The organism is Rhodanobacter sp. UC4438_H5 (genome assembly GCF_052978405.1).
In genome coordinates, this window is the sequence record NZ_CM129672.1 from 3,723,043 (window position 1) to 3,778,830 (window position 55,788).

General features: G+C 69.8%; 54 protein-coding genes. 20 read left to right on the forward strand and 34 right to left on the reverse strand.

What is annotated here, in order from left to right; all coding sequences use genetic code 11:
• The first annotated feature begins 173 nt into the window (after positions 1-173).
• The 4 genes from nadA (at position 174) to fabB (ending at position 4,494) form a co-directional block, all read left to right on the forward strand.
• Positions 174-1,199 (forward strand): quinolinate synthase NadA, encoded by a 1,026-nt coding sequence (gene nadA / locus ACVCL9_RS17040; protein WP_395116368.1) that lies wholly within the window; start codon positions 174-176, stop codon positions 1,197-1,199.
• Entirely contained in the window at positions 1,196-2,644 is a 1,449-nt protein-coding gene (locus ACVCL9_RS17045; protein ID WP_447097233.1) for an FAD-binding protein, read from the forward strand. The genes nadA and ACVCL9_RS17045 overlap by 4 nt, the downstream gene beginning before the upstream one ends.
• Positions 2,645-2,768: 124 nt before the next feature.
• A complete protein-coding gene (fabA, locus tag ACVCL9_RS17050; protein WP_395116372.1) occupies positions 2,769-3,284 on the forward strand; it encodes a 3-hydroxyacyl-[acyl-carrier-protein] dehydratase FabA in 516 nt (171 codons plus the stop codon).
• 1 nt (position 3,285) lies between these two features.
• On the forward strand, positions 3,286-4,494 hold the full coding sequence (fabB, locus tag ACVCL9_RS17055) for a beta-ketoacyl-ACP synthase I (RefSeq protein ID WP_447097232.1): 1,209 nt from the start codon (positions 3,286-3,288) through the stop codon (positions 4,492-4,494).
• Positions 4,495-4,558: 64 nt separating this feature from the next.
• On the opposite strand, the gene ACVCL9_RS17060 is transcribed toward fabB, so the two are convergent.
• Positions 4,559-4,921 (reverse strand): ArsR/SmtB family transcription factor, encoded by a 363-nt coding sequence (locus ACVCL9_RS17060; RefSeq protein WP_447097231.1) that lies wholly within the window; start codon positions 4,919-4,921, stop codon positions 4,559-4,561.
• A gap of 127 nt (positions 4,922-5,048) precedes the next feature.
• Between ACVCL9_RS17060 and ACVCL9_RS17065 the strand changes: the two genes are divergently transcribed.
• The 6 genes from ACVCL9_RS17065 to ACVCL9_RS17090 all read left to right on the forward strand — a co-directional run bounded on the left by ACVCL9_RS17065 (position 5,049) and on the right by ACVCL9_RS17090 (position 12,072).
• The gene (locus ACVCL9_RS17065) at positions 5,049-5,255 is read left to right on the forward strand and encodes a YgaP family membrane protein (RefSeq protein ID WP_447097230.1); all 207 of its coding nucleotides are present in this window, start codon (positions 5,049-5,051) and stop codon (positions 5,253-5,255) included.
• An 18-nt stretch (positions 5,256-5,273) separates the two neighbouring features.
• A complete protein-coding gene (locus tag ACVCL9_RS17070; RefSeq protein WP_395116388.1) occupies positions 5,274-5,657 on the forward strand; it encodes a DUF302 domain-containing protein in 384 nt (127 codons plus the stop codon).
• 94 nt (positions 5,658-5,751) lie between these two features.
• Complete coding sequence (locus tag ACVCL9_RS17075; protein WP_447097229.1) at positions 5,752-7,041, forward strand: NAD(P)/FAD-dependent oxidoreductase; 1,290 nt, start codon at positions 5,752-5,754, stop codon at positions 7,039-7,041.
• A gap of 104 nt (positions 7,042-7,145) precedes the next feature.
• Positions 7,146-8,222: an efflux RND transporter periplasmic adaptor subunit gene (locus tag ACVCL9_RS17080; protein WP_447097228.1), complete on the forward strand. Its 1,077-nt coding sequence runs from the start codon at positions 7,146-7,148 to the stop codon at positions 8,220-8,222.
• On the forward strand, positions 8,219-11,482 hold the full coding sequence (locus ACVCL9_RS17085; RefSeq protein ID WP_447097227.1) for an efflux RND transporter permease subunit: 3,264 nt from the start codon (positions 8,219-8,221) through the stop codon (positions 11,480-11,482). The genes ACVCL9_RS17080 and ACVCL9_RS17085 overlap by 4 nt, the downstream gene beginning before the upstream one ends.
• An 83-nt stretch (positions 11,483-11,565) precedes the next feature.
• A complete protein-coding gene (locus tag ACVCL9_RS17090; RefSeq protein WP_447097226.1) occupies positions 11,566-12,072 on the forward strand; it encodes a DnrO protein in 507 nt (168 codons plus the stop codon).
• Between the two features lie 20 nt (positions 12,073-12,092).
• Here the strand turns inward: ACVCL9_RS17090 and ACVCL9_RS17095 are convergent, their stop codons facing one another.
• The 8 genes from ACVCL9_RS17095 to ACVCL9_RS17130 all read right to left on the reverse strand — a co-directional run bounded on the left by ACVCL9_RS17095 (position 12,093) and on the right by ACVCL9_RS17130 (position 21,678).
• A complete protein-coding gene (locus ACVCL9_RS17095) occupies positions 12,093-13,292 on the reverse strand; it encodes an acetate/propionate family kinase (RefSeq protein ID WP_447097225.1) in 1,200 nt (399 codons plus the stop codon).
• A 13-nt stretch (positions 13,293-13,305) separates the two neighbouring features.
• Positions 13,306-14,277, reverse strand: coding sequence for a bifunctional enoyl-CoA hydratase/phosphate acetyltransferase (locus ACVCL9_RS17100; protein WP_447097224.1), 972 nt, complete (start codon positions 14,275-14,277; stop codon positions 13,306-13,308).
• 102 nt (positions 14,278-14,379) lie between these two features.
• A complete protein-coding gene (locus ACVCL9_RS17105; protein WP_447097223.1) occupies positions 14,380-15,180 on the reverse strand; it encodes a universal stress protein in 801 nt (266 codons plus the stop codon).
• Positions 15,181-15,318: 138 nt separating this feature from the next.
• A complete protein-coding gene (locus tag ACVCL9_RS17110) occupies positions 15,319-16,053 on the reverse strand; it encodes a cyclic nucleotide-binding domain-containing protein (RefSeq protein WP_447097222.1) in 735 nt (244 codons plus the stop codon).
• A 130-nt stretch (positions 16,054-16,183) separates the two neighbouring features.
• The gene (locus tag ACVCL9_RS17115; protein ID WP_447097221.1) at positions 16,184-16,969 is read right to left on the reverse strand and encodes a prephenate dehydrogenase/arogenate dehydrogenase family protein; all 786 of its coding nucleotides are present in this window, start codon (positions 16,967-16,969) and stop codon (positions 16,184-16,186) included.
• A complete protein-coding gene (locus tag ACVCL9_RS17120; protein WP_447097220.1) occupies positions 16,966-18,921 on the reverse strand; it encodes a pyridoxal phosphate-dependent decarboxylase family protein in 1,956 nt (651 codons plus the stop codon). The genes ACVCL9_RS17115 and ACVCL9_RS17120 overlap by 4 nt, the downstream gene beginning before the upstream one ends.
• Entirely contained in the window at positions 18,918-19,322 is a 405-nt protein-coding gene (locus ACVCL9_RS17125) for a SirB2 family protein (RefSeq protein ID WP_447097219.1), read from the reverse strand. The genes ACVCL9_RS17120 and ACVCL9_RS17125 overlap by 4 nt, the downstream gene beginning before the upstream one ends.
• Before the next feature lie 73 nt (positions 19,323-19,395).
• Positions 19,396-21,678 carry a nitric-oxide reductase large subunit gene (locus tag ACVCL9_RS17130; protein WP_447097218.1) on the reverse strand — a complete coding sequence of 761 codons (2,283 nt, stop codon included), beginning with the start codon at positions 21,676-21,678 and terminating at the stop codon, positions 19,396-19,398.
• 165 nt (positions 21,679-21,843) lie between these two features.
• On the opposite strand from ACVCL9_RS17130, the gene ACVCL9_RS17135 reads away from it, so the two are divergent.
• Positions 21,844-22,509, forward strand: a complete 666-nt coding sequence (locus ACVCL9_RS17135) for a DUF2238 domain-containing protein (protein ID WP_447097217.1) — start codon at positions 21,844-21,846, stop codon at positions 22,507-22,509.
• Positions 22,510-22,537: 28 nt separating this feature from the next.
• Here the strand turns inward: ACVCL9_RS17135 and ACVCL9_RS17140 are convergent, their stop codons facing one another.
• The gene (locus ACVCL9_RS17140) at positions 22,538-23,386 is read right to left on the reverse strand and encodes a universal stress protein (protein ID WP_447097216.1); all 849 of its coding nucleotides are present in this window, start codon (positions 23,384-23,386) and stop codon (positions 22,538-22,540) included.
• A 27-nt stretch (positions 23,387-23,413) separates the two neighbouring features.
• Positions 23,414-23,986: an N-acetyltransferase family protein gene (locus ACVCL9_RS17145; RefSeq protein WP_447097215.1), complete on the reverse strand. Its 573-nt coding sequence runs from the start codon at positions 23,984-23,986 to the stop codon at positions 23,414-23,416.
• 271 nt (positions 23,987-24,257) lie between these two features.
• Between ACVCL9_RS17145 and ACVCL9_RS17150 the strand changes: the two genes are divergently transcribed.
• On the forward strand, positions 24,258-24,821 hold the full coding sequence (locus tag ACVCL9_RS17150; RefSeq protein ID WP_447099486.1) for a cytochrome b: 564 nt from the start codon (positions 24,258-24,260) through the stop codon (positions 24,819-24,821).
• A gap of 75 nt (positions 24,822-24,896) precedes the next feature.
• Here the strand turns inward: ACVCL9_RS17150 and ACVCL9_RS17155 are convergent, their stop codons facing one another.
• From ACVCL9_RS17155 to ACVCL9_RS17180, 6 genes are all read right to left on the reverse strand, one after another.
• Complete coding sequence (locus tag ACVCL9_RS17155; RefSeq protein WP_447097214.1) at positions 24,897-26,585, reverse strand: cbb3-type cytochrome c oxidase subunit I; 1,689 nt, start codon at positions 26,583-26,585, stop codon at positions 24,897-24,899.
• The gene (locus tag ACVCL9_RS17160) at positions 26,585-27,544 is read right to left on the reverse strand and encodes a c-type cytochrome (RefSeq protein ID WP_447097213.1); all 960 of its coding nucleotides are present in this window, start codon (positions 27,542-27,544) and stop codon (positions 26,585-26,587) included. Before ACVCL9_RS17160 ends, ACVCL9_RS17155 begins: the two co-directional genes overlap by 1 nt.
• The gene (locus ACVCL9_RS17165) at positions 27,541-27,792 is read right to left on the reverse strand and encodes a hypothetical protein (RefSeq protein WP_395116422.1); all 252 of its coding nucleotides are present in this window, start codon (positions 27,790-27,792) and stop codon (positions 27,541-27,543) included. Before ACVCL9_RS17165 ends, ACVCL9_RS17160 begins: the two co-directional genes overlap by 4 nt.
• 260 nt (positions 27,793-28,052) lie before the next feature.
• Positions 28,053-28,616 (reverse strand): hypothetical protein, encoded by a 564-nt coding sequence (locus ACVCL9_RS17170; RefSeq protein ID WP_447097212.1) that lies wholly within the window; start codon positions 28,614-28,616, stop codon positions 28,053-28,055.
• Position 28,617: 1 nt separating this feature from the next.
• Entirely contained in the window at positions 28,618-30,006 is a 1,389-nt protein-coding gene (locus ACVCL9_RS17175) for a hypothetical protein (RefSeq protein ID WP_447097211.1), read from the reverse strand.
• 155 nt (positions 30,007-30,161) lie between these two features.
• Positions 30,162-31,553, reverse strand: a complete 1,392-nt coding sequence (locus ACVCL9_RS17180) for an MBL fold metallo-hydrolase (protein WP_447097210.1) — start codon at positions 31,551-31,553, stop codon at positions 30,162-30,164.
• Between the two features lie 162 nt (positions 31,554-31,715).
• On the opposite strand from ACVCL9_RS17180, the gene ACVCL9_RS17185 reads away from it, so the two are divergent.
• The 6 genes from ACVCL9_RS17185 (at position 31,716) to ACVCL9_RS17210 (ending at position 36,762) form a co-directional block, all read left to right on the forward strand.
• Complete coding sequence (locus ACVCL9_RS17185) at positions 31,716-33,122, forward strand: diguanylate cyclase (protein ID WP_447099592.1); 1,407 nt, start codon at positions 31,716-31,718, stop codon at positions 33,120-33,122.
• Positions 33,123-33,188: 66 nt separating this feature from the next.
• Positions 33,189-33,461, forward strand: a complete 273-nt coding sequence (locus tag ACVCL9_RS17190; RefSeq protein WP_056081726.1) for a PepSY domain-containing protein — start codon at positions 33,189-33,191, stop codon at positions 33,459-33,461.
• Positions 33,462-33,491: 30 nt separating this feature from the next.
• A complete protein-coding gene (locus ACVCL9_RS17195) occupies positions 33,492-34,010 on the forward strand; it encodes a cytochrome b/b6 domain-containing protein (protein WP_395116424.1) in 519 nt (172 codons plus the stop codon).
• A gap of 247 nt (positions 34,011-34,257) precedes the next feature.
• Entirely contained in the window at positions 34,258-34,932 is a 675-nt protein-coding gene (locus ACVCL9_RS17200) for a winged helix-turn-helix domain-containing protein (protein ID WP_447097208.1), read from the forward strand.
• Positions 34,929-36,308, forward strand: a complete 1,380-nt coding sequence (locus ACVCL9_RS17205; protein ID WP_447097207.1) for an ATP-binding protein — start codon at positions 34,929-34,931, stop codon at positions 36,306-36,308. The genes ACVCL9_RS17200 and ACVCL9_RS17205 overlap by 4 nt, the downstream gene beginning before the upstream one ends.
• 31 nt (positions 36,309-36,339) lie before the next feature.
• Positions 36,340-36,762: an OsmC family protein gene (locus tag ACVCL9_RS17210; RefSeq protein ID WP_447097206.1), complete on the forward strand. Its 423-nt coding sequence runs from the start codon at positions 36,340-36,342 to the stop codon at positions 36,760-36,762.
• 195 nt (positions 36,763-36,957) lie between these two features.
• On the opposite strand, the gene ACVCL9_RS17215 is transcribed toward ACVCL9_RS17210, so the two are convergent.
• The 15 genes from ACVCL9_RS17215 to ACVCL9_RS17285 form a co-directional block, all read right to left on the reverse strand.
• Entirely contained in the window at positions 36,958-37,431 is a 474-nt protein-coding gene (locus ACVCL9_RS17215) for a cytochrome c (RefSeq protein WP_447097205.1), read from the reverse strand.
• Between the two features lie 63 nt (positions 37,432-37,494).
• Entirely contained in the window at positions 37,495-38,349 is an 855-nt protein-coding gene (locus tag ACVCL9_RS17220) for an LOG family protein (protein WP_447097204.1), read from the reverse strand.
• Entirely contained in the window at positions 38,346-39,761 is a 1,416-nt protein-coding gene (locus tag ACVCL9_RS17225; protein ID WP_447097203.1) for an MBL fold metallo-hydrolase RNA specificity domain-containing protein, read from the reverse strand. Before ACVCL9_RS17225 ends, ACVCL9_RS17220 begins: the two co-directional genes overlap by 4 nt.
• A 72-nt stretch (positions 39,762-39,833) precedes the next feature.
• Positions 39,834-40,316: a hypothetical protein gene (locus tag ACVCL9_RS17230; RefSeq protein ID WP_447097202.1), complete on the reverse strand. Its 483-nt coding sequence runs from the start codon at positions 40,314-40,316 to the stop codon at positions 39,834-39,836.
• Positions 40,317-40,401: 85 nt separating this feature from the next.
• Positions 40,402-41,919, reverse strand: coding sequence for an efflux transporter outer membrane subunit (locus tag ACVCL9_RS17235; protein ID WP_447097201.1), 1,518 nt, complete (start codon positions 41,917-41,919; stop codon positions 40,402-40,404).
• Positions 41,920-41,949: 30 nt separating this feature from the next.
• Positions 41,950-43,068 carry an ABC transporter permease gene (locus tag ACVCL9_RS17240; protein WP_447097200.1) on the reverse strand — a complete coding sequence of 373 codons (1,119 nt, stop codon included), beginning with the start codon at positions 43,066-43,068 and terminating at the stop codon, positions 41,950-41,952.
• Between the two features lie 5 nt (positions 43,069-43,073).
• Positions 43,074-44,240 (reverse strand): ABC transporter permease, encoded by a 1,167-nt coding sequence (locus ACVCL9_RS17245; RefSeq protein ID WP_447097199.1) that lies wholly within the window; start codon positions 44,238-44,240, stop codon positions 43,074-43,076.
• Complete coding sequence (locus ACVCL9_RS17250) at positions 44,237-46,006, reverse strand: ATP-binding cassette domain-containing protein (RefSeq protein ID WP_447097198.1); 1,770 nt, start codon at positions 46,004-46,006, stop codon at positions 44,237-44,239. Before ACVCL9_RS17250 ends, ACVCL9_RS17245 begins: the two co-directional genes overlap by 4 nt.
• A 1-nt stretch (position 46,007) precedes the next feature.
• Complete coding sequence (gene hlyD / locus ACVCL9_RS17255; protein ID WP_447097197.1) at positions 46,008-47,033, reverse strand: secretion protein HlyD; 1,026 nt, start codon at positions 47,031-47,033, stop codon at positions 46,008-46,010.
• Between the two features lie 31 nt (positions 47,034-47,064).
• Positions 47,065-47,490, reverse strand: coding sequence for a hypothetical protein (locus ACVCL9_RS17260; RefSeq protein ID WP_447097196.1), 426 nt, complete (start codon positions 47,488-47,490; stop codon positions 47,065-47,067).
• Entirely contained in the window at positions 47,487-48,146 is a 660-nt protein-coding gene (locus ACVCL9_RS17265; RefSeq protein ID WP_447097195.1) for a TetR/AcrR family transcriptional regulator, read from the reverse strand. The genes ACVCL9_RS17260 and ACVCL9_RS17265 overlap by 4 nt, the downstream gene beginning before the upstream one ends.
• A 211-nt stretch (positions 48,147-48,357) precedes the next feature.
• Positions 48,358-50,883 (reverse strand): cation-translocating P-type ATPase, encoded by a 2,526-nt coding sequence (locus ACVCL9_RS17270; protein ID WP_447097194.1) that lies wholly within the window; start codon positions 50,881-50,883, stop codon positions 48,358-48,360.
• A gap of 22 nt (positions 50,884-50,905) precedes the next feature.
• Positions 50,906-51,343 carry a universal stress protein gene (locus ACVCL9_RS17275; RefSeq protein WP_395116436.1) on the reverse strand — a complete coding sequence of 146 codons (438 nt, stop codon included), beginning with the start codon at positions 51,341-51,343 and terminating at the stop codon, positions 50,906-50,908.
• Between the two features lie 25 nt (positions 51,344-51,368).
• On the reverse strand, positions 51,369-52,130 hold the full coding sequence (locus ACVCL9_RS17280; RefSeq protein ID WP_447097193.1) for a glucose 1-dehydrogenase: 762 nt from the start codon (positions 52,128-52,130) through the stop codon (positions 51,369-51,371).
• 108 nt (positions 52,131-52,238) lie between these two features.
• Positions 52,239-53,357, reverse strand: a complete 1,119-nt coding sequence (locus tag ACVCL9_RS17285) for a PLP-dependent cysteine synthase family protein (protein WP_447097192.1) — start codon at positions 53,355-53,357, stop codon at positions 52,239-52,241.
• A gap of 242 nt (positions 53,358-53,599) precedes the next feature.
• On the opposite strand from ACVCL9_RS17285, the gene ACVCL9_RS17290 reads away from it, so the two are divergent.
• Together ACVCL9_RS17290 and tpx are read left to right on the forward strand one after the other, a co-directional pair.
• Positions 53,600-54,037 (forward strand): CopD family copper resistance protein, encoded by a 438-nt coding sequence (locus tag ACVCL9_RS17290; protein WP_395116442.1) that lies wholly within the window; start codon positions 53,600-53,602, stop codon positions 54,035-54,037.
• 25 nt (positions 54,038-54,062) lie between these two features.
• Positions 54,063-54,563, forward strand: a complete 501-nt coding sequence (gene tpx / locus ACVCL9_RS17295) for a thiol peroxidase (RefSeq protein ID WP_395116444.1) — start codon at positions 54,063-54,065, stop codon at positions 54,561-54,563.
• A gap of 194 nt (positions 54,564-54,757) precedes the next feature.
• Here the strand turns inward: tpx and ACVCL9_RS17300 are convergent, their stop codons facing one another.
• Positions 54,758-55,165: a group III truncated hemoglobin gene (locus ACVCL9_RS17300; RefSeq protein ID WP_395116446.1), complete on the reverse strand. Its 408-nt coding sequence runs from the start codon at positions 55,163-55,165 to the stop codon at positions 54,758-54,760.
• Positions 55,166-55,253: 88 nt separating this feature from the next.
• A complete protein-coding gene (gene azu / locus ACVCL9_RS17305) occupies positions 55,254-55,700 on the reverse strand; it encodes an azurin (protein ID WP_395116448.1) in 447 nt (148 codons plus the stop codon).
• Positions 55,701-55,788: the final 88 nt, after the last annotated feature.

Consider the following 55,788-nt stretch of genomic DNA (forward strand, 5'->3'; position numbering starts at 1 on the left):
AAGCCTCTCGTTGCGTTGCTCCGTTCTCCCGCGCCTGCGGCCGCCGCCATCGCGGTTCGCCTCGCGCCCGCACATCGGGTTGCACTGCCTTGCGCGCATCGCGGCTCGTCGGGCGGACTGAACCGGCCAGCTGCGCCCTCGGATACTTCGCCCACCCTCCACCGCGGATCGCCATGCACGACCTCGCCGCCGTCCCCGTGCCTGTCTGGCGCGATGAACTCGAACACGAATACGCCGCGCTTGCCGAGCGGCTCGAACCGCTGGTGCCGTGCCTGGAGATCCCGCTGCACCTGCCGTGGATCGACGCGATCAACAAGCTGAAAAAGCAGCGCGGCGCGGTGATCATGGCGCACAGCTACCAGTCGCCGGAGATCTTCCACGGTGTGGCCGACATCACCGGCGACTCGCTCGGCCTGGCCCAGGCCGCGGCCGAGTGCGAAGCCGAGCTGATCGTGCTGTGCGGCGTGCACTTCATGGCCGAGACCGCGAAGATCCTGGCGCCGCACAAGACCGTGCTGCTGCCCGATCTCGAAGCGGGCTGCTCGCTGGCCTCCTCGATCACCGCCGCCGACGTGCGCGCATTGCGCGCGCAGCACCCCGGCGTGCCGGTGGTGAGCTACGCCAATACCTCCGCCGCGGTGAAGGCGGAGTCCGATGCGATCTGCACCTCGGCGAACGCGGTGCAGGTGGTGGAGGCGATGGGCGCGCCGAAGGTGATCTTCCTGCCTGACGAATTCCTCGGCCGCCACGTGGCCAAACAGACGGCGGTGGAAATCATCCTGTGGCACGGCCGCTGCGAAGTGCACGAGCGCTTCACCGCGCAGGAAGTGCGGCACGTGCGCGAGCAGTTCGGCACCCGGGTGGTGGCGCATCCGGAATGTTCGCCCGAGGTGCTGGCCGAGGCCGACTTCGTCGGCTCCACCACCGCCATGGGCAAGTGGCTGGCGCGCGAGAAGCCGGCCCGGGTGGCGATGGTCACCGAGTGTTCGATGGCCGACAACCTCAAGTCGCAGTTCCCGCAGACCGAGTTCATCAAGCCGTGCAACCTGTGCCCGCACATGCAGCGGATCACCTTGCAGAACATCTACGCCTGCCTGCGCGACCTGCGCCACGCGATCGAGATTCCCGCGGACGTGAGCGTGCGCGCCCGCGCGGCGCTGGAACGCATGCTCGCCGTCGGCCGGCGCGAACGCGTGTGAGGCGAGCGCACCTGCCGATCGTGGTGGTGGGCGGCGGCGTGGCCGGGCTGGCGACCGCGCTGGCCGCGGCGCCCGCGCCGGTGCGCCTGCTGTGCCGCGCCCACGACGGTTGCGGCAGCGCCACGGCGCTGGCCCAGGGCGGCATCGCCGCGGCGCTCGATCCGCATGACAGCGCCGCCGCCCACGCTGCCGACACGCTCGCCGCCGGCGCGCAGCACAACGACGCGGCGATGGTCGCGTGGCTGACTGCCGCGGCACCGGCGGCGATCGACTGGCTGCAGGCGCAGGGCGTGGTCTTCGATCGGACGGCGGATGGCGCGCTGCAACTGGGTCGCGAAGGCGGCCATGCAACCGCCCGCATCGTGCACGCCGGCGGCGATGCCAGTGGCGCGGCGGTGTTCTGCGCCTTGCGCGAGCAGGCGCAGGCGGCCAGCCACGTGCAGTGGCGCGGCGGCGTCGATGTCGATGGCTTGTTGCTGCGCGGCGGTCGCGTGGTCGGCGTGCGCACGTGCGACGAGCGCGGCCGCCACGAACAGGTCGAGGCGGCGGCGGTGGTGCTGGCCACCGGCGGCATCGGCGCCCTGTACGCGCGCACCAGCAATCCGCCGGGTGCCGATGGCGCGGGCCTCGCGCTCGGCCTGGCCGCCGGCGCGGCGGCGCGCGACCTCGAGTTCGTGCAATTCCATCCCACCGCGCTCGACGTGCCCGGCCACTGCCTGCCGCTGCTCACCGAGGCGCTGCGCGGCGCCGGTGCGCGATTGCACGACGATACGGGCACTGCGCTGATGGCCGGCGTGCATCCGCTCGGCGACCTGGCGCCGCGCGACGTGGTGTCGCGGCGCGTGGCTGCGGCGCAGGCCGCCGGTGGCCGCGCCTGGCTTGACGCGACGGCGGTGGAGGGCGCCTGGGAGCAGCGTTTTCCCACCGTGCTGGCCGCGTGCCTGGCGCATGGCATCGATCCGCGCCGGCAGGCGTTGCCGGTGACGCCGGCGGCGCACTTCCACATGGGCGGGCTGGCCACCGATGCGGACGGACGCACCAGCGTGCCGGGTCTGTACGCCGTGGGCGAGGTGGCCTGCAATGGCGTGCACGGCGCCAACCGGCTGGCCAGCAATTCGCTGCTCGAAGGCGTGCTCTGCGGACAGCGGCTGGGTCACGGCTTGCGTGCGGCTGCCGCCGCGGACGTCGGCGTCGGCCCGCTGCGCGTGATCGAACGCGGCGCCAGCCTGCCGCCGGCAGAGCTTGCCGGTTTGCGTGCGCTGCTGTGGCACGCGGCCGGTCCGCGGCGCGAGGCGGGTGCATTGCGCGACGCCTGGCGGATCGGCGCGGCGCTGGCCGACTCCGGCTGGCAGGCACGCCTGGCCAAGGCGCTGCTGCGCGCGATGCGCCTGCGTCGACGCTCGCTCGGCGCACACTGGCGTGAAGATCGCGGCTGCCCGTCCTGATGCCTGCGGACGTCGTCGCGAAGGCTTCACGATGCGCTGGCGTACGGCCGTCGCACGCGTCGCACGTCAAGACAGGACGGCGTCCAACTGGCACACTTGGCATTCCCCCACCCCCGAGCATTTCATGACACGTCCTTCCTCTTTCGACTACGAGCAGCTGCGCGCCTGCGGGCGCGGCGAACTGTTCGGCGACGACAACGCGCGGCTGCCTTCGCCGCCGATGCTGATGTTCGATCGCATCACGCACATTTCCGAAGAGGGCGGCAGCCACGGCAAGGGCTGCATCCGCGCCGAAATGGACATCCATCCGGACCTTTGGTTTTTCGGTTGCCACTTCATCGGCGACCCGGTGATGCCCGGCTGCCTGGGCCTGGATGCCATGTGGCAGCTCAGCGGTTTCTACCTGCCGTGGCTGGGCGAACCCGGCCGCGGCCGCGCGCTCGGCGTGGGCAACGTGAAGTTCTCCGGCCAGGTGATGCCCACCGCCAAGCTGGTGCGCTACGAGATCGACATCCGTCGCGTGATGCGCGGCAAGTTGCGGCTGGTGATCGCCGACGGCAAGACCTTCGTCGACGACCGCCTGATCTACGAGGCCAGCGACATGCGCGTGGGCCTGTTCCAATCCACCGAGGGTTTTTGACATGCGTCGCGTGGTGGTGACGGGCATGGGCATCGTCTCGTGCCTTGGCAACGATCTGGAAACGGTGGCTGGCGCCTTGCGCGACAGCCGCAGCGGTATCCGCGCGATGCCCGAATATGCCGAACTGGGCATGCGCAGCCATGTGGCGGGCGTGCCGAACATCGACCTGGAGGCGGTGATCGATCGCAAGCTGAAGCGCTTCATGGGCGACGCGGCGGCGTATGCGTACGTGTCGATGCGTTCGGCGATGGCCGATGCCGGGCTGGATGCCGATCAGGTGCGCAACCCGCGCATCGGCGCGATCGCCGGCTCCGGCGGCGGTTCGCCGCGCTGGCAGATCGAGACCGGCGACCTGCTGCGCAACAAGGGCGTGCGCAAGATCGGCCCGTACATGGTGCCGCGCACGATGTGCTCCACGGTGTCGGCCACGCTGGCCACCACCTTCGGCATCCTGGGCCTGAGCTATTCCATCTCCGCCGCCTGCGCCACCTCGGCGCACTGCATCGGCGCGGCCGCCGACCTGATCCGCCACGGCGCGCAGGACGTGGTGTTCGCCGGCGGCGGCGAAGAGGAGCACTGGGGCATGACCTCGCAGTTCGACGCGATGGGCGCGCTGTCCAGCCACCACAACGACACCCCGGTCAGCGCCTCGCGTCCCTACGACACCACCCGCGACGGCTTCGTCATCGCCGGTGGCGGCGGCATGCTGGTGCTGGAGGAGTACGAGCACGCCAAGGCACGCGGTGCGCGCATCCACGCCGAGCTGGTTGGCTACGGCGTCACCTCCGACGGCGCCGAGATGGTCGCGCCGTCCGGCGAGGGCGCGGTGCGCTGCATGCAGATGGCGCTGGCCGACGTCAAGGCGCCGGTCGACTACCTCAACACCCATGGCACCGCCACGCCGCTGGGCGACATCGTGGAACTCGACGCCGTGCGCGCCGTGTTCGGCGACGCGGTGCCGCCGCTGTCCTCGACCAAGGCGCTGACCGGCCACTCGCTCGGCGCGGCCAGCGTGCACGAGGCGATCTACAGCCTGCTGATGCTCAAGGAAGGCTTCGTCGCCGGTTCGGCCCACATCACCGACCTCGACCCCCGCGCCGAAGGCTTCCCGATCCTGCGCGAAAGCCGCACGGCCACCCTGAACACGGTGATGTCCAACAGCTTCGGCTTCGGCGGCACCAACGGCACGCTGGTGTTCGCGCGGGTTTAGGGAACGTTCCCTGCGAGCAGGGAGAGGGCAGGAGCCGACTCTCCCTCCGCGCGAAGGCGTGCGCTCAGCGACGCCGCGCCGTGCCGCTTCGTTTCGCCGCCTTGCGCGTCGCGGGGGCGCAGTAGATTCCATACAGCGTGCCGATGACCGCCTGCGCCGGGCCCGGCGGCAGCGAGTACCACACGGTCTGCGCTTCGCGCCGGGTGTCGACCAGGCCTTCCTCGCGCAGGCGGGCCAGGTGCTGCGACAGCGCCGACTGGCTCAGTTCCGGCAGTTGTTCGTTGATCTGGCCGACCGACAGTTCGCCGTCGGCGAGCAGGCACAGCATGCGCAGGCGTTGCGCGTTGCCCAGCGTCTTGAGCAGGCGCGACGCCTCCTCGGCATTGGCCTGCATCAGTGTCATGTCGGTGCGGGAAGACGTGTCCATGGGGATTCGGGTCCGCTGCAGTTTGGCGGCTTGACTTTACCACGCCATACTAATTAAGCTATTTCTAATTTAGAAATAGTTGTTGATTCGCGATGTTCGCGGACAACCGCCAACCGAGGAGTTCAACATGAATGTCGATCGCATCGTGATGGGGTTCGCCGGCAGCGTGGTGCTGGCCGGTATCGCGCTGGCGCATTTCGTGGCGCCGGGCTGGATCTGGCTGTCGGTGTTCGTCGGCGCCAACCTGCTGCAGTCCTCGTTCACCGGCTTCTGCCCGCTGGCGATGATCCTGCGCAAGCTGGGGCTGAAGCCCGGCTGCGCGTTTCCTTCCTGACCCGAGCGAGGCCACGCCATGTACCACATCGTCGAGACATCCAAGGGCTTCGAGCAGGCCGCGGCGGATCTGGCCACCGCCGTCGCCGCGCACGGCTTCGGCGTGCTGCACGTGCACGACCTGGGCGGCACCTTGCGCGGCAAGGGCGTGGAGTTCGGCCACGAGTGCAAGGTGTTCGAGGTGTGCAACCCGCGCCAGGCCGGCCGCGTGCTGGCCAACGACCTGCGGCTGAACATGGCGCTGCCGTGCCGGGTGTCGGTCTACACGGAGGAGGGCAAGACCTGGATCGGCATGATCCGGCCGACGCCGATGCTCGGCATGCTCTCCGCCGATCCCGCGCTGGCGGCGATCGCGCGCGAAGTGGAGCAGACCCTGGTGGACGTCATCGCCGAGGCGGCGTAGCGCCGGCGAGGCGGCCTCGAATTGACCAGGCTCAAATCCGTTGCGGTGCCGCCGGCGCACGCTGTCGGCACCTTCAATGCAGGAGTTAGTCACCATGAGCGACGTCGTCATCCTGGGGTCGGGCCTGGGCGGCACCAGTGCCGCCTATGAGATCAAGGCTGCACTGGGCGATGCCCACCGCGTCACCGTGGTCGGCGAAGGGCGCCTGTTCTCCTTCACGCCATCCAACCCGTGGGTGGGCATCGGCTGGCGGCAACCGGCCGACGTGCAGCTCGACGCGGCCGCGGCGATGGCACGGCACGACATCGCCTTCATCGATTCGCCGGCCAGCGCGGTGCGCCCGGCCGACAACCTCGTGGTGCTGGCTGACGGCCGCGAACTGAAGTACGACTACCTCGTCGTCACCACCGGCCCGCGGCTGGCGTTCGACGAGATCCCCGGGCTGGGCCCGGTCGACGGCTACACGCAGTCGGTCTGCACCACGCCGCACGCGACCGCCGCGTGGCAGGCGTACCGGCAGTTCCTGGAGAACCCCGGACCGGTGGTGGTCGGCGCGGCGCAGGGCGCCAGCTGTTTCGGCCCGGCCTACGAGTTCGCGCTGATCCTCGACACCGACCTGCGCCGGCGCAAGTTGCGCGACCGCGTGCCGATGACCTTCGTCACCAGCGAGCCGTACATCGGCCACATGGGCCTGGGCGGGATCGGCGATTCCCGCGGGCTGCTGGAGCGCCAGTTGCGCCAGCGCCACATCAAATGGATCTGCAATGCGCGGATCGACAAGGTCGAGGATGGCAGCATGCACGTCACCGAAGCCGACGCGCATGGCCAGGCGCAGGAGCAGCACGCGCTCGCGTTCCGCTACGCGATGGTGATCCCCGCCTTCACCGGCGTCGCCGCCGTGCGTGGCATCGAGGGCCTGGTCAATCCGCGTGGCTTCGTGCTGATCGACAAGCACCAGCGCAACCCCACCTTCCGCAACGTGTTCTCCGCCGGCGTGTGCGTGGCGATCCCGCCGGTGGAGGCCACCCCGGTGCCCACCGGCGCGCCGAAGACCGGTTTCATGATCGAGTCGATGGTCAGCACCCTGACCGAGAACATCAAGGCGGACATCGAGCACCGGCCGGCCACGGCGGAAGCGACCTGGAACGCGGTGTGCCTGGCCGACATGGGCGACAGCGGCGCGGCGTTCGTGGCACTGCCGCAGATCCCGCCGCGCAACCTGACCTGGGCGAAGGAGGGCAAGTGGGTACATCTGGCCAAGGTGGCATTCGAGAAATACTTCATGCACAAGATCCGCACCGGCAACACCACGCCGGTCTACGAGAAGTACGTGATGAAGGCGCTGGGCATCGCGCGCATCCGGCCCGGCACGGGCGGCGAATGAGTACTCCCCGCGAACCGCTGACGGAAGCACGCGATGCAAACCCGCCATCCCGCCTGGCGTGTCGCGCGCGCCCACGCCGACCCGCGTTGCGAGGTCGCGTCGTGATGCGCGCGCTGCGCCCGGCCATGCTTGCGCTCGCGCTGGCCGCGCTGGCCGCGTGCGGGCGCACGCCGGCGCCGCCGGCTGCCACGGCACCGCCGCCGCTGGCCGCGCTGACCGTGCACCTCGAAACGGCGCACGACGAGCAGGCCTGGGATGGCGTGGTCGAGGCGGTGCACGAGGCGGTGATCTCGGCGCAGACCAATGCGCGGGTGGTCGAGTTGCCGCATGACGTCGGCGATGCCGTGCGCAAGGGCGACGTGCTGGTGCGTTTCAGCGACGTCGAGCAGAAGTCCGCAGGGCGCGCCGCGCAGGCGCAGATCGCCGCGGCGCAGGCGGCGTATACCGAGGCGGATACGTCCTACCGGCGCTTCGCCGGGATATTCGAGAAAGGCTTCGTTTCCAAGGCGCAGCTCGACGCCGAGCGTGCCCGTCGCGACGCCGCGCTGGCGGCGCTGCAGTCGGCCCGCGCGCAGTCCAGCCAGGTCGGCCAGCAGCTCGATTACACGGTGCTGCGCGCGCCGTACGACGGCATCGTCACCCGCCGCTACGTGCAGGTGGGTGAGGCGGTGCAGTCGGGCCCGCCGGCGCCGCAGCCGCTGATTGCGCTGGCCTCGCTGCAGGATCTGCGGGTCGGCGTGCAGGTGCCGCAGAGCGCGATCGCCGCGATCCGCCGCTACCACGCCGCCGAGGTGGTGCTCGACGACGGCCGCCGCGTGGCGGCCGGCAAGCTCACCGTGTTTCCCTATGCCGACCCGCAGACGCACAGCTTCCGCGTGCGACTGGAACTGCCCGGCGACGGTGCCGGCCTGGTGCCGGGCATGACGGTGAAGGTCGCCTTCGCCAGTGGCGAGGCGAAGCGATTGCTGCTGCCGATGAGCGCGCTGGTGCAACGTGGCGAGCTGGTCGGCGCGTACGTGCTGGGCGCGCATGACGTGACGCTGCGCCAGTTGCGCCTGGGCCATCGCCACGGCGATCGCGTGGAGGTGCTGGCCGGGCTGGACGACGGCGAGCGCGTCGCCACCGATCCGGCCGCGGCGGCGCGCTGGCTGGTCGCGCAGCGACGCGGGGACGCGCCGTGAGCGGGCCTCGGCTCGGCTTCTCCGGCCGCATCGCGCGCGCGTTCCAGGATTCGCCGCTGACCCCGATCCTGGCGATCGCGGCGCTGCTGCTGGGCCTGGTCGCGGTGATGATCACGCCGCGCGAGGAGGAGCCGCAGATCGACGTGACCATGGCCAACGTGATGGTACCGTTTCCCGGCGCCGACGTGCGCGACGTGGAGAACCTGGTGGCGTTCCCGCTGGAGCAGAAGCTCGCCGAGATCGAGGGCGTCAAGCACGTCTATTCGGTGAGCCGGCCCGGCATGGCAGTGATGACGGTGGAGTTCCAGGTCGGCGTGCCGCGGCAGGCCGCGATCGTGCGGCTGTACAACCAGGTGTTCCAGAACCAGGGCTTCGTGCCGCCCGGCCTCGGCATCGGCCCGCCGCTGGTGCGGCCGATGGGCATCGACGACGTGCCGGTGATGGCGCTCACGCTGTGGAGCGACGACCCCGCACAAGGCCCGGTGCAACTGGCCGAGGTGGCGCATGCTCTGGAGACCGAATTGAAGCGCGTGCCCGGCACGCGCGACGTCTACACCATCGGCGCGCCGACCCGCGCGGTGGTGGTGCAGCTGGACGCGGCGAAACTGGCTGCCTACGGCATGACCGCGGGCGACCTGTCGAACGCCTTGAAGGCGGCCAACGCGGTGACCCAGGCCGGCGACCGGGTGAGCGGCGACCGCGATGTGCCGGTGACCGCCGGGCGTTTCCTCGCCGACGCGGCGGAGGTGTCGCAGCTGGTGATCGGCCTGAAGAACGGCCAGCCGGTGTTCCTCTCCGACGTGGCCACGGTTCGTCCGGGCGCGGACCTGCCCGACAGCTACGCCTGGTTCGGCGCGCCGGCGGGCCGGGCCGGGCCGGCCACCGGCCACGCGCCGGCCGTGACCATCGCGGTGGCGAAGAAGCCCGGCACCAACGCCGCCGACATCACCGGCGCGATCCGCCAGCGGCTGGCCGCGCTGCGCAACGTGGCGATTCCCGCCGACGTGCACGTGGTGGTCACCCGCGACTACGGCCAGACCGCCACCGACAAGGCGGACAAGCTGATCCACAAGCTGATCTTCGCCACCTTGTCGGTGGTGCTGCTGGTGCTGCTGGCGTTGAGCTGGCGCGCGGCGGTGGTGGTCGGCAGCGCGGTGATCGTCACCCTGGCGCTGACCTTGTTCGCCTCGTGGGCGATGGGCTTCACCATCAACCGCGTCTCGCTGTTCGCGCTGATCTTCTCGATCGGCATCCTGGTCGACGACGCCATCGTGGTGGTGGAGAACATCCACCGGCACATGGCCGGATCGGAGACGACTCGGGGCGGACGCACCTTGCGCGAGGCGATCCCCGAGGCGGTCGGCGAGGTCGGCGGGCCGACCATCCTGGCCACCTTCACGGTGATCGCCGCGCTGCTGCCGATGGCCTTCGTGTCCGGCCTGATGGGGCCGTACATGCGGCCGATCCCGATCAACGCCTCGGCCGGCATGCTGCTGTCGCTGGCCGTCGCGCTGGTGGTCACGCCGTGGCTGGCGCTGAAACTGCTCGGCCACCACAGCCACGCCGAAGCCGCGCCGGGGAACGCCGACAGTGCGAATGACAGCCGCCTGCACCGCACGTTCCGACGGCTGATGCTGCCCTTCCTCGATGGCCCCCGCGCGCCGCGCCGACGGCACCTGCTGTTCGCCGCGATGGGCGCACTGGTGCTGGGGGCGGTGGGCCTGGTGGTGGTCAAGGCGGTGGTGCTGAAGATGCTGCCGTTCGACAACAAGTCCGAGTTCCAGGTGGTGGTGGACATGCCCGAGGGCAGCACGCTGGAGCGCACCAACCGTTTGCTCGGCGAGCTGGCGCAGGCGGTGGCCAAGCTGCCCGAGGTGAAGGACTGGCAGGGCTATGCCGGCACCGCGTCGCCGATCACCTTCAACGGGCTGGTGCGCCAGTACTACCTGCGCAGCGGCCCGATCGTGGGCGACCTGCAGGTGAACCTGGTCGACAAGCACGAGCGCTCGCGGCAGAGCCACGCCATCGCGCTGGCCGTGCGCCCGGCGCTGGCGCAGATCGGCGCGCGCTACGGCGCCTCGGTGAAGGTGGTCGAGGTGCCGCCGGGGCCGCCGGTGTTGGCGCCGATCGTGGCCGAGGTCTACGGCCCGGACTACGCCACCGTGCGCAAGGTGGCGCTGGGGCTGGAACAGGATTTCAAGGCCAACCCGGACATCGTCGACGTCGACACCAGCGTGGAAGCGCAGGCGCCGCGCGACGTGCTGGTGGTCGATCGCGCCCGCGCGGCGCGGCTGGGGCTGGATCAGGCAAGCATCGCGCAGGCGCTGCGCACCGCCTTGTCCGGCGACGACGCCAGCTGGCTGATGGACGGCCACGCGAAGTACGCGGTGCCGATCCGCCTGCGCCTGGGCGCGGGCGACCAGGCGTCGATGGAGCAGTTGCTGGCGCTGCGCGTGCGTGCGGCCGGCGGTGCGTTGGTGCCCCTCTCCGAGGTGGTCCGCGTGCAACCGGCGCAGCGCGAGCAGGCGATCTGGCACAAGGATCTGCTGCCCTATGCCACCGTCACTGGCGACGACGCCGGCAGCACCGACAGTCCGCTGTACGGCATGTTCTCGCTGGTCGGCAAGCTCGGCCACGACAAGGTGGCGGGGCAACTGCTGCAGCAGCACTTCATCGCGCAGCCGACCGATACCACCGATGCCGCGGTGAAGTGGGACGGCGAATGGCAGATCACCTACGAGACGTTCCGCGACATGGGCCTGGCCTATTCGGCGGGCCTGCTGCTGATCTACCTGCTGGTGGTCGGCCAGTTCAAGAGCTACCTGGTGCCGCTGATCATCATGGCGCCGATCCCGCTGACCGTGATCGGCGTGATGCCCGGGCATGCCCTGCTGGGCGCGCAGTACACCGCCACCTCGATGATCGGCATGATCGCGCTGGCCGGCATCATCGTGCGCAACTCGATCCTGCTGATCGACTTCATCAACCACGCGCTGGCCGCCGGCCAACCGTTGCGCGATGCGGTGATCGACGCCGCGGCGGTGCGCGCCAAGCCGATCGTGCTGACCGGCCTGGCGGCGATGATCGGCGGCTTCTTCATCCTCGACGATCCGATCTTCCAGGGCCTGGCGGTGTCGCTGATCTTCGGCATCCTGGTCTCCACCGCGCTGACCCTGCTGGTGATCCCGCTGCTGTACTACGCCTGGCTGCAGCGGCGCGCCGGGCCGGATGGCCGATTGTCGCAGGCGCCGCCGGCTTGACCCCGGTCAGGCCGGAGTGCGGGCGCCGGGCGCTAGCATGCATGTGTCCGCGGCGTCCGCGCCGCCAAGCCGGAGATATCCGCATGAAAGCTGTACGCATTCTTCTCGCCAGCGCCTGTGCGCTCGGCCTTGCCACTGCGGCGCAGGCCGGTCTGCAACACGCCCACGCCGAGCACGACAGCCACGCGGCACACGCCGCCAGCGCCGCCACGCAGGTGCCGGCGCAGCGCTGGACACCGGATGCCCCGCTGCGCGCGGGCATGCGCCGCGCGCACACCGCGGTGGCCGAGCTGGCCCACTACGAGATGGGCCACATGAGCGCGCCGATGGCGGTCGATCGCGCCACCGAGGTGGAGAGCGCGGTGACCTACATGTTTGCCAACTGCAAGCTGTCGGCCGAGCCCGATGCCGCGCTGCACGGCATCCTGGTGCCATTGCTCACGGCCGCGCAGGCGCTGAAGGCCGACCCGGCGAAGGTGTCCGCGGTGGCCGACATGCGCGCGGCGATCGCGCATTACCCGCAGTACTTCGACGATCCCGGCTGGGACAAGCCGGTGCCGGCCGAACACGTGATGCACGACGAGCCCTGAACATCGCGCCGCGCCCGTGATCAGCCGATGCCGCCCAGCGCCGCGGCGGCATCGCGCGCGGCGATCCATTCCTCGTTGGTCGGCTCGACGCCGACGATCACGCGACTGCCGTCGGCGGAGACGATCGGCGCGTGCGCGGTGTTGCGGTCCTCGTCCAGCGCGACGCCGAGGAAGGCGAGATCGCGGCACACGCGTTCGCGCACGAAGGCGTTGTGCTCGCCCACGCCGGCGGTGAACACCAGCAGGTCGAGTCCGCCCAGCACCGCCGCCAGCGCGCCGATCTCGCGGACGATGCGGCGCACGTAGAGTGCGAGCGCCAGGCGTGCGCGTTCGCCGGGCTCGCCCGCGTCGCCTTCGTGCTGCACGATCACGCGCGGTTCGGACGACACGCCGGAGACGCCGAGCAGGCCGCTGCGGTGGTAGAGCAGGTGGCCCACCTCTTCGAGCGAGAGCTTCTCGATCTCCATCAGGTACAGCAGCGCGCCGGGGTCGAGTGCGCCGGTGCGCGTGCCCATCATCAAGCCGTCGAGCGCGGAAAATCCCATCGTGGTGGCGACGCTCCGGAGGTTGCGCATCGCGCACAGGCTGGCGCCGCTGCCCAGGTGCGCGACGATGGTGCGCCCGCGTGCGGCCTCGCCGTGGCGTTCGGCCAGCGCGGTCGCCATGAACGCATACGACAGGCCGTGGAAACCGTAGCGGCGCAGGCCTCGCTGCCAGGCATCCCACGGCAGCGGCAGGATCTGCTCGACCGTCGGCATGGTGTGATGGAAGCCGGTGTCGAAACAGGCAACCTGCGGCAGCTCGGGCGACTCGCGCAGCAGGATCTCGATCGCCTCCAGCGCGAACGGCTGGTGCAGCGGCGCCAGCGGCACGTAGCCCGCCAGGTCGGCCAGCACGCCGGCATCGATCCGCGTGGGCTCGAAGTAGCGGCTGCCGCCGTGCACCACGCGATGCGCGACCGCGGCGAGGCGTCGGCCGTCCAGCCGCGCGCGCACGCGCTGCAGGATCAGCGTCAGCGCCGCGCGGCAGGGCTGTGCCGGGTCGAGCGCAATCGCGAACGGCGCGACCCCGGTTTCGCCGAAGTCGGGCGTCGGGCCACCGATGCCCTGCACCTTGCCGTTCCACACCGGCTTGCGCGGCAGCGGCACGGCGGCCGCGTCGAACAGCGCGAACTTGATGCTCGACGAGCCGCAGTTGAGGACCAGGATCAGGGGCGTCATGGTCGCGGTCGGATCAAGGCGGGCTGGTGCGGTAGTGGTGCGCCAGCAGCAGCGCGATGGCGCACGAGGCGAGCCGCGAGCGGCGCGAATCGGAGCGGCTGGTGAGCACTATCGGCACGCGCGCGCCCAGCACGATGCCGGCGCTGTCGGCATGGCCCATGTATTCCAGCTGCTTGGCCAGCATGTTGCCGCTTTCCAGATCGGGCACCACCAGAATGTCGGCCTGCCCGGCCACGGCTGAGACGATGCCCTTGACGCGCGCGGATTCGGGCGAGACCGCGTTGTCGAACGCCAGCGGCCCGTCCAGCAGGCCACCGGTGATCTGGCCGCGGTCGGCCATCTTGCACAGCGCCGCCGCATCCAGCGTGGACGGCATGCGCGGGTTGACGGTTTCCACGGCGGCCAGGATCGCCACCTTCGGCTCGGCCACGCCGAGGACGTGGGCGAGGTCGATCGCGTTGCGCACGATGTCGGCCTTGTCCTCCAGCGTCGGCGCGATGTTGATGGCCGCGTCGGTGATGATGAACGGGCGCGGATAGGCGGCCGTCTCCATCACGAAGCAGTGGGTGATGCGCCGCTTGGTGCGCAGCCCGGCGGCGGTCGGAACGATCGCGGCCATCAGTTCGTCCGAATGCAGGCTGCCTTTCATCAGCGCATCCACCTCGCCGCGGCAGGCCATCGCCGCGGCTTCGGCCGCGGCGGCGTGGCTGTGCGGCACGTCGATGCACTGGATGCCGTCCAGGTCGATCCCGGCTGCCGCGGCAGCGGCCTGCAGCCTGGCGCGCGGGGCGACCAGCACCGGCCGGATGATGCCGGCATCGCGCGCGTCGATCGCGCCGGCGAGGCTGAGTGCGTCGCAGGGATGGACGACCGCCATGCGCACCGGCTCCATCGCCTGCACGTGGGCAATCAGGCGTTCGACCCCGCGCAGCACGGGTTGCGCCGACGGCGCATGAACGGTGCTGGCAGGCTGGCTGCGGCTCATGGTGTGTCCCTGGGTTTTGGCGTCGACGATCGGCTTGCGGCACCGATGCATGGACGCTAGCTGAAGAGGCGCGGCGCGCGCAAACCGGCCTGGACCGGCGATTCAGTGCGCGAGAAACAGCGGCAGGCTCGCGTTCCTGAGCATCCAGCGCGTGACGCCGCCCATCGCCAGCTCGCTGAGGCGCGAGCGGCCCCAGGCGCCCATCACCAGCAGGTCGGCATCGAATGCCCGGGCGGCGGCCAGCAGCGCGGGGCCTTCGTCGTGTTCGGCCGGGAACGGCTGCCATTGGGCCTCGATGCCGTGGCGCGCGAACCAGCCGCGCAGCGGCAGCGGCGGCGGACTGATGCCGGGCAGGCCGCCACGCTCGCCATCGAGCACCCGCACGACGGACGCCTGTGCCAGCAGCGGCAGCGCAGCCTTCACCGCCTGCGCGGCTTCGCCGGAGCCGTTCCATGCGATGACGATGCGCCGGGCCTGCAGCGTGTCGCCGCCGATGTCGGGCATCAGCAGCATCGGCGAGGCGCGGGCGAACAGCGCGCGCGTGACATCGTCGACACCGGGCGCGGCATCCGGATCGCTGACCTTCAGTTCGCCGATCATGAAATCGGCCAGCCGCGAGCGCTTGCCCAGCGCCTGCCCGGAGATGCCGCGCATCACCTCCCATTCGCCCTCGACGCCCGCGCTTCGGCACTGCTGCAGCCACCAGTCGCGTCGGGCCAGCGCCGCCTGTTCCTCGGCGGCCAGCACGTCGATCACGTCCGGTATCGCCATCAGCGAAGGGCACACCGCGACCACCTGCAGCCCGGTGACGAAGGCGCTTTGGCGCTTGGCCAGCGCCAGCGCCGCACCCGGCCACGACGGGTTGTCCGAGGTCCCGCCGACGTTGACGATGATGTCCAGCACGATCTCTCCCGCACCGGCCGTGATGGCCGGGCACGCTGGCATGCTCTGGCCGATGGCGCCGCGCGGTTTTGACCGTGGTCAAACCCCGGCACGAAAGCGGCGTGACCGGGCCGGCGGCGCGCCGCGGGACCCGACGGCCTACGCCATGTCGATGTCGCCGCCGCAAAGTTCGTCGAGCAGGTCGCGGCGCAGGATCTGCACCGACTTGCGATTCACCGAGAGGATGCCGGCCGATTCCATCTTGCCGAACAGCCGGCTGACCGTCTCCAGCGCCAGCCCGAGATAGTTGGCGATGTCCTCGCGCGACATCGGCAGGATCAGCGCCAGCGGGTCGCGCGACAGGCGCGCATAGCGGTCGGACATGCGCCGGATGAAGAACGCCAGCCGCCGCTGCGCCTGCTGCTTGCCCATCAGCACCAGGTGGCTCTGCTCGTTGACCAGCGCGCCGCTGATCACCCGCATCAGCTGGTGGTTCAGCGCCGGCAGGTTGGCGGTGGCCTCCTGCAACTGGGCGTAGCGTAGTTCGCACACGCTGGAGCGTTCCAGCGTCTGGGCGGTGCACGGGTAGTGCTCGTTGATGAGGCCGCCGATGCCCATGATGTCGCCGGGCAGGTGGAAACCGAGGATCTGCACGTCGCCTTCGGAACCTTCCACGAAGGTCTTAAGCGCGCCGGCACGCACCACGTACAACGCGCTGAACTTGCGCCCCTGCGGGAACAGCGTCTGCCCGCGATCGAGCGGCAGCATGTCGTGCGCGGAGGCGTTGAGCGTGTGCAGGTCGCCCGCGCTGAGTCCCACCGGCAGCTGGAAATCGTGGATCGCGCAGTAGCCGCAGTTGCGCCTGAGCTCGTCAAGATCGAGATCTGATGTCATGCCGTTCGACGCCCTCGCTGCCTTCAATGGCTCATCCGCCGGCACACGTGGCAGCAGGATCGAACCTGCCGTGCGTCCATCGACGGGTGGCTCAGATTAACCCTTCTGCCGTCGGGCGGGCGCATCGCCCTCATTCGCATTCGGGCCGCGCCGCGATCGCCATGCCGTCGTCCGCGTCGACCAGCAGCTGCCGGTGGATGCGCTCCAGTTCGCGCAGCAGGCTTTCGCGCGCTTCGGCGGCGTACGGATTTTCGCGCTGGATCGCGCCGAACAGGTGGCCGGCATCGCCGCGCACCGCCTCCAGCATGCGCTGCAGGCCCTGGAACGACGGCGGCGCCATCGGCATGGCCTCGTCCACGCCCATGTCGATCAGCCCCTTGGCGATGAAGAACGCCAGGGCGTGCGTGCCGGCCATGGCGCGGTCGTGGCTTGCCGGGTCCTGCACGATGACCTCGCAGTCCAGCGCGCGGAACAGTTCGCCGGCGCGCGCGGCAGCTTGCGGGTGCGCCGCGGCGGGGCACAGCACCACGCGGCGCGGGTGGTCGCCACGGGCCAGGCTGATCGGACCGAACAGGGGATGCGTGCCGAGGTGCGGGATGTCCATGCCGAGCAGCTCGTCCATCAGCGCGCAGGGATGCAGCTTGACGCTGCCCACGTCAAACACGGTCTGCCCGGCGTGCAGCAACGGGCGCAATGCCAGCAGCGCGGCGCGCAGCTGCGGCACCGGCATGGCCAGCACGATCCAGCTGGCGTCGGCAGTTGCGGCGACCAGCGAGGGCGCCGCCAGCTCCGCCGGCACCGTCGCCTGCGGGTCGAACACCTGCACCGGATGGCCGGCCTGCAGCAGCAGTTCGACGAAGGCCTTGCCGAAGCGGCCGTAGCCGAGCACGGCCACGCGCGGCAGCGCGGCGCTCACGGCGGCGCGACCGTCGTCGCCAGCAGGCGGCGCACGCGCCGGCCGAGGAAATCGAAATAGCGGTCGATGTAGCTGATGCCGTTCTCGTGGTCGATCAGGAACGGGTTCATCAGCGTATGGCGCAGGATCAGCAGGCGGTCGTCGTCGGCCACGAAGCTGGCCGGGTCCAGCCCGAGTGCGGCGAAGATGCGCGCGGTCTGCGCCGTGCCGAGCATGTCCGCGCGCAGGCTGGTCACCGAGCCGAAGAACTCCTTGGTCTGCAGTGGCTGGCGCGGATCGCAGCGCAGTTCGTCGTGCAGCGCGCGCACGAAGGAGTTGGCCGTCGCCACCGACGTGTTGCCGCGCGGGTTGAGCGCGAGGCAGACCAGGTTGCTGTCCGGCGCGAACGGCACCAGCGCGTGCACGCCGTCGGCCAGCTCCAGCGCGAAGCGCTGCGCACGCGCGTGGAAGGTCTCGGCGGCGCGCACGGTGGCACGCGGCAGGGCGCCGAAGTGGGCATGGTCCAGCGGCAGCACCTTGTGCGTCACGTACACCGCGGCCGCCGCGGCGCCGGATTTGGAACCTTCCGGGATGAACTGGCCGAGGCTGCGGTAACGCGCCAGGTAATCCTTCGGCGTGCCGCCGTGGAATACGTAATCCGCGCGCTCGGCCAGCAGCGCCATCGCGCGGTGGTCGCGGCAGACGAAGGCACCCGAGCCGTAGGGCAGGTAGCCGAGCTTGTGCGGGTCGACGGTGGCCGAGTCGGTATCGCCCAGCGCGGCGAAGGCGGCGTGCACTGCCGGCGTGGGGAACTGCACGTAGTCGGCGGCCACTTCATCGCGTGCGCGCAACGAGCCGTCCTCGTGGCGGAACACGGTGGCTAGGTAGCCGCCCCAGGCGGCGTCGACGTGCACGGCGAAGTCCAGCCCGCGCCCGCGTGACGCCTGCCGTGCGGCCAGCACGGCGTCGATCGGGTCGATGGTGCCGTACTCGGTGCCGCCGAGCACGGCCACGCACATCAGCACACTCTGGCGTTCGCGCGCACAGCGTTCCAGCGTGTCGCACAAGGCGGCGCCGTCCAGCCGCATGCCGTCGGTGGGCAGCAGTTCGAGCTGGTCGCGGCCGAGGCCGAGCAGCTTCAGCCCCTTGCTCCACGAGTAGTGCGCGGTGACCGGCGCCAGCACCAGCGGGACCTTCAGCTGCACATGCGCGGCGAAGAAGCCGACCAGGCCGCGCTGTTCGATGCGCTCGCGCTCGACGCGCCGCAGCCAGCGCGAACGTTCGGCCGGCGTCTGCGCGGCGAGCCAGGCTTGCCACGCCGTCAGCAAGGCGATGCTGTCGGCCTGGGTGAGGTTGAAGGCGCTCCAGTCGTCCGTCGGCAGGTCGAGATCCGGCACCTGCGCCGCGCGCAGCGCCACCGGGAATGCCTTCAGCGCCAGCGCCAGGCGCAGCGCCTGGTAGTTGGCCAGGGTGCCGCCGGAGGTGAGATGGCCGAACGCGCAGGCGTCCTGCGCCGGATCGTGCGGGTAGCCGAGCATGCGCGCCAGCTGCAGGCCGGCCTGCACCTCCATGTCGACGGTGACCGGGGCGGCGTCCTCGCTGACGTTGTTGGGGTTGTACGGCAGCGTCAGCATCTGCGCGGCCAGCCCCGGCAGCAGCAGGTCGCTGGCCATGTGCCCGATGTAGCGCGGGCTGTGGAACGGCACCGACTTCTTCAGCGCGGCGGAGAGCTGGTGCAGCTCGCGGCGCATGCGCGATTCGAAGGCGAGGTAGTCCGGGTGGTGCGCGGCGCCGGTGCCGATCGCCGGCGGATCTTCGGGGTGGAAATTGCGCCGCCAGTACACGTGGTCGCGCAGGAACTCCACCAGCATCTTCTCCAGCAGCGTGTCGTTCTCGCCGTAGGGGCCGAGGAAGCACGCGTCCAGCGTGTGGTCGCGCGAGACGTCGTGGTTGAACGGCTGGGCCGCGCTCATGCCAGCCATCCGTGCAGCCAGCCCAGCGGGTGGTGCATGCGCGCGACGCCGAGCATCCAGGTATAGGTGGCCAATGCAGCCACGTAGAAGATCATTCGGGCGCGCGGCGCATGCACGCGCTTCATCGCCAGCATGGCCAGCGCAACGTAGGCAAGCAGCAGGATCAGCTTGACCGTGAGCCAGCCGTTGGCGAACAGCGCACCGGGCAGGATCGATACCAGCATCAGCGCGGCGGTCAGCAAGACGGTGTCGATGGTGTAGCTGAGCAGGCGCAACGGCGCGCCCTGCGCCACGCCGGCCAGCCGCGTCTGTGCCATCAGCCCGCGCAGCGCGAACAGGCCGCCGCTGAGCAGCACGCAGAGGATGTGGACGGCCTTGATCTGGGGGTAGAACTCGATCATTTCGGCGCCGGGATTCGTGATTCGGGACTTGGACAAGCATCAGGGCGCGCCATGTGGCGCGCCCTGATGTGGGTCATGCGCTCTCGGACGCTGCGTCCGGCAGCGGCGTGGCGGCGACCCGTCGTTTCGGCCACAGCCACAGCGAGGCGACGAAGCCGGCGATCAGCATGGCGCCGATGGCGAACACGGTGTCGCCGGGCACGCGCATCCACACCAGCAGGTGGATCAGCGGACGGTCCATGAACTCGGCCGAGCGGGCGAACCAGTAGCCGTGCTCCAGCACCGCCTTCAGTTGCAGGATGCCCAGCGGCAGCAGGGTCAGCACGGCCATCAGGCCCAGGCCGAGGTTGAGTGTCCAGAACGAACCCTTCAGCCAGCCCTCGCGCCATTCGGCCTGCGGCTTGATGCCGCGCAGGCAGAACAGCATCAGGCCCATGCCGAGCATGCCGTAGACGCCGAACAGCGCGGTGTGGCCGTGCGCGGCGGTGAGGTTGAGGCCCTGCATGAAGTACAGCGCGATCGGCGTGTTGACCAGGAAACCGAGCAGGCCGGCGCCGACCAGGTTCCAGAAGCTCACCGCCACGAAGAACATGATCGGCCAGCGGTAGCGCGCCATCCACGGCGCGGCGTGCTGCTTCTTCCAGGTGTCCCAGGCTTCCAGCCCGATCAGTGCCAGCGGCACCACTTCCAGCGCCGAGAAGCTGGCGCCGAGCGCGATCACCGCCGTGGTGGTGCCGCTGAAGTACAGGTGGTGCAGCGTGCCCAGCACGCCGCCGGCCATGAACACGATGGTGGCGAACAGCACGCTGGTGGTCGCCGTGCCCACGCGCAACAGGCCGAGGCGCACGAACAGGTAGCTGATCACCGCGGTGGCGAACACCTCGAAGAAGCCTTCCACCCACAGGTGCACCACCCACCAGCGCCAGTACTCCACCATCGCGATGTGGGTGTGTTCGCCCCACATCAGGCCGGCGCCGTAGAGCAGGCCGATCGCCACGGTGGAGAGAAACAGCAGGCCCACGATGGAGGCGCCTTCCTTGCCGCCGCGCATCGCCGGCCACAGCGCGCGGCCGACCAGGAACAGCCACAGCATCAGGCCGATGAACAGGAAGATCTGCCAGAAGCGGCCGAGGTCGACGTATTCCCAGCCCTGGTGGCCGAACCAGAAGTTCTTCGACAGGTCCATCTTGTCCATCACCGCCATCCACTGGCCGGCAAACGAGCCGACCACGATGACCAGCAGGCACACCCACAGGAAGTTCACCCCGAGCCGCTGGTATTTCGGCTCGTGGCCGGAGATCAGCGGCGCGATGTACAGGCCGGTGGCCAGCCACGCGGTGGCGATCCACAGCACGGCCAGTTCGGTATGCCAGGTGCGGGTGAGGGCGTAGGGCAGGTAATTCGCCAGCGCGAAACCGTAGGCCTGCTGGCCTTCCACCTGGTAGTGCGCGGTGGTGGCGCCGAGCAGGATCTGCACCAGGAACAGGCCGATCACCGTCCAGAAATACTTGGCGGTGGCCTTCATCGACGGCGTGGGTTTCAACTCGGTGAGCGGATCGCGCGCGGGGATCGGCGGCAGCGGCTCATGGCTCACCTGGCGCGCGTGGTGCCAGCCGAGCAGGCCGATGCCGAGGATCAGGAACAGCACGCTGAAAACCGACCACATGAAGTTGGCCGCGGTCGGCGTGTTGCCGGCCAGCGTGTCGTGCGGCCAGTTCTGCGTGTAGCTGATGGCGCTGCCCGGGCGTTCGGCCGCGGTGGCCCAGCTGGCCCACCAGAAGAACGCGGTGACTGCGCGGCGCTGGTCAAGCTCGGCGATGGTGTTGTCGCGCATCGCGTAGGTTTCGCGCAGCTTGGCGGTGGCCGGGTCGTTGCTGAACAGGCTCATGTAATGCGCGCCGACCACCAGCATCGCCTGCGCGCGCAGCGGGGAGACGTAGATGGTGCCCTTGGCCGGGTCCCAGGTGTTGGTGCGCAGCTCGCGCTGCACGCGCGAGCGCAGTGCGGCCTGTTGCGGCGCGTCGAGTTCGGCGTAGGAGCCGGCGCCTTCGTCGCGCGCCAGCAATTCCAGCATGGCCACGCCTTCGCGGTGCAGCCAGTCGGCGCTCCAGTCCGGCGCGAGCAGCGCGCCGTGGCCCCAGATCGAGCCCAGCTGCTGGCCGCCGATGCGCTGCCAGACCTGCTTGCCCAGCTCGATGTCGTCGCCGGTGAACAGGGTCTCGTTGCCGCTGGTGACCACCGCCTGCGGCAGTGGCGGTGCGTACTGGTGCACCTGGTCACCCACCCACAACAGCACGCCAAACGAGGCGATCAGCAAGGCCGCCAACCCCAGCCAGAGTTTTCGAGTACTGCTCATTGCGCGACTCCCTGAAAGATGCGCGCATGCTCATTGACGGCTGCCGGATCGCTCTTGATGCAGGTCAAGCGGTCCAGCGCTCGCCGTGCGCGAATTGTCGCGGCCGGCGCCCGGGCGCGTGGCATCATCGGCACGACGCATGACGCGGAGGGATGGCACACAGCAATGAACGAACGACCCGGATCGAAGGACGCCCGTTTTCCGCTGCTGCTGCTGGCCGCCTTCCTGGTCGTGGCGGTAGCGCTTGCCATCGCGCCGCACTATCGCCAGGACTGGTTGCTGGAGAACCTGCTGGTGATGCTGGCGTTGCCGGCGCTGGTGCTGGGGTTCCGCCGGCTGCGCTTTTCCGATGCCAGCTACGCGGCGCTGTTCGTGTTCCTCGTGCTGCACGAGATCGGCGCCCACTACACCTATGCCGAAGTGCCGTGGGATCGCTGGTTTGCCGCGCTGTCCGGCTTCTCGCTGCACGACGCGTTGGGCTTGTCGCGCAATCCCTTCGACCGTGCCATCCATTTCGCCTACGGCCTGCTGCTGACGCCGGCGGTGGTGGAACTGGTCGCTGCGCGCACGGTGTCGCCGGGCGCGTGGCGCTGGATCGTGCCGGTCAGCATGGTCACCGCCAGCTCCGCCTTGTTCGAGCTGTTCGAATGGGCTGCCGCGGTGTGGTTCGGCGGCGACCTGGGCGTCGCCTACCTCGGCACCCAGGGCGATCCGTGGGATGCGCAGCAGGACATGCTCCTCGCCCTGCTGGGCAGTGTCGTCACCGTGGTCGTGCTGGCGGTCGTGAGCGAGCATCGCCGCCGGCGGGCCGCTGCATCCGCCAACCAATAGCGCCTGCGCCGCTGCGGCGGCACGTCGGCTAGTGCTGCATCAGCACCGGGATGGTGGCTTCCTCCAGCACGCGCCGGGTGGCGCCGCCGAACACGCGTTCACGCATGCGCGAATGGCCGTAGGCACCCATCACCAGCAGGTCGGCGTCGATGTTGCCGGCTTCCTGCAGCAGGATTTCCCCGGCCATCGCCGAGGAGGCGCGGACGTAGCTGGGCCGGGGCGTGATGCCGTGACGCAGCAGGTAGACGAACGGGTCGAAGCGCGGATACGCATCGTCGCCGTTGCCCAGGTCGCCGTCGACCAGGGTCACCTGTTTCGCCACCTTGAGGAACGGCAGCGCGGCGTGGATTGCGCGGATCGCCTCGGTGCTGCCGTTGCAGGCGATCACGATGCGCTCGAAGGGGATCTCCCGCCGCCATTGCGGAGGCAGGACCAGGCACGGCACGCCGCAGGACAGGATCGCTTCGCCGAGAATGTCGAGCAGGCTCGATGCGTGCACCATGTCGCGCTCGATCACCGCCAGGTCGTGCCGTGCGCCGAGCCGGCGCAAGGTGGATGCGATGTCGGTCCGGGCGATGACCCAGTCGGCGTTGCGCAAGCCGGACTGGCGTGCAAAGGCTGCGAAGGCGGCGTGCTCGTCGGCGGATTCGATGCGCGGTTCGAGCAGCAGGCCGAGCACGGTGGGCTCGCTGCCGGCTTTGCCGCCGGTGGGTTTGCGCAGCGCCGGGTCGATGAAGCATCCGGTCAGGTTGGCCTCCCAGCGCAAGGCGATGGCGATGGCGGCGACGGCAGCCGGGCTCCACGGCTCGGTCGCGGTCACCAGCGCGAGGATGTCGCCCGGGCGCGTCGTGCGCGGTATTTGTTCGGTGCTTGTCATGGCGATGCGGCCCGGGTTCGGCGTCGTTCAAAGATCCAGGGTGTGGATCACCTGCGTGGCGTCGTCCGGGTCGATCCGGCGCTGGAAGCCGAGGTAGCCGGCCAGTTCGCGCATCGGTTCGTTCTCCGCGGCATCGATCGAGAACATGGTGTGGAACCCGTTCTTGCGCGCGATGTCGATCAGGCGCCGCATCAACAGCACGGCGAGGCCGCGCTGGCGCCAGTCGTCGGCCACGGTCACCGCGCATTCGCACTGCTTCTCGTCGCCGCTGGCGCCGTAGCGGCTGACGCCGACCATGCGCAGTTCGCCGTTGTCGTGGGCGAGCGCGACGAAGGCCATGCGGCTGCGCTGGTCGACATCCATCAGCTGGTCGAGCAGGGCCGGGCTGGCTTCCTTCAATTTGCCCAGGAAGCGGAAGCGGCAAGCCTGTTCCGACAGGCGCTTGATGAAAGCCGTTTCGCGTTGGCGATCCTCCGGGCGCAGCGGGCGGATCAGCACCGGGCTGCCGTCGTTCAGGGTCTCGATCCAGTGGGTGCCTTCGATGGCGCCGAACGGCGTGGCGGAAGCAGTGTGGTGGTCGGCGGAACGGATCTCGGACATGGGCGGTTCCCGATGGTGCAACGTGATGCTCATTCGTGCCGGATGGACGGCCACTCGGCGCAGCCTTGCCGGATCAGTTCTACGCCGGGTCGTGCGGGTCCGAGTTGACCGCGGTCAATTTGGACAGGCGCGCGGACATGCGGCAATCGGCCGCTGCCGTGGCGCTTTTCGTGCGCATTTGACCGGGATCAAACCACGCTGACGCCGTTCATCGCAGGCTGCGGGCATGGGCCGGATCGAGGCCGCCGAAACACCACCTGCGGAGATCGCCGTGAACTGGAAAAACACCACCGACCGTTACGGCTCACTGTCGATCGGCATGCACTGGCTGATGCTGCTGTTGCTCGTTGCCGTGTACGCCTGCATCGAGCTGCGCGAGTTCTACCCGCGCGGCAGCGACCTGCGCGACGGACTGAAAACCTGGCACTTCATGCTGGGCCTGAGCGTGCTCGCGCTGGTCTTCGTGCGGCTGGCGATCCGCCTGGTGTCGGGCCCGATCCCGCCGATCCGGCCGGCACCGCCGGTGTGGCAGGAGCGCCTGGCCGCGCTGATGCACCTGGCGCTGTACGCCTTCCTGATCGCGATGCCGCTGCTCGGCTGGCTCACCCTCAGCGCTTCGGGCAAGCCGATCCCGTTCTTCGGACTGCAGCTGCCGGCGCTGGTGGGTGCGGACAAGGCACTTGCCGATTCGCTGAAGGAGATCCACGAAACCATCGGCACGATCGGCTACTACCTGGTCGGCCTGCACGCGGCGGCGGCGCTGGTCCACCACTACGTGAATCGCGACGACACCTTGCGGCGCATGCTGCCGCGGCATGGCCGACAACTCTCGTAAGCTCGCCGCATGAAGAAAGGCCGCCGGGTTGCCGGCGGCCTTTCGTTTGCGGCTGCATGCCGTCGGGTGACGGACTCAGCTTTGCGCCGGCAGTACCCGCAGCAGCGGCGAGATGGCCGGTGCGCCGGCCCGCGCTTCCAGCGAGGCGATGAAGCGCCACACGAACAGCAGGGTGACCAGCAGCAGGCCCGGATAACCCACGCCGGCCAGCACGTAGGGCAGGGTGGGGTCGCCCGCCACGCGCACGTGCGGCAGGTTGAAGCTGAGCAGGCCGAGCGTGATGATCGTGCCGAACAGCCACATCAGCAGCAGCCAGATGCCGGCTTCGAATCCGGTCAGTGGTCGCCGCCAGCCGGTGGCCGGGTGCGGGGTCGTTTCGGCGTCGACGGCAGCCTGCGGACGCATGCGCCGGCCCAGGGTGAACAGGTCGTACGCCAGCACGCCGGCGCCGGTGCTCAGCACCAGGCCGAACAGCGGCAGCATGACCTTGTAGGTGCCCATGGCGCGGTTGACGTCGCCGCCGAACCAGTCCAGCCCCAGGATGCGATAGACATAGACCTGCACCGTGCCGCCGATGGCGAACGCGAACGCCATGCCCAGCACGCCGGTGAACACCAGCCAGAAACCGAGCTTGCCCAGGCGCGGATCGAACTGCGGCACCTTGCGCAGGATCGGCGTGGCGTAATACGCCGCGGCGATGCCGAGCATGCCGAAGGTGCCGAACAGCGCCAGGTGCGCGTGCCCGGCGGTGACCCAGGTGCCGTGCGACCACACGTTGGTCAGCGCGAAGGTCATCACGAAGCCGAGGATGCCGGCGCCGACCAGCTCCAGCACGGTCGAGCCGAGCAGGAAGTAGAACGCCGGCGCGTTTTCCAGCGGCCGCCTGTTGGTGTGCGCGTCCAGGTAGATGTGCCAGAAACAGAACACCAGCGGCAGCGGCTCCAGCGCGCTGAACAGCGAGCCCCAGAACTGCCAGAACTCCGGCGTGCCGATCCAGAAGTAGTGGTGCGCGTTGCCGATCAGCCCGGACAGCCACACCAGCGCGATGCCCCAGAACACGGCGAAGCCCACCGACTTCACGTCGGCCTTGAACATCAGCACCAGGAAGTAGCCGATCAGGCTGATGTGGATCACTTCCCACACGCCTTCCACCCAGTAATGCACCACGAACCAGCGGAAGTACTCCTGCAGGTCCAGCCGCGCCACGTAGAACAGGCCGAACACCCACACCACCGCCAGCGCGCCGACGCCCAGGCCCAGGCCCCAGTGCACCTCGTTCCATTCGCGCACGCGCGGGAACGTGCGCAGCACCACGAAGGCCAGGATCAGGAAGCCGACCAAGATCAGCAGGCCGGCGATGCGCCCGGCTTCGAGATACTCCAGCCCCTGCTGCAGCCACGGTTGCCCCAGCCACCAGCCGGCGATGCCGCGCTCGGCCAGGAACTGGGTGAAAAAGTTCCAGATCACGATGCCGATGACCGCGTAGAACAGGAACTTGACCAGCCACGGCGCCACCAGCTCGCGCTTCGCCAGCAGTGGCGCCACGAACAGGATCGCGCCGATGAAGCCGCAGACGATCCACATGATGCCGAGGTTGAGATGCTCGGCGCGGGCGACGTTGAAGTTGAGCCAGCCTTGCAGGATGGTCGGGTCGACCTGCTGCGCGGCCAGGATCATGCCGTAGATCACCTGCACCACGAACAGCACCAGCATCAGCATGAAAAAGCGCAGGCTCAGGCGTTGGGTCTGGTATTCGGTCTGCATCACTGCTTCTCCAGCGTGTGGAGGTAGGCCACGATGGCGTTGACTTCTTCGGTCTTGAGCAGGGTGTCGTAGGCCGGCATCACGCCCGGCGGATAACCGGCCACGATCTTCGCGTTCGGCTGGCGGATCGACTCGGCCAGGTAGGCGTCGTCGGCGGTGACCTTGCTGCCGTCGGCCAGGCTCACGCTGGATTCGTACAGGCCGCCCCAGCCCGGCCCCACCAGTCGCTTGTCGTCGCTGGCGTGGCAGGCCACGCAGCCGTAGTCCTTGACCAGTTGCGCGCCGAGCGCGGCGGGATCGCTGGCCGCTGCCGGCTTCGCCGCCGCGGCGGGCGCGGCCTGCGCCAGTGCGACGGTGCCGTGCGCCAACTGCAGGCGGCGATCCAGCGTGCCGGCCTCGACCTTCGGCGGCCAGCCCTCGGTGTTCATCGCCGAGGTGTACTTGAGGTAGGCGATCAGCTGGCCGATCTCGTCCTTGCTCAGCGGCAGGTTCGGCATCAGCGTGGTGCCGCCGCCGCGTCGCTGGATGCGGGCTGCCGCGCCGGGATACTTCTGCAGGTAGGCGTCGATGGTGTCGGTGCCGGTGCCGGCGTGCTGGTTCGGATCAAGCAGCTGGGCGCGCACTGCCGCCTCGGTCGGCCAGCCGCCGGCCGAGGGCAGGAACGCCGCCAGCCACGCCGGTCCGGCGTGCTTGTACACCTCGGTGAGGTCCGGCCCAAGATAGGCGCCGTTGCCGACCATGGTGTGGCAGCCCATGCAGTTGTAGGCCTGGAACACGCGCTTGCCGTCGTTGGCCTGGTACGGGCCGAAGCTCACCGTGTCGGGGGTGGCCTGCCCGCGCGAGGGCAGGAAGGAGAACACCGACAAGGCGATGAAGATCAGCGCCATGAGGCCCAGCAAAACCAGCGCGGCGCGGCGCCGCGGTTTTTCGCAACTGCTGTCACCCGATCCGCAGCTCATGGCCGGCTCCCCTTGTCGTCGACGGAAGGCGGCGTGGCCTGGGTGTCGTGCAGGAACAGGATGCGCAGGCTGCCGATGAACATGCAGAACACCCACACCGCCAGCACGAAGCCGACGGCGAAGTAGATCCACCACGCGAGGTGCGATTCGGCCCAATACTCGAAATCGCGCCAGAAAGGCCAGGACAACCAGAACGCTGCCACGCAGGCCAGCACCGAAAGCACGAGATCCGAAGCCCGCTGCGACATGCGATTCTCCCCTGGACTGTAAGTGAGCCTTGCCGGGAAACGCCGTGCACCGCGCGTCCCTCCCCCCGAGGAATCCGCGTCAGTCGCGCCGACTATAGGAACGGCATCCGGCGGCGCCTCTGATCCAGGTCAAGCAAAGTGGCCTTTGCCCGCCGCGTCACCCATCGCCGTGTGCGGCACGGTCGTGGACGGGCGCAGAGGGCGGCCTCCCCGTCGTCATGCCCGCTTTCGCCGCCATGGCGGCCCTGCGCTTCCGCGTTTCAGTCGCCCGGCCCCGCGCCGTCCCCGCCGACGCCGGACTGCAGGATGCGCCGTCGCACGCGCTGTTCTTCCGCGGGGCTGATCAGCCCTTCGTCCAGCAGCTCCTGCAGCACCTGCAGCTGGCGCAGGCGTCGTTGCGGCAGGGCCTGCGGCGACGCGGGCGCTAGCGTCGCCGGTGGCGTCGCAGCCGGTGCCGGGCGCGGTACTGGCGCCGCCTTCGCGGCGACGCAGTCCAGGCGCAGGTGCAGATCCTGCTTGAGGTCGCCCAGTGTCACGCGGTGCTGCAGCGGCTCGCAGCCGGCGTGGCGCAGCGTGACCGTGCCGTAGAGCGCGGCGCGTGCATCCGGATAGTTGTTCGGGTAGATGTCGCGTTCGCTGACGGTCAGCGGCGTGGTGCCGGCCACTCCGCCGATCAGCTCGACCTCGGCCGCCGAGGGAGTCGACTCGATGCGCAGCGTGCCGACCTGCAGCGCCTGCGCGTGGACGCCGGCACCGGCGGCAAACAGCAGCACGACCGCGCCGGTGTGCCATCGTGATCGTCTCGGCAGGCAGTGGGCGCGCATGTCAGAACGCCGTGTCGAAGCCGAACAGGATGTAGTTCTCGCGGCTCAAGTGGCCGGTGAAGTATGGGCCGGTCGGTGTGGTCTTGTTCTTGAAGTCGAGGTTGAGCTCGACGATGCCCTTGACGTTGCGCATGAAGTAACGGGAGGCGGTCAGGCTCAGGCTGTTGATGGCGATACCTTCGTAGATGGTGTTGCTGCGCGCGAAGTCGCCGGCGCCAGCGTAGTTGTACAGCGCCGAGAAGGCCCAGCGGTCGTTGGGTATCCAGTCGAGGCCGGCGAAGCCGCCGTTCCAGCGATAGTGGCGCGTCGGATCGACGTCCAGGAAACCGCGCCAGTCGTTCCACAGGTATTGCGCGTACCAGTGCACCTGCGCGCCGATGTCGCCGGAGGCATCCACGCCGACGACGCGCTTGTCGGTGTTGCGCTGACTCTTGTCCATGGCGGCCGGGCCGGTGGCGCCGCGCTGCTTGCCGCTGGCGCCGAACAGCCCCACGCCCACCGGGCCGATGTCGGTGCCGACGTGGGCAAAGACGGTCTTGGAGTTGTCGTTGTCGAACATCCGGTCCGGGCGCGAATAGCCGGTGCCGTTGATCTTGAAGTTGTCGGTGATGCCGTTGCCGTTGGTGAAGCCCAGGGTGATGCCGAACGGCCCGACGTCACGGTCGAACTGCACGCCGCGGTCGTAGGTGATGCCGGCCATGCGGTAGACCATGTAGTCCTGGAACGGCAGGCGGATCTCGCGCGGGAACATCGCGTCGGACAGCGAGAACTGACCGAGCATCATGCCGATGCCGCTGCCGAAGATGTCGGCGTGGCGGAACCAGGCGTCCTCCACCACGATCTCGCCGTTGCCGCCCTTCTCGGCCATGATGGCGTAGAAGTAGTAGGTGATGTCCTTGCTCAGCGGCGCGCTGGACAGCAGCTTGAGCAGGTACGGCGACTGGAAGTCGGTCGGCGCGGACTGGCGCGCGCCGCTGACCGGGTCGATCGCCTTGCCCTGGCGGGCCTGCACATAGGCCTGGGCGCGGATGGCCAGCGGCACGTGGTCGGGCAGCGCGAGGCGGTCGTCGCCGAGCTGGTCGGCGGTTTCCATCCAGTTCGGCAGGCGCATGTTGTTCGCGATGAACACTTCGCCGAACTTGTTGAGGCGCGGGAAGGCGGAGTGGCAGGCGGCGCAGCTGAGGTTGTAGCGGCGCGCGAACTCCGGCATCGCGGAGGCGTCCTGCGCCGGCAGCAGCGCCAGCCATGCGCTCAGCAGCAACAGCGGCACGCTGCGCAGCGTCGCGCAGAACAGGCGCCGGCACGTCGGTCGATCGCAGGGCGATGACGCGACCCGTCCGCCATCGGCGTCGTGCCGCGCAGGAAAGTCCAGGATGGCGGTCCGTTTCATCACACGTTGCTCCCGAGGCCGTGGGCGCCGAGCGAGCGACGGAGCACGTGCCAGCCGGCTCCGCTCGCGCGGCACAACCAGTCTAGGGTGGCGTGGATTGGCGGATTTGACGCACGTCAACCACGAAGCGTGTTGTCCGATGGAGCGTCAGCTCATCAGTCGATCTTGATCGGCTCGTGCAGCCCCGGCAGCTGGCAGGCAAGGCCGCGCGCTTGGAGCACATCGCGCATCACCTGCATGCCGCGGCCGTATTCGCCGTGCACCAGCAACACCTTGCGCCGCGGCGCGTCGCCCAGCCAGGCCAGCAGCGAGGGCTGGTCGGCATGGGCGGAGAAACCGTTGATGGTCCACACCTGGGCACGCACCGGAATCTCCTCGTTGAACACGCGCACGCTGGGCGCGCCATCGATGATCCGCCGCGCCAGCGTGCCTTCCGCGGCATAGCCGACGAACACCACGCTGCAGCGCTCGCGCCACAGGTTGTGCTTGAGATGGTGGCGCACGCGCCCGCCGTTGCACATGCCCGAGCCGGCCAGGATGATCGCGCCGCCGTCGACGTTGTTGATCGCCATCGACTCGGCCGTACCGCGGGTGAAATGCAGGCCGGGCATGGCGAACGGGTCGCCGTGTTGCAGTTCGTCCAGGAAGCCGTCGTCGAAGCATTCCGGGTGGCGGCGGAAGATCTCGGTGGCGGAAATCGCCATCGGCGAATCGAGGAACACCCGCACGTGCGGCGGGATCGCGCCGGCCGCGATGCCGCGGTGCAGGTAGTACAGGATTTCCTGGGTGCGTTCCAGCGCGAAGGTGGGGATCACCACGTTGCCGCGCCGGTTCACCGTGTCGCGGATGGCACGGTACATCTCGTCCACCGAATCGGGCACCGAGCGGTGCGGGCGGTCGCCGTAGGTGCTTTCCATCACCACGTAGTCGGCGGGTGGGGCAGGCGTTGGATCGCGCAGCAGCGGGCGCCCCGGGTTGCCGAGGTCGCCGGAAAACAGCATGCGCCGGGGCTGCTCGCCGTCGTCGATCTGCAGCAGGATCGAGGCCGAGCCGAGGATGTGGCCGGCATCGAGAAAGCGTGCGCTGATGCCATCGGTGACTTGCACGGTTTCGCCGTAGCCGGCGTCGTCGCCGAAGAAGTCCAGCGCGTGCAGCGCATCGTCCAGGGTGTACAGCGGTGGCGCCACCGTCTCGCCGCGGCGGTTGGTGCGTTGCGCGCGGCGCGCGTCCTCTTCCTGCAGGCCGGCGGCATCCAGCATCACCACGCGGGCCAGTTCGCGGGTGGCGGCGGTGGTGACGATGCGGCCGCGAAAGCCCCGGCACACCAGCAGCGGAATCCGCCCGCAATGGTCCAGGTGCGCGTGGGTCAGCAGCAGCACGTCGATGCTGGCCGGGTCGAAGCCGAACGGTTCGGCATTGGCCCGCTCGACCTCTTCGCTGCCCTGGAACATGCCGCAGTCGATCAGCACGCGGCGATCGTTGCAGGTGATCAGGTGGCAGGAGCCGGTGACCTGCTTGGCGGCACCGTGGCAGCTGTAAATGAGCATGATTTCCTCGACGGTGCGGGCGGCTGGCGCAGACTCTGGCAGGCCAGGCCAGTCGTCGGATTGATCGTCGTCAAATCGGGTGCCTGCCGACTATGCCATGGTCGGTCCGGTGCCGGCGTACTGCCGAGCTTGCGGAAGGCTCGCCGGAGTATGGGGGTGACGATGTTCACCGTGCCGTTCCATCACGATCTCGCTGTCGTACGGGGGTTCCTGAGCTTCTCGCGTGCATCTGCGCTGCTGGTCTGCGGGGCCGCGCTGATCGTGCTGGCCGGCTGGTGGTCGCAGCGTCCGCTGCTGACCACGATGTGGCCGGGACAGCCGGCGATGAGCGCGACTGCGGCGGTCGGATTCGTGTTGTGCGGAGGCTCGCTGCTGCTCAGCCACCATCCGGTGCCGTCGTGGTCCGGCATGGGCCGCTGGCTGTCGTTGGGCGTGCTGGCGCTCGGCGCGGCGACTCTGGCGGAGTATCTGTGGCTGGTCGACTTGCGTATCGATCGCCTGCTTGGCGAGCTGTCGGCTCGCGACTCCGGGCGCATGGCCGAACCGGTTGCGGCGGGCTTCGTGCTGCTCGGTGCGCTGGGCCTGCTGCCGGCGCAACGCTGGCCGCGCCTGCGCGACGCGCTGGCCCTGGTCGCGTTGGTCATCGCGATGAGCGGGCTGGCCTCCTATGGCATTGCGCTGGCCGGCAAGGGCGCCACGCCGTTCGGGCGCATGCCGCTGCACTCCACTTTGTTGCTGCTGCTGGCGACGCTCGGCTGGCTGTGCGCCTCGCCCACGCTCGGGCTGACCCGCGTGGCCACCGCCGACACGCTGGGCGGCGCCCTGGCGCGGCGGCTGCTGCTGCCGGCCTTGCTGCTGCCGGCGGTGTTCGCGTTCGTGTTCGAGTTGCTGCAGTCCTGGCTGGGCCTGCCCGAAGCGCTGGCCTTCGTGTTCGTGGCCCTGTTCAGCGGCGGCGCGGTGGCCGGGCTGGTGTGGTGGGTGGCCAACCTGTTCGACAAGCTGGAACGCCAGCGCCGCGAAAGCATCGCGTTGCGCAACGATGCCGGCACCGACATCCTCACCGGGCTGCCCAACCGGCGCGCGCTCGACGAGGCGCTGGCCGGCCTGCTGCGCGGGCAGCGCGAGCACGACACGACGTTCTCGCTGCTGATGCTCGATCTGGACCGCTTCAAGACCTTCAACGACGACTTCGGCCACCTGGCCGGCGACCAGGTGCTGCGCATCACCGGCCACCTGCTGCGCGCGGCGCTGCGCCCGGCGGACATGGCCGCGCGCTACGGCGGCGAGGAGTTCGTGCTGCTGTTGCCGGGTACCGACTTGAGCGGCGCCGGCGAGGTGGCGGCGCGCCTGCTCGACGCGTTCCGCGATTTCGCGTGGCCGCATCGCAAGGTGACGGTCAGCATCGGCGTGGCGCAGGCGGTCGCTGGCGACGCCGCGGAGGATCTGATCCGGCGCGCCGACTCCGCGCTCTACGATGCCAAACGCGGGGGACGCGACCGTGTGGTGGCCCTCGCGCTGCCGCCGGCGTCGCGCGCAGGAACCTACCCGCGCGCCGCCCTGGGTCCTTAAGACCCACGTAAGCCTTCCCGGTTGCAATGCTCCCCAAGGCAATCCTGCCGATACCGGAGACGCACCATGAAACGCATCGTCATCGCCCCGTTGTTCCTCGCCGCCGCCGTCCTGTCGGCGTCCGCCTTCGCCGCACCGCAATGCACCAGCGCACCGCGTGCGCAGTGGCTGACCGAAGCGGCGATGAAGCAGAAGGTGCTCGACCAGGGCTACACCATCAAGGTGTTCCAGGTCTCGGGCAATTGCTACGAGATCTACGGCAAGGACAAGGCCGGCAAGAACGTGGAGATCTACTTCGACCCCACCGACGGCCGCATCGTCAAGAAGAAGGGCGGTTGATCGTCACCTGACCCCTAGCGAGGACAAGCCATGAACGCGATGGTCAAAGTGTGGGACCCGCTGGTCCGCCTGTTTCACTGGTCGCTGGCGGGCTTGTTCCTCGCCAACTTTTTCACCGAGGACGGCGAGCTGGTCCACCGCGGGATCGGCTACGCCGTGCTGGCCCTGCTCGCGGTGCGTTTCGTGTGGGGCTGGGTCGGCACGCGGCACGCGCGCTTCGCCGACTGGGTGCCCGGCCCGCGCCGGCTGCGCGATTACCTGCGCGAGCGCCTGGCCGGGCGCTCGCGGCGGCAGCTCGGGCACAACCCGGCGGCCGCCGTGATGATCCTGGCCCTGCTCGTTGGCGTGCTGCTGGTCGGCGTCACCGGCTGGCTGCAGACCACCGACCGATTCTTCGGGGAGGGCTGGCTGGAGGAGCTGCACGAAGCGCTGGCCTACGGCGTGCTGGGACTGGTCGTGCTGCACGTGCTGGCCGCGGTGGGCGAGAGCGTGCATTACGGCGAGAACCTGGTCGCCGCGATGATCCACGGCCGCAAGCGCGCGCCATGAGCCTGTCGGGCTTTGGCTGGTCGAGGCGAAAATCTGGCTGCGCGAGGACAGATTTTCGCCGGTTCGCCGCGCCATGGTGGTTCCATGGCGCAAGAATCGACGGAAATATGGACCGCGCAGTCGGATTTGCAGCCCGGCCAGCCAAAGCCCGACAGGCTCATAGGGCAGGATGCCGCAGCCGGCGAAAAAGCGGCGCCAATTGCTGCAAGTCAAGTGAGCGGCCTGATCCCGCGACAAGAATGAGGCCATGCGCATCCTGCTAGCCGAAGACGACCGGGCACTGGGGCAGGCGCTGGCCGACGGCCTGCGCCAGCTCGGCCATGCGGTGGACTGGATCACCGACGGCACCCAGGCGGCTGCCGCCCTGAGCGACACCGCGTATGCCGCCGCGATACTCGACTGGAACCTGCCGCGCAGCAGCGGCCCGGCGATCATCGCCGACATGCGCCGCCGCCAGGACGCCACCCCGGTGCTGCTGCTGACCGCGCGCGACGAACTGGCCGACCGCGTCGCCGGGCTGGATGCCGGCGCCGACGATTACGTGGTCAAGCCGGTGCATCTGGACGAACTGGCCGCCCGCCTGCGCGCCTTGCTGCGGCGGGCCGACGGCCAGGTCGAGCCGGCGATCCGCGTGGGCGCGCTGGAAGTCACCCCGGCCGCGCGCAGCGCCACGCTTGCCGACGCGCCGCTGGAGCTGACCGCCCGCGAGTACGCGTTGCTGGAAATGCTGGTGCGCCATCCCGGGCGGGCGTATTCCCGCGAGCAACTGGAAGACGCGCTGTACGGCTGGGACCGCGAAGTGGCCAGCAACGCGGTGGAAGTGCACATCCATCACCTGCGCCACAAGCTGGGACCGGGCTGGATTCGCACCTTGCGCGGCATCGGCTATGCCATCAATCCGCCCGGCGGGGTCGCCGCGTGATCCGCCCCTCGCTCAACCGGCGGCTGGTGCTGCGGCTGCTGGCCGGCATCGTGCTGGTGTGGTGCGCCGCCGCCGGCTGGCTGGCCTGGCGCAGCCTGCACGAGGTCGACGAGATCTTCGACCAGATGCTGGTGCGCACCGCCGCCAGCGTGTTTGCGGTGATGCCCGACGACGTCGCCCGCGTCGGCGCGGTGCGCCTGCCGGACAAGCCGCTGCTCGACTCGGACGACACCGCCCAGCGCCCGGCCATCGTGCTGCGCGATGCGCGCGGCGAACTGCTGGTCGAGAGCGCCGAGCTGCCGCTGCTGCGTTTCGATCCGGGCGACGCGCATTTCCATTCGGTCGTGCACGACGACCGACGCTGGCGGGTGTTCCAGCGCTGGGATGCGCAGCATCGGTACTGGGTCCAGGTCGGCGCGCCGCTGGACGAGCGCGACGAGCTGCTGCGCAAGCTGCTGGCGCCGGCGCTGCTGGCCTTGCTCGCGCTGCTGGTGCTGGTGCCGCCGATCGTGTTCGCCGGTTTGCGCAGCGGGCTGAAACCGCTGCGCCGGCTGGCGCGCGGCCTTTCCGCCGGCGCCGATCCGGCCGCCGCCTCGCTCACCGACGCGCGGGTGCCGGTCGAACTGGCGCCGTTCACCGAGGCGATCGACAAGCTGGTCGATCGCCTGCGGCGCAGCCTGGAACACGAGCGCCGCTTCACCGCCGACGCCGCGCACGAATTGCGCCACCCGCTGGCAGCGCTGCGGCTGGAACTGGACCTGGCCGGGCGCGGCGACGATGTGCCCGCGCGCGCGCAGCACCTGCAGCGCGCGCAGGAGGCGCTGGACCGCATGCAGCGACTGGTGGCCCAGCTGCTGATGCTGGCGCGGGTCGAGAAGCTGGCCGAGCTGGCCGACGCCGGCCCGCTGCGCCTGGCGAGCGTGGCCGAAGCGGCCTTGCGCGACGCCAGCGAGCGCGCGGCGGCACGTTCCATCGAGCTGTCGCTGGACCACGACGGCAACGATTTCGTGCTGGGCAGCCGCAGCCTGCTCGACATCCTGGTGCAGAACCTGCTGGACAACGCGCTGCGCCACGTGCCCGAGCACGGCCAGGTGAACGTGCGTGTCGGCGGACGCGACGAACAGGTGACGCTGGAGGTGAACGACAACGGCGGCGGCTTCGCGGACGCCGCCGTGGCACGACTGGGCGAGCGTTTCCACCGCCCCGAAGGCAGCATCGGCGAGGGCAGCGGCCTGGGGCTGTCGATCGCCTGGGCGATCGCCCGCCTGCACCACGGCGAGCTGGCCTTCGGCCGCTCCGCGCTGGGCGGCGCGCAAGTCAGTTTCAGCCTGCCGCGCGTGGCAACCGACGCGGCGCATGCGCCCGGCTACGTTTGATCCATCGGCCGTCTCATTCCGGAGAACTCCCATGACCGAACCCGCTGGCAAGCTGAGCTTCCACGTCATTGCCCATCGCCTCGATGCCCACGGCAGCGTCGCCCGCTGCAAGAGCGCCGAACTGTCGCTGGACACGGCTCTGTCCGGTCGCCTCGATGCGTTCAACCCGGCCGAACTGCTGCTGGCCGCCTTGTCGGCCTGCATGATCAAGAGCATCGAGCGGGTCACGCCGATACTGAAGTTCCAGTGGCGCGGGGTCGAGGTGCGCGTGCACGGCGTGCGCCAGGACGTGCCGCCACGGCTGGAATCGATCGACTACGAGATCCTGGTGGACAGCGACGAGAGCGAGCAGCGGCTGGCTCTGCTGCACGACAACGTGCGCAAATACGGCACCGTGTTCAACACGGTGGCGCCGGGTACCCGTCTCGCCGGCGTGCTGCGACGGGCCGGCTGAAGCGCGGACCCGTCGCCGTTGTTGTCCTGCGCTCGGTCGCCCGGTGCCGCCGGCGGCAACCACGGTCGACAGCGTAACGAGTTCGGCCGTATGGACGTCTGTTTGCTGCGTCGTCGGCGGCCTGCGGCCGGTCCGGCCGGGCAACCGGCCAGCAGCGTCGCCGGCATGGCGGTGGACAGGGCTCGTGCGGGCCGCTCAGCGTTGACCGTGGAAGTGCTCGCGGAACGGCTGGCGGAATTGCCGGTGGCAGCCCAGGCAGGCGCCCTGCACGTTGGCGAACGCCGCGATCGTCGCAGAGCCGTCCTGCCGTTGTGCGGCCTGTGCCAGCTGCTGCGCGGCGTCGTGGGCCTGGCGGTCGTAGTCGCGGAAGTGGCCGGCGTCCTTGCCCATGAAGGCGAGGATGCGCAGCTTCTCCGCCAGCGGCGGTTGCGGATGGTCGGCGATGCGCGCGGCCCGTTGCGCCACCGCCGGCCAGTCCTCGCGCGCGATGCCGTCGGTGACGCCCTGCATGTCCTTGCCCAAGTCCTGCATGATCGTGGTCAGCGCCAGCGGCGTGGCCTGCTTCGGCGTATCGGCCGCACTGGCCGGCGGCGGCAGACTGCCGGCCAGCAGCGCCAGCAGGGCGACGGCGGCGGCATGGGGCATCGTGGTGCGTGGCGTGAAAGGCATGGGCGGTCTCCTTCGGGGGTTGGATGTTGGGCATCGGCATGGCGCCGGTCGCGCTGGCCGCGCTCAGGCCGGCGGTTCGCCGCCGTAGAACGCATGGATGGCAGCCACGGCCTGTTCGGCGTTTTCCACCACGCTGAGCAGTTCGGTGTCGTGGGGGTCGAGCATGCCCTGTTCGACCAGGAACTCGAGGTCGCAGGCGCGGCGCCAGAAGGCGCCGCCGACCAGCACGATCGGCAGACGCGGCATCTTGCCGGTTTGCACCAGGGTCAGCACTTCGAACAATTCGTCCAGCGTGCCGAAGCCGCCGGGAAAAGCGACGAGCGCCTTCGCGCGAAGCATGAAGTGCATCTTGCGCACGGCGAAATAATGGAAGCGGAAGGCCAGCTCCGGGGTGATCCAGCTGTTGGGCCGCTGTTCGTGCGGCAGCGTGATGTTGAGTCCGATCGAGCGGGCGCCCGCCTCGCAGGCGCCGCGGTTGGCCGCTTCCATGATGCCCGGCCCGCCGCCGGTCACCACCACGAAATCGCGGCGACCCTCGCACTGGAAACGGCACGAGACGATTTCCGCGAAGCGGCGCGCTTCCTCGTAGTAGCGGGCGCCGGCCAGCCGGCGGCGGGCGGCGGCGAGTTCGCGCGCCAGCTCCGGCTCGTCCGGATGGGCCTGCGCGTGGGCCGCGAGCCGCACCACGTCGGCCTGGGCCTGCTCGGGCGAACAGGTGCGTGAGCTGCCGAGGACCACGACAGTGGAACGGATGGCGTGTCCGTGCAGCGCGATTTCCGGCTTGAGCAGTTCCAGTTGCAGGCGCACGCCGCGCAGCTCGTCGCTGGCGAGGAACGCGACGTCTTCCTGCGCCAGCCGGTAGGCCTCGCCGTGCACGATCGCCTCTTGCCGCCGCTTGCTCTCGTCGCTGCCGTTCATGCCGGGACTCCGCTGCCGTGCCAGTGCACCTGCTGGCCCGCCGCAGGGACGGTCACGTTCCAGCCGGGGCGCACACGCAGCCCGCTGGCCAGCGCCTGCGCCGCCGTCTCCTCGCCATGCACCACGAAGGTCTGCGCCGGCGCCCGCGCGAAGCCGGCGGCCCAGGCCAGCAGCGCGTGCCGGTCGGCATGCGCGGACAAGCCGCCGACGGTATGGACCGAGGCGCGCACCGGGATGTCCTCGCCGAAGATCCGCACCTGGCTGGCGCCGTCTACCAGCCGCCGGCCCAGCGTGCCCTGGGCCTGGAAGCCGGTGATCAGCACGCTGCATTCGGCCCGCCCGAGGTTGTGCCGCAGGTGGTGCTTGATGCGGCCGGCGGTGCACATGCCACTGGCGGAGATGATGATGGCGCCGGAGCGGATATGGTTGAGCGCGATGGATTCCTCCACGCTGGCGGTGAAGTCGAGATAGGGCAGATCCTTGCCGAGCGCGTGCCAGTGGGCGAGGCGGGTGGCGTTCTCGTCGAACAGGTCCAGGTGTCGCCGGGTGATCCGGGTGGCCTCGGCGGCCATCGGCGAGTCGACGAAGATGCGCAGGTCGCGCAACCTTCCGTCCCGGCTCAGCCGGTGCAGGTGGTAGAGCACCTCCTGGGTGCGGCCCACCGCGAAGGCCGGCACGATCACGTTGCCGCGGGCAAGGGTGCGCTCGACCACCCCGACCAGCTCGTCCTGGGTGGCGGCAAGTTCCTTGTGCAGGCGGTCGCCGTAGGTCGATTCGACGAACAGCAGATCCGCTTCGGCGATCGGCGTCGGGTCGCGCAGGATCGCCCGGCCGGGTTGCCCGAGGTCGCCGCTGAACACCAGCTTGGTGGTCCGCTCGCCTTCGCTGATCCAGACCTCGAGGATCGCCGAACCCAGGATGTGGCCGGCATCGCGGAAGCGGCAGCGGACATCCGCGTGTGGCCGCAACTCGCGCCCGTAGCCGTGGGGCTGCACTTGGCGCAGGCAGGCGTCGGCGTCGCGCAGGGTGTACAGCGGTGCGACGATGGCCTGCGCGTCGCGCGCGCCGCGGGCGCCACGCTGCGCGCGCAGCGCCTCCATTTCCTGGATGTGGGCGCTGTCCGGCAACATCACCTGCAGCAGGTCGGCGGTGGCGGCGGTGGCATGGATCGTGCCGCGGAAGCCGGCGCGCGTCAGTTTCGGCAGCAGGCCGCTGTGGTCGATATGCGCGTGCGTCAGCAGGACGAAATCGATCGTCGACGGTTCGAACCCGAACGCTTGCTGGTTGCGCCGGGCGGCTTCGCGTCCGCCCTGGAACATGCCGCAGTCGACCAGGAAGCTCGTCGTTGCGGTCTCCACCAGGAAGCATGAGCCGGTGACCTCGCGGGCGGCGCCGAGAAAGGTGATCTGCATGGAGGCGGTTCTCCGGATTCGTTCAGTCGCGCCGGCGGCAAGGCTGCCCGGTGGTAGCCGGCGATCGGGCGGTCAGGGTGGCGTGGCCTGGGTGGATGCCTGGTCGGGTGATCCCCGGTCGGCGGCTGGGTTGGCTGTCAGCGGCTGCCAGTCCGGGTCCGCGAAGTAGCGCGGGTACAGTTCGAGCGCGTCGAGCAGTTGCGGCAACCCGTCGGCGGCGAGCACGCGGCCGAGCAGCAGGCGCAGGTTGGCGTCCACGCCGTCGCCGCGCGGAGGGTGGTCGACGATGGCGGCCACGCTGTCCTCGATCGATGCGGTGGCGGCGCGGGATTGCCGGGCCGACAGCGAACCCTCGGCCTGCGCCTGCTGCATCCACAGTGCGACGGCGCGGATGCGCCGCATGCCTTCGCGCAACGCGGCATCGGCAGGCCAGCGCTGGCCGTGGTCGAGCTGGAGCTGGCGCCGGGCGGTAGCTTCGGCGTAGTGCGCGTCGCCGGCCACCGCCTGCGCGAAGGAGGGCGGGGCCCCGGCCAGCGCCGTGAGCAGCAAGGGCACGAGCAGGGTCCTTTGCGAATGGCCGTCCGTCCGGCGTACACCGTCGCGGCGCCGGCAGTATCCGCGCAGGTGTCGCGGTTGCCTGTCACCCATGGGGCGGCACCTCCTGCCGTGCCGGCGACCGCGGCGCGGCCTTGCCCTGGCTGCGGCTGCCGGCATCGCCGGCGGCGGGGTCCCAGCCGCCGCCCAGCGCCTTGAACAGCGCCACCAGGTCGACGGCGGCAGCGGTATGCGTGCGCGCATAGCCGTCCTCGGCGTCGCGCAGCACGCGCTCTTCGGCCAGCAGGTCGGTCAGCGCGATGTCGCCGGCGGCGTAGCGTGCCTGCGCGTGGGCGTAGCTGCGCCGCGCGGCCTCGAGGGCGGTCCGCTGCAGCCGTACCGCCTCCACGCCGAGCCGGTAGTCGCCGAGCGCGCGCTCCGCGTCGCCCAGCGCGGTCAGCACGGCCTTCTCGTAGGCGAGCGCGGCCTGCTGCTCGCGTGCCTCGCTGGCTCGGATCTGCGCGCGCACGCGGCCGCCATCGAACACGCGCCAGGAGATCAGCGGCATGATCGAGAAGCGCTGGCTGGCCGAGTCGAACAGCTGGCCCGCCTGCAGCGCCTGGAAGCCGCCGCTGGCGCCGATCGACAGCTTCGGGAACAGCTCCGCCGTCGCCACGCCGATGTCGGCAGTGCGTGCGGCCAGGCGTCGCTCGGCCGCACGCACATCCGGCCGGCGGCGCAGGATGTCGGCGCGCTGGCCGACCGGGATCGGCGCCAGCGTGATCGGTGCCGCGGCGGTATCGAGCAGGGCCAGCTCGCGCTCGGGTGGCGCACCCAGCAACACGCCCAGGCCCAGCGCCGCGGCACGCGCGCGCGCCTGGATGGCAGGCAGGCCGGCTGAGGCGGCGTCCAGCCGCGCCTGCGCGGCATCGACATCGGCCTGCGCCGCGTCGCCCGCACGGAAGCGTTGGCCGACCAGGTCCGCCGCCTGCGCGAGCGCCTGCACCGAAGCTTCGCGCGCGGCCAGCTCGCGTTGCGCGCCGCGCAGGGTAAGGTAGCTGCGCGCCACTTCCGCGGCGACGCTGATGCGTACGCCGGCGGCATCCTCCTGCGCGGCCTGCATGCTGGCCGCGGCGCTCTGCACGGCGCGCCGGGTGGCGCCGAAAAGGTCAATCTCCCAGCCGGCGTCGAAGCCGGCGTCGTGGATGGTCTGGTCCCGCGCCAGTCCGGGAATGGCGCCGATCGGCAGCGGACCGTTCTTGCTCTGCCGGCGCCGGGTCACGCTGGCGCCAGCGCCGACGGTCGGCGCGTAACCGCCGGCCGCGCGATCGCGCAGGGCGCGTTCCTCGGCGATGCGCGCCAGCGCCTGGCGCAGGTCGGGATTGTCCGACAGCGCGGTGGCGACCAGCCGGTCCAGCGTCGGGTCGCCCAGCGTCGTCCACCAGGTCGACAGGCCAGTCGGTGCTTGCGCGCCGGCGACCGGCTGCGTCCAGCCGCGGCCGGTGTCCACCTTCGGCGGCCCGCGGTAGTCGGGGCCTGCCGCGCACGCGCCGAGCAGCAGCGTGCCCAGCGCGATGGCTGCCGCGCGTGGTGCGCCGTAGCGGCGATTCGATGAGCGGGTCATGGCAACTCCTTCATGCATGGCTTGGGGTGGTCACTGCAGGCGGCTGCGCACCAGCGCCGTGGCCAGGGTCAGCGTGACCAGCGCGATCACCGCCAGCGGCCAGAGGTTGGCGAGGACGTCCGCCGCCGGCATCGCCTTGAGGAAGGTGCCTTCGACGATGACCAGGAAGTGGGTGAGCGGGATGGCCTGCGCCATCCATTGCAGCGCCACCGGCATGTTCTCCACCGGCGTGGCGAAGCCCGACATCAGCACCGCCGGCACGCCGATGGCGAAGGCGCCGAGGATGGCCTGCTGCTGCGTCGCGCTGACCGCGGAAATCATCAGTCCGATGCCGACCACCGACAGGATGAACAGCATCAGGCTCGCCAGCAGCAGGGCGAACGAGCCGGTAAAGGGGATGCCGAACAGGAACACGCCGGCGCTGATCATGAACAGGCCGAGCAAGGTGCCGATCGCCAGTGCCGGCAGCGATTTGGAAATGATGATTTCCGGCGTCGAAGTGGGCGATACCAGCAACTGGTCGAACGTGCCCAGCTCGCGCTCGCGCGCGATCGACAGCGAGGTGATCAAGAGCGCGCTGAACAGCGCCAGGATGCCGGTCAGGCCCGGCACGATGAACCAGCGGTAGACCAGGTTCGGGTTGAACCAGTGGCGCACGACCACCGGCGTCGGCGCCTGCGTGCCCGGCACGACGGCGGCGCCGACTTCGGCGGCGATGGTCGAGAGATAGGCCACGGTGATCTGGCCGGAGTTGCTGCGCCGGCCGTCGACCAGCACCTGCGCACGGCCGCTGCCGCCGGCGGCGATCGTGCGCGAGAAATCCGCCGGGATGGCCAGCGCCGCGATGATCTCGCCGCGGTCGATCAGTTCGTGCAGCTGCCGCTGGCTGTCCGCGTGCCGGACGTGGCTGATGAAGCGGGCGCTGTCCAGCCGCTGCATCAGCTCGAGCGACCAGCGGCCGGCGTCCTGGTTGTAGACGGCGATATCGACGTTGCGCACTTCGAGCGTGGCGGCGAAGGCGAACACCAGCAGCTGCAGGATCGGCGGCACGAATACCACCATGCGGCTGCGCGGGTCGCGCAGGATGCTCAGGATTTCCTTGACGAACTGCGCGCGCAGGCGGGTGAAGCTGAGCAGGGAGCCGGACATGGGCGCTACTCCAGGTTCTTGCGCGTGGCGCGCTTGGCCAGCACGAAGAACACCGCGCCGATGGCCGCCATGGCCAGCAGGTTGGGCACGAATACCGCCCAGATGTCGCCGGCGAGGAACACCGTCTTCAGCGATTCGACGAAATAGCGCGCCGGGATCAGATGGGTGACGGCGCGGATCGGCGCCGGCATGGCGTCGATCTCGTACAAAAAGCCCGACAGCATGAAGGCCGGCAGGAAGCCGGTGAACAGTGCAATCTGTGCCGCCAGGAACTGGTTGCGCGCCAGCGACGAGATCAGCAGACCCTGCCCCAGCGCCGGCACCATGAACACCGCCGACAACAGCAGCAACGCCGCCAGCGAGCCGCGCAGCGGCACACCGAAGGCGTACACCGCCAGCGCCGCGGCGCCCAGCGTGGACAGCATGCCGAGCACGAAATAGGGCAGGAGCTTGCCGATCAGGATCTCGACCACCGACGCGGGCGTGGACAGCACCGCCTCCATCGTGCCGCGCTCCCACTCGCGCGCCACCACCAGCGCCGTGAGCATGGTGCCGATGATGGTCATGACGATGGCGATGGCGCCGGGGATCAGCGCGCGGCGGCTTTCCAGCTCGGGGTTGAACCAGTAGCGCGGCTCCAGCGCCACGGCCTGCGCGGGCGAGGCGGCGCCGCGCCCGGCGCGCCACGACTGCACCACGCCACGGGCGTAGTTCTCCACGTAGTTGGCGGTGTTGGGGTAGGAGCCGTCGGTGATGATCTGCACCAGCGGCTCGCGGCCGCGCCGGGCCAGGCGCTGCTCGAAATCCTGCGGGATCACCACGTAGCCGCGCAGCGCGCCGGAGACCAGCTGGTCGGCCACCTCGCGCCGGTCGTGCGCGAAATGCACGTCGAGGAAACGGGTGCCCGAAAAAGCCGCGGCCAGGGACTGCGCGGAGGCGCCGGGAGATTCCAGCACCACGCCGACGCGCACCTGTTTGGCGTCCAGCGACACCGCATAGGCGAACAGCAACAGCAGCACCACCGGCAGCACGAACGCGATCAGCAGCGTCGAGGGGTCGCGCAAGGCCTGATGGCTTTCCTTGACCACCAGGGCCATCAGCCGCCGCCGGTCGAAACGCCGCGAGCCGGCCGGCAGCGCGCCATCCCCGAGTTTGTGCCTGGCGGCGTTCATGCGGCCGCCTCCGTTTCGCGTTCGGCCGATTCCACCAGATGGATGAAGGCATCCTCCATGGTCGGGTCCGGCCGCTGCGGGGTGATCGCCATGCGCTTGAGCGCGTCGGGCGTGTCCAGCGCGATCAGGCGCGCACGCGAGAGCATGGCCACCCGGTCGCAGTATTCGGCCTCGTCCATGAAGTGGGTGGTGACCATGATGGTCACGCCTTTGCGTGCCAGCCCGTTGATGTGGGTCCAGAACTCGCGCCGGGTGATCGGGTCCACGCCCGAGGTGGGCTCGTCCAGGAACAGCACGGGCGGGCGGTGCATCAGCGAACAGGCCAGCGCCAGGCGCTGCTTGTGCCCGAGCGGCAGCGAGTCGGGCGTGGCGGACAGCCAGCCGCCGAGATCGAAGGTGGCAATCATCTCCTCGATGCGCTGGCGTCGCGTGTCGCCTTCCAGCTGGTACACGCCGGCCGAGAACTCCAGGTTCTGCCGTACCGAGAGCAGGCCGTAGAGCGAGAACTTCTGCGCCATGTAGCCGAGGCGGCTCTTGGCCGCGCCGGTGGCGCGGCGCAGGTCGAGGCCCACCACGTGCGCCTCGCCCGCGCTCGGCTTGAGCAGGCCGCACAGCATCTTGAAGGTGGTCGATTTGCCGGCGCCGTTGGGACCGAGCAGGCCGAAGATCTCGCCCTTGTGCACCTCGAAGCTGACGTCGTCGGTGGCGGTGAAGGCGCCGAAGCGCTTGGTGAGGTGGCGGCAGGAGACGGCTATGTCGGAGCCCAGTTCGACCGGCGGCAGCCGCTCGGCCAAGGTCGAGGTGCCGCCGGGGCCGCCGCCGAGCAGGTCGATGAAGGCGTCCTCGAAGCGCGCCGGTACCGGCGCCAGTTCCACCCACGAGCGCTCGGCCAGCGCCTGCACCTGCTGCGCGCCGGCGCCTGCGCGCAGCACCACGCGCACGCCGGCGCCCTGGATCACGCCATCGCTCACGCTGGGCAGGTCGAGCGCCTCGGTCAGTACCGCGCGGCGCTCGGCGCCGACGTTCTCGAGGCGGAAGCTGCGACCTTCGAGCTGCGCGGTCAGTTCCTGCGGCGGCCCGTCGAACAGCAGCTGTCCCTGGTTCAGCAGCAGCACGCTCTCGCAGCGCTCTGCCTCGTCGAGGTAGGCGGTGGACCAGACCACCGCCATGCCCTCGTCGGTCAGCGCCTGCACCATGCGCCACAGATCCTGCCGGCTGACCGGGTCGACGCCCACCCCCGGCTCGTCCAGCAGCAGCACCTTGGGCCGCGCCATCAGCGCGCAGGCCAGGCCGAGCTTCTGCTTCATGCCACCGGAGAGCTTGCCGGCCAGACGCGTGGTGAAGGGCCCGAGTCGGGTGAACTCGAGCAGTTCGGCGAACAGGTCGGTGTGGCGGTCTGCGTCCATGCCGCGCAGCCGCGCGTACAGGCGCATGTTCTCCATCACCGAGAGGTCTTCGTACAGGCCGAAGCGCTGCGGCATGTAGCCGCTGGCGACGTGGATGGCGTCGTTGTCCTTCACCACGTCGAAGCCGGCCAGGGCGACGCTGCCGGCGTCGGGGACCAGCAGGCCGGTCATGATCCGCATCAGCGTGGTCTTGCCGGCGCCGTCGGGGCCGACCAGGCCGGTGAGGCGGCCGTAGCGGATCGTGGCGCTGAGGCCGCGCAGCGCCTGGACCTCGCCGAAGCGCTTGCCGACGCCGTCGATCACCACCGCGGCATCGTGCTTGCCGGGTTGCGAGGCAACGCTGGCAGGCTGCGGACCCATCTCAGTGCCCCCGCGCGGGCTGGCTGGCGGTGTCGACGTCGACCGTCACCGGCATGCCTTGGCGCAGGCCCTCGTCGGCGTCGGACACCACCACGCGCAGGCGGTAGACCAGGTCGGTGCGCAGGTCGGCGGTCTCCACCGTCTTCGGGGTGAATTCCGCACGCGGCGAGATGAAGCCGACCTGGCCGTGATAGACGGTGGCCGAGGAATCGGTGTGCACGCGCACCTTGGTGCCCGGTGCGATACGGCCCAGGTCCGCTTCGCCGACATACGCGCGCAGGTACACCGGATCGCGCAGGCTCAGGCTGTACACCGGCATGCCGCTGGCCACCATGCTGCCCGGTTCGCGCACGCGGGCAATCACGACGCCGTTGCTGGGCGTGACCAACGTCGCATCGGCCACTGCGGTGCGCGCCTGGGTCAGGGCGGCCTCGGCCGCGGCGACGCGTGCCTTGCCAGCGGCGATGTCCTCGCTGCGGAAGCCGGCGCTGGCCAGCGACAGCGCAGCCTGCGCCGCGGCCAGGCTGGCGGCGGACTGGTCGCGCGCGGCGCGCGCGGCGTCAGCGGCGCGCTGGCTGCTGGCGCCAGACTTGAGCAAGGTGTCCTGGCGCTTGAAGTTGCGCTCGGCCTCGGTGGCGCTTGCCTGCGCCTGGCGCACGTGCTCGCGCGCCTGGGCGATTTCCTGCGGGCGGTTGCCGCGGTGCAGCTTGTCCAGCTGGGCCTGCGCGGCCTGGAGCTCGGCTTCGGCCGCCGCCAGCTTCTCGCGGTAAGGCGTGGCGTCGAGCTGCGCCATCACCGCGCCGGCGGCAACCGTGTCGCCTTCGTCGAAGGCCATGTGGGTCAGGCGGCCGGACTGACGAAAGGCCAGCTCCACCTCGCGGATGTCGACGTTGCCGTACAGGCGCAGCACGTTCGGATTGCCGCGGTCGCGCAGCAGCCAGAACGCCAGGATGCCGCCCAGCGCGATCACCATGACGGCGATGGCGATCCAGCGGGTTTTTCCAGTGGGAAGGCTCGGAGTTTTCATCGCGACGGTTTTTCCACGTGAGAAGAGGTGTTCAGTGCGCGTGCGCCACCGGCGCCGCGCTCACCGACAGACGCCGGGCCAGCACCGCAATGCCGAGCCACACCAGCGTGCGCAAGGTCATGGCGACCGGTGTGCGACGCTCCCACGCGCCGCCCAGGGCCACATGCAAGCCGAAAGCGAGGAAGACCAGCGCCGTCGCCAGCGCGATGGCGAGCGCCAGCCATGCCGCCCAGCGCCGGCATCGCCACAGTCCGATCCCGGCGACGACGTAGGCAAACCCGGCCAGGAAATTGAACCAGAGCACGAACGGCACGTAGTGGCCGGCGGCCTGGCGCGCGGCGCCGTCGACGAACAGCACTGCCGCACCTTCCCTGAGGGTCAACAGGCCGAAGCCGATGGCGAGCAGGGAAAGCAGCCAGGTCCAGATGCCGCGGTGCTGGTGGGTAGTCATGGTCATGGCTCTCGGTTCGTGGGGGAGCGTCCGCTTGCAGGAGGGGGATCGCCTCGGTCGGCGCGCGCGATGCCGCGGCGGTAGATCGCAAACGCGCCCGCCGCTTCCTTGCGCATGTGGCGGGTGTCGCCGGCCAGCAGGGCCTGCATCACCAGGCCCTGGATGCTGCCGATGAACAGCGTGGCCGCCGCGGCCGGGTCCAACTGCGGATCCAGTTCGCCGGCGGCTTGGCCATCCTCGATCAGGGCACGCAGGCGCTCGCCGTAGCGGCGGATCATGGTCTGGACCATGCGCTTGGCGGCGGTGCTCTCGGCCCGCTGCAGTTCGCCGAACAGCATGCGCGGCACGCCGGCGTGTTCGGCGACGAACGCGATATGCGCCATGAACATGGCTTCCAGCGCGGCCAGCGGGCTGGCCGCGTTGCGCGCGGCGCGCTCGACCCGTGCCAGCAGGTGGTCGGCCACCCACTCCATCGCCGCCTGCCAAATCGCGTCCTTGTTCGGGAAGTGGCGGAACAGCGCACCCTGGGTCAGCTTCATCGAGCTGGCGATCGCCGCGGTGGTGATCTCGCTGGGGTTCTGCTCGGCCGCCAGCTTGATGACCGCCTCGACGGTGACTGCGCGGCGCTCGTCGGCAGGCAGGTGCTTGCGCTGAATGTCCATCGTGCTGGCTTGCCAAAAGTAAGTGAGTAATTACTATCTTATTAGAGCCGGAATCGTTGTCAAGCGGTGTCGATGCGGGCTTCGCGGCTTGAGTGTTTGCCGGGGTGGCGGCCTTGCGGCGGACCGCCGGCGCATCGCGTGCCGGCGATCCGGAGGCTGGCGATGGCGAGCGGAGTTCGGCCGTTGGCGACGCCGGGCGCAAGCGTCCGCTTCAGCGCACCGCTGTCTGGCGCAGCCTTCCGCGCGCCGTGCGACGCAGCAGTTCCAGCCAGGCAATGGTGGCGGCCAGCATGGCGGCACTGGCGAGCAGCATGGGGACGCCTGGTGCCGCCAACCCCATCACGCCGCGGAAGAACGGCACGCCGATCACGCTCGCCAGCATCAGCGCCACGGCACCGAACATCCGCGGCAGCCAGGGGTTGCGCGCCGGCATGCGGCTCAGCGTCGGGCGGGACAGGTCGCGGTTGGCCAGGGTCAGCAGGAACAGCCCGACCACCAGCGCGACGAACACCGCGCTGCGGCAGGAGGCTGCGTCCAGGCCCTGGCTCAGCAGCAGGCCGTAGCCGAGCAGCAGGATGCCGGCGAAGCCGAGTCCCTGGATCACCGCGTAGCGCAGGTTGGCAACGGCGAACGGGGAGTCCGACGGTGCGCGCGGCGGTCGTCGCATGATGTCGTCGGCGGCGGGCTCGGCCTCGTACACCACCGAGCAGGCCGGGTCGATCAGCAGTTCCAGCAGCACGATGTGCACCGGCATCAGCAACACCGGCCAGTGCAGCAGGGTCGGCACCAGCGCCAGCGCGATGATCGGCATGTGCACGGCGAACACGAAGCGGGTGGCCTTGGTGATGTTGTCGTAGATGCGCCGGCCCTGGCGGATCGCGCCGACGATGCTGGCGAAGCTGTCGTCCAGCAGCACCAGCGCGGCCGCCTCGCGCGCCACGTCGGTGCCGCGCTCGCCCATCGCGATGCCGACGTCGGCGGCCTTCAGCGCGGGTGCGTCGTTGACGCCGTCGCCGGTCATCGCCACCACCTCGCCGCCTTCGCGCAGCAGCTGCACCAGGCGCAGTTTCTGCTCGGGCTTGAGCCGCGCGCACAGGTCGACGCAATGCAGGCGTTCGCGCAACGCGGCGTCGTCCAGTGCAGCCATTTCCACGCCGGTGACGACCTCGGCGCGCTCGCTCAAGCCCACCTCGCGCGCAATCGCCCGCGCGGTGGCCGGGTGGTCGCCGGTCATCATGATGATGCGGATGCCGGCGCTGCGGCATTCGGCGATCGCCGCCGGCACTTCCGGCCGTGGCGGGTCGACGAAGCCGAGCAGGCCGAGGAAGCGGAAATCGAAGTCGTGCTGGCTTTGCGGCCACGCTTCGCCGTGCCACTCGCCGCGGGCCACGCCGAGCACGCGCAGGCCGCGCTCGGCCATCCCCTCGACCTGGTGCAGGATGACCGCCGCGTCAGTGGCGGCCAGATGGCACAGGTCGATCACCGCTTCCGGCGCGCCCTTGGTCGCCAGCAGGTGCGTGCCGCGCGCGTCGCCGCGGAACACGTGAGTCATCGCCAGGATCTCCGGCGACAGCGCGTACTCGAATTCCGGCGCCCACTCGGCGTGCACGTGCTCGGTATCGGTGAGCCAGTGCAGCCCGAACTGCTGGATCGCCTTCTCCATCGGGTCGAACGGGTCGGCCGGCGTCGCCAGCATGGCGAACTCGACCAGCGCATGAAACGGCTCGGGCAGCTCGTGCGCGTCCTGGTCGTGCGTGCTGCCGTCGACCAGGCGCAGTTCGGCGACCTGCATGCGGTTCTGGGTCAGCGTGCCGGTCTTGTCCACCGCCAGCACCGAGATCGCGCCCAGCGCTTCCACCGCGGGCACGCGGCGCGTCAGCACCTTGTGCCTGGAGATCCGCCACGCGCCCAGCGCCAGGAACACGGTGAGGATCACCGGGATCTCTTCCGGCAGGATCGCCATGGTCAGCGCGATGCCGGCGAGCACGCTCTGGAGCAGGCCGTGGCCGTCCCACAGCCAGCCGAGCAACGCGTACGCCGCGGCCAGCAGCAGGCCGCCGACGGTGAGGTTGCGGATCAGCCGGCGCGAGGCCTGTTGCAGGCCGGACACCGGTTCGACGGTGTCAGCCAGCGCCTGACCGATGCGGCCGACTGCGGTGGCACTGGCGATGGCGCGGACCTCGGCGACGCCGACGCCCTTGGTCGCCACGGTGCTGGCGAACAGCTGGCCGGTATCCTCGCCGGGGAGCTTGGTGACCGGCACCGCCTCGCCGGTGAGCAGCGATTCGTTGACGTCGAGATGGCCGTCCAGCAGCACCGCGTCGGCGGCGATGCGATCGCCCTCGTGCAGCACCAGCAAGTCGCCTACCACCACTTCGCGGCCGGGAATGCGCTTTTCCTCGCCGCCGCGGATCACCAGTGCGCGCGGCGCGGACAGCTCGCGCAACGACTCCAGCGCCCGCTGGGTCTTGCGCTCCTGCGCCAGCGTGATGCCGATCACCACGAACACGAACGACAGCAGGAACGCCGCCTCGGCGCGGTCGCCCAACGCCAGATACAGGCCGCCGGCAACCAGCAGCATCAGGAACATCGGCTCGGTCAGCACGCCGCCGACGATCGCGAGCATGCTCCTGGGGGCGCTGCCCGGCAGCAGGTTCGGGCCGTGTGCCGCCAATCGGCGCGCCGCCTCGGCCGGGTCGAGGCCGCTGCGGGCGGGCGGCGCTGTCTTCCCGTTCACGCCGCGGCCCGCCGGCCGTTGCTCAACGGCAAACCAGCACCGGCACGTCGCCGTTCAAGATCACCTTGTGCGTCTCGCTGCCCAGCAACAGCCGGTCGAAGCCGCGCCAGCCGTGCGAGGCCATCACGATCAGGTCGCACTGCTGCTTGCGCGCGGCGCCGACGATGGCCGAGTAGGGACGCGCATCGATTTCGTGGCTGCCTTCGCAGGCAACGCCGGCGGCCTGCGCCCGCCCGCGCACGTCGGCCAGGTAGCGTTCGGCGTTGGCGATCGCCTCGCGGGTATAGCCCGGCTCGTTGGCCACGACGAACTCGGCGAAGTAGACCGAGGCGGGGAAGGGCGCGATGACGTGGAATGCGTATACGCGGGCGCCGAGTCTGGCAGCCAGTTCGATACCGGTGTCGACCGCCCGCAGCGACAGCTCGGACCCGTCGGTGGGCAGCAAAATGTGCTTGAACATGGTGGAGTCCTCCAGCAGTGGATGGTCAGTGGCAGGTGTAGCCGCCGTCGATGACCAGCTCGCTGCCGGTCACGAATTTCGATTCGTCGGACGCCAGGTAGACCACGCCCCAGGCGATGTCGTCCGGCTCGCCCATGTGGCCCAGCGGGTGCAGCGCGCCGACCTCGCGCCGGTGTTCGGCCGGGTCGCCGCCCATCGAGGCGATGTGCTGCTCCACCATCGGCGTCCAGATGAAGCCGGGATGGATCGAGTTGACCCGGATGCGGTCGGCAGCGTACAGCATCGCGTCGGTCTTGCTCATCAGCCGCACCGCGCCCTTGGACGCGTGGTAGGGCGGTGAATCCGGCGCGCCGACCAGGCCGTAGATCGACGACAGGTTGATGATGCTGCCGCCGCCGGCCGCGCGCAGCGGCGCGATCGCGTGCTTGGTGCAGAAGAACACGCCCTTCACGTTGATCGCCTGCACCCGGTCCCACTCGGCTTCGGTGATTTCGTGAGTCGGCTTGTTCGCGCCGGCGATGCCGGCGTTGTTGACCAGGACGTCCAGACGTCCAAACGCGGCGACCGTGCCGGCTATCGCCGCGGCCACCGCGGCCTCTACCGCCACGTCGGCGTGGAAATAGCGCGCGCCCTCGCCGAGTTCCGCGGCCAGCTGCTGGCCCGGCCCGTCCTGCATGTCGACCAGCGCCACTTTCGCGCCGGCTTCCAGCAGCCGGCGCGCGCAGGCGGCGCCGATGCCCACGGCGGCGCCGGTCACCAGTGCCACCTTGCCGCTCAGTCTGCCCATCGCCGTGTCTCCCGTGAAATATGGAAGCCAGCATGGGCCGGCTGCGGGTGGCCGGTGTTGACCATGGTCAAATCGGCCCGGCGGTGCCTGCGGCGGATTGGCGCGGCGTCAGGCGGAGGCTGTCCGGCGCAGCGGCGCGCAGCCGGTCTCGATGCTGTGGCGCAGCGACGCCTCGCTGTGCGAGCGGTCGATGCCGTGCGCGGTCAACCAGTGCGGGTCGAACAGGGTTTCGGCGTAGCGCTCGCCGCGATCGCACAGCAGGCTGACGATGCTGCCGCGCTGGCCTTCGGCGCGCATCGTGGCCGCCAGGGTCAGGCAGGCGACGAAGTTGGTGCCCGAGGAGCCGCCGTAGCGATGCCCGAACAGCTCGCCGAGCAGCCACGCGCCGGCGATGGAGGCTTCGTCCGGCACGCCGATCACGTGGTCCACCACCTCGAACACGAAGCCCGGCTCGACCCGCGGCCGGCCGATGCCTTCGATCAGGGTGGGGCGGCTGGCCACGGCGCTGCGGTCGTTGCTTTGCCAGCCGCACACGAAACCGCTGCCGACGGGGTCGGCGATGCACAGCCGGGTGTGCAGACGGCGATAGCGCAGGTAGCGGCCGATGGTGGCCGAGGTGCCGCCGGTGCCGGCACCGCAGACGATCCAGTGCGGCTCGGGCGAGCGCTCACGGGCGAGCTGGCCAATGATCGACTCGGCGATGTTGTTGTTGCCGCGCCAGTCGGTGGCGCGCTCGGCCAGGCCGAACTGATCCAGGTGACAGGCGCCGCGCGCCGCGTGCTCGGCGGCGCGCGCATGCACCTTGGCGGGGTCGTCCACCAGGTCGACCTCGCCGCCCAGCGCCTGCACGTCGCGGATTTTCCCCGGCGCGGTGCACGCCGGCATCACCGCGACGAAACGCAGGCCGAGCAGGCGCGCGAACCAGGCCTCGGAGATCGCGGTGCTGCCGGAGGAGGCGTCGACCACCGTCTGGTCCGGGCCGAGCCGGCCGTTGCACAGCGCGTACAGGTACAGCGAGCGCGCCAGCCGGTGCTTGAGGCTGCCGCTGGGATGGCTCGCCTCGTCCTTGAAGTAGAAGTCGATGCCGTGGAAGCCAGGGAAGTTGAGTTTCAGCAGGTGCGTATCGGCCGAGCGCGCGGCTTCCTGGGCCAGGCACTCGAGCGCTTCGTGGACCCAGCGCCGCCCGGCGTGGCGCAACGGATGGATGAGCGGGACGACACTGTTCACGCGGAGCCTCGACTTGCCATGGGTGGCGAAAGAACGCGAATGCCGACAATCGGCAGGGGACATGCTCGCGGCGGCGCGCGGCGGCGGCCCTGATGCAGGTCAACCGCGATGGCGGCGACGCGGGGCGGATTGTCACAGACCGGTGCAGCGGCTGCGCCGCCGGCACCGGTTGATGCAGGTCATGGCCGGCGCCGCCTGGGCGGCGGATGCTGGGCGTTGGTTCTTTCTCATGGCCAACGCGCATGCTTGCCTGGTATCCGTGGATCGTCCTGCTGCACCTGGCCTGCGCCATCGTGTTCGTCGGTGCGGTGGCGTTCGAGGTGATCGTGGTGGAGTCGCTGCACAAGCACTTCGACATCGTCACCATGCAGCGCATCGAGCAGGCGGTGATGGCGCGGGTACGGCGCTACATGCCGGTGGTGGTAGTGCTGCTGTTCGCCAGCGGTTTCATGCTGTTCGACATCCGCTGCGACGGCTTTGCCTGCGTCGGCTCGCGCTTCGGCAACTGGCTGCTGCTCAAGGTGGTACTGGCGTTTGGCGTACTGGGCGTGTTCGTCAACGCGATGTGGGCCATGCGCCACGGGAAGATGGATGTCTGCCGGTTCAAGCACACCCACCGCATCGTGCTGGCGCTGATGGTCGGCATCGTGTTTCTGGCCAAGACCATGTTCTACTTGTAGCCTTTCACAAAGCAGGAGTCGCACCATGTCCACAGTTACCCTCCACGGCAAGCCGGTTCGCGTCGACGGCAGCTTTCCCGCGGTCGGCGCGGCCGCACCGGCGTTTTCGCTGGTGGCGGGCGACCTTTCCGACGCCGGGCTGTCGCGTTTCGCCGGCAAGCGCAAGGTGCTCAACATCTTCCCCAGCGTCGACACGCCGACCTGCGCGGCCTCGGTGCGCCACTTCAACGAGGCCGCGGGCAAGCTCGACAACACCGTTGTGCTGTGCATTTCCGCCGACCTGCCGTTTGCGCAGAAGCGGTTCTGCGGCGCGGAAGGGCTGGACCAGGTGGTCAACCTGTCGATGATGCGCGGCCGCGCATTCCTCGCCGATTACGGCGTGGCGATCGCCGACGGCCCGCTGGCCGGCCTTGCCGCCCGGGCAGTGGTGGTGCTGGACGAGCACGACAAGGTGCTGCACACCGAGCTGGTGGGCGAGATCGGCGACGAGCCGGATTACGCCGCCGCGCTGAAAGCGCTGGGCTGAGCAGGACTTTCGCTTGCCTGTGAGTAGGGCGGGCACTGCCCGCCGAGGCTGGCCGCGCATCTTGTCGAAGAGCCGGCGGGCAATGCCCGCCCTACGCTGAATGCTGTAGCGCACCCTGTGCGCGATGCTCCTGGTAGACGTCGCGCAGAGGGTGCGCTCCTGCAATGGCCTTGCGCGAATCGGGGTGTGGCCGATCAGCGATGGATGCCGATCACAGGCACACCGAACGGCTTCGCTTCGGGATGCAGGCCCAGGCCGTACTTCAGGCTGCGGCCGATGCGCTGGGCGTACTCCAGCATGTGCTCGGCGTGGACCGGATCGAGTTCCTCGCCGCAGGTTTCACGCCACAGTGCCAGCCAGCGATCGAAATGCTCGGCGCGGATCGGGTGCGGGCGGTGTGCTGCCATCGGGTTGCCGCGATAGCTGCCCGCACGCAGCGCCACCGAACACCAGAACGAGGTCAGCAGGCGCTTGTGCTCGTCCCAGTCGTGCACGGCTGCATTGAACACCGGGCCGATCTCCGGATCGCGCCGCACCTTCTCGTAGAAGTGGTCGACCAGCGTGGCGATGGCGGTTTCGTTGAAGGGCTCGGCTGGGCTCATGTCGGGGCAGGGTGCACGAAACGGACGCATGACGCAGAAAAGGCGCACCCGGCCATCTCGGCCGGGCGCGCTGCCGTTGCGGCAAAGCTTACTTGCCGAGGCTCAGCGTGCCCTTCATCAGGGCGGCATGGCCGGGGAAGGTGCAGAAGAACGCGTACTGCTCGCCGGCCTTGAGCTTGGCCACGTTGATCGTGGCGGTGTCGCTCTCGCCGGCGCCGATCAGCTTGGTGTGGGCGATGATACGGCTGTCACCGGGCTTCTCGTAGCTGTTGGCCGCGCCGGCCTTCATGCCGTCGGCGACCACGCCGGCTTCATCCGAGGCGTGCGACAGCACCCAGTTGTGGCCCATCGCGGTGACCGGCAGCTTGCCGGTGTGCTTGAGCGTGACCTTGAAGGTCTTGCAGGTACTCGGCACGGTGATGGTCTTCTTGTTGAACTGCATCGCATCGCTGCCCTCGATGGTGGTGGCGCACTCGGCAGCCATCAGCGGAGTGGAGAGCAGCCCGAGCAGGGCAACGGCAATCAGTTTGCGCATGGTGTCGCTCCTTGGGGAAGATGAGAGAACGGAAGGATTCTGCGTGGGCAGCGAGCGTGGCACACTGATCTGGATCATGGTCACGGCA

What these genes read in the sequence shown, in the direction of transcription:
- ACVCL9_RS17300 (WP_395116446.1), bottom strand. Translation starts at nt 55,165, where the DNA reads ATGAGCCCAGCCGAGCCCTTCAACGAAACCGCCATCGCCACGCTGGTC.
- tpx (WP_395116444.1), top strand. Translation starts at nt 54,063, where the DNA reads ATGTCCACAGTTACCCTCCACGGCAAGCCGGTTCGCGTCGACGGCAGC.
- ACVCL9_RS17070 (WP_395116388.1), top strand. Translation starts at nt 5,274, where the DNA reads ATGTACCACATCGTCGAGACATCCAAGGGCTTCGAGCAGGCCGCGGCG.
- ACVCL9_RS17265 (WP_447097195.1), bottom strand. Translation starts at nt 48,146, where the DNA reads ATGGACATTCAGCGCAAGCACCTGCCTGCCGACGAGCGCCGCGCAGTC.
- ACVCL9_RS17145 (WP_447097215.1), bottom strand. Translation starts at nt 23,986, where the DNA reads ATGTCCGAGATCCGTTCCGCCGACCACCACACTGCTTCCGCCACGCCG.
- ACVCL9_RS17060 (WP_447097231.1), bottom strand. Translation starts at nt 4,921, where the DNA reads ATGGACACGTCTTCCCGCACCGACATGACACTGATGCAGGCCAATGCC.
- ACVCL9_RS17245 (WP_447097199.1), bottom strand. Translation starts at nt 44,240, where the DNA reads ATGAACGCCGCCAGGCACAAACTCGGGGATGGCGCGCTGCCGGCCGGC.
- ACVCL9_RS17275 (WP_395116436.1), bottom strand. Translation starts at nt 51,343, where the DNA reads ATGTTCAAGCACATTTTGCTGCCCACCGACGGGTCCGAGCTGTCGCTG.
- ACVCL9_RS17220 (WP_447097204.1), bottom strand. Translation starts at nt 38,349, where the DNA reads ATGAACGGCAGCGACGAGAGCAAGCGGCGGCAAGAGGCGATCGTGCAC.
- ACVCL9_RS17210 (WP_447097206.1), top strand. Translation starts at nt 36,340, where the DNA reads ATGACCGAACCCGCTGGCAAGCTGAGCTTCCACGTCATTGCCCATCGC.
- hlyD (WP_447097197.1), bottom strand. Translation starts at nt 47,033, where the DNA reads ATGAAAACTCCGAGCCTTCCCACTGGAAAAACCCGCTGGATCGCCATC.
- ACVCL9_RS17185 (WP_447099592.1), top strand. Translation starts at nt 31,716, where the DNA reads ATGTTCACCGTGCCGTTCCATCACGATCTCGCTGTCGTACGGGGGTTC.
- ACVCL9_RS17250 (WP_447097198.1), bottom strand. Translation starts at nt 46,006, where the DNA reads ATGGGTCCGCAGCCTGCCAGCGTTGCCTCGCAACCCGGCAAGCACGAT.
- ACVCL9_RS17095 (WP_447097225.1), bottom strand. Translation starts at nt 13,292, where the DNA reads ATGACGCCCCTGATCCTGGTCCTCAACTGCGGCTCGTCGAGCATCAAG.
- ACVCL9_RS17125 (WP_447097219.1), bottom strand. Translation starts at nt 19,322, where the DNA reads ATGATCGAGTTCTACCCCCAGATCAAGGCCGTCCACATCCTCTGCGTG.
- ACVCL9_RS17075 (WP_447097229.1), top strand. Translation starts at nt 5,752, where the DNA reads ATGAGCGACGTCGTCATCCTGGGGTCGGGCCTGGGCGGCACCAGTGCC.
- ACVCL9_RS17260 (WP_447097196.1), bottom strand. Translation starts at nt 47,490, where the DNA reads ATGACCATGACTACCCACCAGCACCGCGGCATCTGGACCTGGCTGCTT.
- ACVCL9_RS17290 (WP_395116442.1), top strand. Translation starts at nt 53,600, where the DNA reads ATGCTTGCCTGGTATCCGTGGATCGTCCTGCTGCACCTGGCCTGCGCC.
- ACVCL9_RS17180 (WP_447097210.1), bottom strand. Translation starts at nt 31,553, where the DNA reads ATGCTCATTTACAGCTGCCACGGTGCCGCCAAGCAGGTCACCGGCTCC.
- ACVCL9_RS17155 (WP_447097214.1), bottom strand. Translation starts at nt 26,585, where the DNA reads ATGCAGACCGAATACCAGACCCAACGCCTGAGCCTGCGCTTTTTCATG.
- fabB (WP_447097232.1), top strand. Translation starts at nt 3,286, where the DNA reads ATGCGTCGCGTGGTGGTGACGGGCATGGGCATCGTCTCGTGCCTTGGC.
- ACVCL9_RS17090 (WP_447097226.1), top strand. Translation starts at nt 11,566, where the DNA reads ATGAAAGCTGTACGCATTCTTCTCGCCAGCGCCTGTGCGCTCGGCCTT.
- azu (WP_395116448.1), bottom strand. Translation starts at nt 55,700, where the DNA reads ATGCGCAAACTGATTGCCGTTGCCCTGCTCGGGCTGCTCTCCACTCCG.
- ACVCL9_RS17240 (WP_447097200.1), bottom strand. Translation starts at nt 43,068, where the DNA reads ATGTCCGGCTCCCTGCTCAGCTTCACCCGCCTGCGCGCGCAGTTCGTC.
- ACVCL9_RS17110 (WP_447097222.1), bottom strand. Translation starts at nt 16,053, where the DNA reads ATGACATCAGATCTCGATCTTGACGAGCTCAGGCGCAACTGCGGCTAC.
- ACVCL9_RS17195 (WP_395116424.1), top strand. Translation starts at nt 33,492, where the DNA reads ATGAACGCGATGGTCAAAGTGTGGGACCCGCTGGTCCGCCTGTTTCAC.
- ACVCL9_RS17100 (WP_447097224.1), bottom strand. Translation starts at nt 14,277, where the DNA reads ATGAGCCGCAGCCAGCCTGCCAGCACCGTTCATGCGCCGTCGGCGCAA.
- ACVCL9_RS17200 (WP_447097208.1), top strand. Translation starts at nt 34,258, where the DNA reads ATGCGCATCCTGCTAGCCGAAGACGACCGGGCACTGGGGCAGGCGCTG.
- fabA (WP_395116372.1), top strand. Translation starts at nt 2,769, where the DNA reads ATGACACGTCCTTCCTCTTTCGACTACGAGCAGCTGCGCGCCTGCGGG.
- ACVCL9_RS17140 (WP_447097216.1), bottom strand. Translation starts at nt 23,386, where the DNA reads ATGACAAGCACCGAACAAATACCGCGCACGACGCGCCCGGGCGACATC.
- ACVCL9_RS17065 (WP_447097230.1), top strand. Translation starts at nt 5,049, where the DNA reads ATGAATGTCGATCGCATCGTGATGGGGTTCGCCGGCAGCGTGGTGCTG.
- ACVCL9_RS17130 (WP_447097218.1), bottom strand. Translation starts at nt 21,678, where the DNA reads ATGAGCAGTACTCGAAAACTCTGGCTGGGGTTGGCGGCCTTGCTGATC.
- ACVCL9_RS17215 (WP_447097205.1), bottom strand. Translation starts at nt 37,431, where the DNA reads ATGCCTTTCACGCCACGCACCACGATGCCCCATGCCGCCGCCGTCGCC.
- ACVCL9_RS17235 (WP_447097201.1), bottom strand. Translation starts at nt 41,919, where the DNA reads ATGACCCGCTCATCGAATCGCCGCTACGGCGCACCACGCGCGGCAGCC.
- ACVCL9_RS17190 (WP_056081726.1), top strand. Translation starts at nt 33,189, where the DNA reads ATGAAACGCATCGTCATCGCCCCGTTGTTCCTCGCCGCCGCCGTCCTG.
- ACVCL9_RS17135 (WP_447097217.1), top strand. Translation starts at nt 21,844, where the DNA reads ATGAACGAACGACCCGGATCGAAGGACGCCCGTTTTCCGCTGCTGCTG.
- ACVCL9_RS17175 (WP_447097211.1), bottom strand. Translation starts at nt 30,006, where the DNA reads ATGAAACGGACCGCCATCCTGGACTTTCCTGCGCGGCACGACGCCGAT.
- ACVCL9_RS17280 (WP_447097193.1), bottom strand. Translation starts at nt 52,130, where the DNA reads ATGGGCAGACTGAGCGGCAAGGTGGCACTGGTGACCGGCGCCGCCGTG.
- ACVCL9_RS17170 (WP_447097212.1), bottom strand. Translation starts at nt 28,616, where the DNA reads ATGCGCGCCCACTGCCTGCCGAGACGATCACGATGGCACACCGGCGCG.
- ACVCL9_RS17225 (WP_447097203.1), bottom strand. Translation starts at nt 39,761, where the DNA reads ATGCAGATCACCTTTCTCGGCGCCGCCCGCGAGGTCACCGGCTCATGC.
- ACVCL9_RS17165 (WP_395116422.1), bottom strand. Translation starts at nt 27,792, where the DNA reads ATGTCGCAGCGGGCTTCGGATCTCGTGCTTTCGGTGCTGGCCTGCGTG.
- ACVCL9_RS17160 (WP_447097213.1), bottom strand. Translation starts at nt 27,544, where the DNA reads ATGAGCTGCGGATCGGGTGACAGCAGTTGCGAAAAACCGCGGCGCCGC.
- ACVCL9_RS17120 (WP_447097220.1), bottom strand. Translation starts at nt 18,921, where the DNA reads ATGAGCGCGGCCCAGCCGTTCAACCACGACGTCTCGCGCGACCACACG.
- ACVCL9_RS17080 (WP_447097228.1), top strand. Translation starts at nt 7,146, where the DNA reads ATGCGCGCGCTGCGCCCGGCCATGCTTGCGCTCGCGCTGGCCGCGCTG.
- nadA (WP_395116368.1), top strand. Translation starts at nt 174, where the DNA reads ATGCACGACCTCGCCGCCGTCCCCGTGCCTGTCTGGCGCGATGAACTC.